Below are 47,888 nucleotides of genomic sequence, written 5' to 3'. Positions count from 1 at the left end.
TTGATATTTTTTAGTTTTGCACAAACTTTTTTCACTTTTGATGAAATTTTTATTGTTTCATAATATTTTCATTTGCTTTCATTTCGTATTTGTTTCCGCAACTGAAAATTTCTGGATTCACAAATGGTGAAAATACCTGAAACTATTTTTTCATGAAAATCCTTTTTTTGAAATTTTAGGAATTCTACAAAATATACTCTTATTTATTAATAAATTGCGTTTTTATGTCCTTTTTTAGACTTTTCCGTCTTAAAATTTAAAATTTAATATTTAGATAAGCTCTATCTTTCCGCCCAGATCGCACGCGCCCTGATTCCAAACCGCCGAGCTTACGAGCACGTCCGCGCCGGTAGCCGCAAACTCGGCGCAGTTATTTTTATTTATGCCGCCCGCAGCGCAAATTTTAATCTGCGGCGCCGTTTCATCTCGCCTCAAAACGCAGGCTCTAAGCTCGCCAGGGCTCATCTTATCGCACATTATCGCATCCGGCTCGTATCTTAAGAGCTCGCTAAATTCGCGCTCGCTCGCTACTTCGATCATTATCTTTCGCTCGGGCGCGCGCTCTTTAAATTTAGCGATCTGCGCGCAAAACTCGCTAAAACTCGCAAACGCGCGGATATGGTTTGAAAAAAACAAGATGCTGTCGTGCAGCCCCAGGCGGTGCATGCTCCCGCCGCCCGCAATCAGCGCATTTACGCAAAGCTCCTTCGCAAAAGGAAGGCTCTTGCGCGTCGCACCCAGCACGCAGCGCGGATTCGCCTCTCGCATCAGCGCAACCATCTCGTGTGCGTAAGTAGAAATTTTGCAGGAGTACTCAAACACGATCTGAACGATCTTCCAAGCCTTATGGAGGCTCTCGAAGCTCCCTCGCGCGCTAAAAATTTCATCCCCTGCGCTAAATGCGCTTCCCTCGCGCGCTAGATGCTGCGTCTCGCAACCAAAGCGCGCCGCTACTTCGCGCGCTATTCCTCCGCCGCTAAAGATCAGATCCTGCCTCGTTACGATCGAAAGCCGCGCGGGCGCGTTTAAATCCACGAAGTCCTGTAAAAGCTCGGTCGTAAGGTCCAAAAACGCGCCGTCGCTAGCGATTAGATCGTCGATTTTACTCTGTGAAATAAACATATCTAGCCTACGAAGTGAATTTTAGCGGGCTCAAAACGTGAATGCGCCTTTGTGACGCGAGACGGAAAGCCCAAAGGCATAATGCAAAACGCCTCTAAATGCCCAGGCAGATCCAAAATTTCTCTTACGCGCTCCATCGCGTAAATATCGGGCGCTACGCCCAGCCACGTGGTGCCAAGCCCCAAATGGTGCGCCGCCAGCCAAAGATTTTCTGCCGCACAAGCGCAGTCGTAGCGAGCGTAGGGCTGGAATTTTAAGCCGCTTTTGCGCGTGCAGACCACGATCGCAAGCGGCGCATCTTTCGTGCAGCCGCCGTAGGTGCCGACGCTGCTAAGTAGCGTAAGCGTGGTGCGGTCGCGTACTACGTAAAATTCCCATGAGCGCTGGTTGCCCGCACTAGGGGCTTGCATCGCGGCTTTTAGCACAAGCTCGATCTGATCGTCGCTCGGCATTTTTTCGGTAAAATTCCGCACGCTCGTGCGTGTAAAAATTTCATTCATCGCTGCTCCTTTAAATTAAATTTCTAAATTCCGCTTTTTGCGAGCGGTAAAAAATGGAATTTAGAAGTAAGCTTGCCGCTGCGTTTGCTTGAGCCCTGCTTACACTTTACGCTTAGTCGCTACGCGGCGACCGATGCGCGCTAATTTGGTTTTGCTTGCCTGAGCGCGCCTTTTCTTGCATCAAAAAGCGCAAAGTCGCGATAAAATTTCAAATCGCGCTGCTATGAAAATTCGCCGCAAAGAACATTTGCGTAAACTTGGCTTGCTTAAATTTCGCTCACGAGCAAGCTTGCGATCCGCCTATTTAGATTTTTAATCCTAGGCTTGCTATATGCGCTTGTTAAAACTGCGCGCCGTATACATTGACCTACGTGCGTAGCTTGCGTGGTCCTTAAATTTCATCTCGCGCCGAGCCTGTGCTGGTCTTTGCGGATAAAATTTTATCCTTCGCAGCAATGAAATTTCACCTTCGTGCCGAGCAAATTTTATCTTCGTCATCCGGTAAAATTCCTCTTTCGCCGCTTTGTATTTTAACCGCACGCGTCCGCAAAGCACTTGCCGCGCCGTACCGCATACAAAGCGCGCTCAGATCAAAAGCTCAAAATATCTAAAATTTAACCTCAAAGCCCGATTAGCCGGAGCCGCACGCCGAAACGCTATAAAATTTTAAGCATTTAAATTTATCGCTTGCTTATCAGCCTGCGCACGACGTAGCTTGCGATGAAAAGCCCGAAGCTCGCGGTCACGCCCATGAAGCTGCCCATCGATTTGACGCGCGGCGGCTCGCTCGAGCAGACGACGTCAAAATCGCCCGCAAAGCCGCGCTTTCGCAGCTCATATCTGATCTTGCGCGCGAGCGGATCGCCTTGCGTCCGCCAGATTGAGCGGATTTCGATTTTAGCGGGATCGAGCCTCTTTGCGCCGCCCATCGAGCTTACAAACCCTACGCCAGCCTCACTGCAGCGCAGCGCAAGAGCGATCTTAGCGCCCACGTCATCGATAGCGTCGATTACGAAATCAAATTTTGCCAGATCAAATTCCGATAAAAATTCCTCATCGATCCTGGCGGCGATCGGCGTCACGCCTTTAAATTTGCGCGCGAAAACCTCGCATTTTAGCTCGCCTACGTGCTCGCTTCCAAGCTGGCGGTTTTGGTTGGTGATCTCGAAGCGATCGCAATCGATTACGCTTAAGCTTACCGCGCCGCTGCGGTACAGCGCCTCTATCGCCGCTCCGCCCACGCCGCCGCCGCCGCAGATTAAAATTTTAGCGCTTTGAAGCCTTGCAAAATCCTCGCCGAAAAGTAGGCGCGAGCGCGAAAAGCGGTCTACTACGACCTCACTCATCGTTTTTCATCCACCTTTCTAGCGCGCTCATCTGCTCGTGCGCGGTCAAATTTAGCTTGATCGGGCTTAGCGTCGCTCGCCCCTCAAAAAGCACCGAAATGTCGCTGTTTTCGTTTTTGCTCGCATCAAAACTGAGCGTAGATTTGCCGAGCCAATAATACTCCATTCCGCGCGGATTGCGATTTAGCTGCGCGTCGGTGTCGTAGAGCTTCTCGCCGCAGGGCGCGACCGTTAGCCCCTTAAAATCTTGCTTTGAGACGGCAGGAACATTTAAATTTAAAAACTGCTTCGGCGGCAGCGGAAAGCCGTTTTTAAAGATTTTTTCCACTAGATCAACCGCGAGCTCGCATGCAAGATCAAATCCGTACCGCTGCAGCGAGTCCGCGACGTAAAACTGGCTCACCGCAAGCGCGGGAATGCCTTGCAAAACCCCCTCCATCGCGCCTCCGCAAGTGCCCGAATAGGTCACGTCCTCCGCGACGTTGGCGCCGTGATTTATGCCGCTTACCACGAGATCGGGCTTATGGTTATACAGCGCGCGGAGCGCCAAATACACGCAGTCTGCGGGCGTAGCGTCGTCGAGTTTAAAAAATCCGTCATCGAGCTTTACAAATCTAAGCGGGCGCGTGAGCGTGAGCGAGTGTGAGCATGCCGATTTTTCCGAGCTCGGCGCTACGATGGTGACGTTTGCGACCGATCTTAGCGCGCTTGCGAGCTCTAAAAGACCGCGCGCTTCGAATCCGTCGTCATTGGTGATTAAAATTTCTTTCATATTCTCTCTTTAGCTAAAATTTCACGACAGACCTATCGGGGCGGAATTCTATCTGCAAAAATTCTAACGCTCAATTCTTTACTATGCAAAATTGCTACTTAGCTTGCGCGGCGTAAAATTTCATCGTGCCAAATTTTTTCGCAAAAATTCCATCACGAACTTAGATTACAAAATTCATAGAAAAATTCCGTCTTTTTGCTACGAAATTTTATCTTTTTTCGCTACAAATTTTATAGCCTGCCACGTAATTTCATCTCCTAAATTTCACTTTCGAAATTTCTTAAATTAAATTTTGCGACCGCACTCCGCAACTCGCCACAAAATTTCGCCTTTTAAATTATCACAGATTTTACACCATAAAATTTCGCTTTCGCGCCGATGTAAATCCGCGGCATAAAATTATGCGAGATATTCTACAACTCCGCTTTACGGCATATCTCCTCACTTACTTGCGAATCAAGTAGATGCGAGCTTGGATAATCGTAGAAAAATCGGTGCACTTCGCGCACTCCGCTTCGCAATAAAGCTCGCGTACTAGGTGCGTTGCAGTCATTTTCGGTAATATCTTTGGCTAGCAATTTGAGATATTTTTGCCGATCGGAGCTTTTTAAGCTCGCCCAGCCAGGGCTTAGCGAGTAGGCATAGATCAGATCGCTTCCTTGTGCGCTAATTTCTTCGAGGAAGGCAAACTGCGCGACCTTAACGTGGGGCTTGGCGCCGCCTACGTCTGCTGCGATCTCGCTAGCTGCGGCTTTAGCGACGAGTGCGGGCGAGCCTAGCTTACTAAGCGCCTCAAAGCGTGCAGTTACTGCGGGATCCTCGGTGACTTGACGCTTTTGATATTTAGCCGCGCCGCAACCGCCTAGCAATATCACGAACGCGCCACATAGCGCTAAAATTTTAAAATTTCTCATCTTAAATCCTTTGTCGGCTTAATTTTAGCACATTTTGCTATAATTAACAAAAATTTAAAAGGCTAAATTTGAAATATTTAATCTCTTGCCTAGAGCCCTCTGCGAACCTGCATTTCAAAGAGGTTCTAGCGCATCTTAAAAGGCTCGATCCCGCTTGCGAGATTTGCGGAATTTTCGATGAAAAGCTTGGCTCGCCGATATACAAAAGCAGCGAATTTTCGGCGATGGGCTTTATAGAAATTCTGCCGCTGATTTTAAAAGCAAAGCGCGCTATAGCGCAGATGACGCGGCTTGCGGCGGAGTGCGATCGCGTGCTTTTGATCGACTCGCCCGCGTTTAATCTACCGCTTGCCCGCGCGATCAAAAATAGCGGCACGCGCGCGGAAATTTCATATTATATCCTGCCGCAGGTTTGGGCGTGGAAGCCGCACAGAGCGGAGAAGCTGAAGGCGTTTTGCGATAATCTGCTCTCAATCTGGCCTTTTGAGGCAAAATTTTTCGGCGCGGATTGCGAGGGAGATAAAGGCGCTGTGCCGCAAGAAGCGGAAAGCAAAGACGCTGCACTACAAGAAACAAAAGATAAAGATACCGCGCGCCCAAGCGGTCAAAGCGCCAAAACCGCAAAGTACTCTTTCGTGGGACATCCGCTGCTTGACGAGATAAAATTTCAAAAAACAAGCTACGAAAAACAGGGCAAGATCGCCTTTATGCCGGGCTCGCGCAGGGCTGAAATTTCAAGACTGATGCCGATTTTTAGAGCCCTTGCGCCTAAATTTGAAAATAGCGAGCGAGTCTTGATAATCCCGCCGCATCTGATGGATCAAAGGGATGAAATTTACGGGCCTCTGGACGGCTTTAGCATCGCAAACGATACTCCCGCCACGCTTAAGGATTGCGATTTTACCTTTATCTGCTCGGGTACGGCGACGCTTGAGGCGGCACTCATCGGCACTCCGTTCGTGCTGTGCTACAAGGCTCGCGCGTTTGACGTTTGGCTCGCGCGAAAGCTCGTAAAGCTAAAGCACGTGGGGCTTGCGAATATTATTTTTGATTTTTTGGGCGAGGAGCCGCTGCACGAGGAGCTTTTGCAAGGCGAAGTAAGCGCGCAAAACCTACTCGCCGCATACGAGCGCTGCGACGCCGCTAAATTTAAACTTGCGAGCGAAAAGCTGCGAGATTATCTGAAATTCGGTTCCAGCGAAAACGTGGCAAAAATTTTAACGCAGCCTGCGAGCTAAAATTTTAAGGCTAAAGCTTATATAATTTGATAAAAAGAAAGGAAGATTATGACGACAGAACCAATGACGCTTTACGGATATGAAAAGATCACCTCCGAACTCAAAGAGCTTCAGAGCGTGAAGCTGCCCCACATCGTGCAGCAGATCGACATCGCGCGCGGACACGGCGATCTGAAAGAAAACGCCGAGTACCACGCGGCGCGCGAAGAGCAGGCGTTTCTGCTCTCGCGTATCGCCGAGCTTAGCGACATCGTCTCTCGCAGTAAAATCATCGACCCTTCCACTTACGAGCACGACCGCGTAAAATTCGGCTCCACCGTTACCTTTATGGACGTGGAGACCGAGCGAGAGGAGACCTACGTCATCGTGGGACTTAGCGAGGCGGACATCTCGCGCAAGCTCATCAATATTAATACGCCGCTTGCGCGCCAGCTTTTAGGCAAAGCCGAGGGCGATGAGGTGGTGCTTCAGCTCCCATCCGGCACCCGCGAAGTAGAAATTCTAAGCGTCGAATACAGGCCGATCAAATTTGGAAAATAAGATGAAAAAAGCGGGGATCATTGGCGTTAGCGGCTATACGGGGCTTGAGCTGATTAAGGCTCTACTTTCCCACCCGGGCTTTGAAATTTCGTATTTGGGCGCTTCGGCGCAGGGCGAGATAAGTGAAATTTTCCCTCAGCTTCGCGACGTGTTTGAGATGCACGTAGAAGCCGCGGATGCTCGAGTTGCGGCGCAAAGATGCGATCTTATTTTTTTAGCGTTGCCGCATGAAAAAGCGATGGAATTTGCCCGCGAAATTTTAAAATTTAAAAACGTCAAGGTAGTCGATCTATCGGCTGATTACCGCCTAAGCCGCGAGCTTTACGAGAAGAATTACACCACGCATTTAGACCCGCAAAATTTATCTCACGCCGTTTACGGACTGCCCGAGCTAAATCGCGAGAAGATCCGCGCGGCGCGGCTTACGGCAAATCCGGGCTGCTATCCCACCTGCTCTATTTTGGCGCTCGCGCCGTTTGTGCGGCTACTAGATCCCGCCCTCGGCGTATTTATTGACGCAAAAAGCGGAGTAAGCGGCGCAGGCAAGACTCTTAAAGCAAGCAGCCATTTCGTAAGCGCGAACGAAAACGCAAATGCCTACTCGCCGATCTCGCATCGCCACGCAGACGAGATCAAAGAGCAGCTGCAAATTTTAAAAGGCGGCGAATTTAGTACGATTTTCGTGCCGAATTTGCTGCCGATTACGCGCGGAATGCTGGTTAGCGCGTTTGGCGTACTGCAAAAGAGCGTGGATGCAGAGGCGGTGCTACGGGAATTTTACGCAAACGAGCCTTTCGTGCGCGTCCGAAGCGAGCCCGTGAGTATAAAAAACGTCGCAGGGACGCACTTTTGCGATATTTTTGTAAAAACTGCGGGCGATAAAATTTGGATCAACTCGGCAATCGATAATCTTTTGCGCGGAGCATCGTCGCAGGCGGTCGCAAACGCAAATTTAATGTGCGGATTCGCCGAAGCTACGGCGTTGCCGCGTATCGCACACGGAATTTAAGCGATGAGCTTTTTGCAAAAGCGCTCATGCGCGGGAGCCTAGATGCAAAATGATCAAATTCAGGCGATAAAACCCGGCGCGATCTTTATCGGCGATGCGCACGCGGGCGCGAGCAGACCGCAATTTTTGAAATTTCTGCGCGCGCTGAAGGCTGAGCCCGCGCCGCCGCCTCAAATTTTTATGATGGGCGACATGTTTGATTTTTTGGCAAACACGACCTACGTACAGCGCTTCTACGAAGAGGAGATCGCGCTAATAAACGAGCTGTCGCAAAAATGCGAAATTTTTTACTTCGAGGGCAACCACGATTTTAACCTGCGCGAAATTTTCCCCCGCGCAAAAGTTTATCCAAACGCCGCGCAGCCCGTGAAATTTATCTGCGAGAGCGGCGAAGCGGTGCAGATCGCGCACGGCGATCTGTTTTTGCCGCGTCTAACGCAGTTTGCGCTGCTTTCGCTACGAAACAGAGCTTTTCTGAAATTTATGGACCTGCTCGATCGCGCTTTAAAATTTAAAATTTCAAAGATGATCTTAAAATCGCAAGAGGGGAAAAATCTATACAAAAAAATGCCAAATTTTAAGGATATAATCGCGCCGAAGATCGATTTTTACGCGGCAAATTTAATCATCGAGGGGCACTATCATCAAGATGAAATTTTATATTTTGGCGAAAAAAAATATATAAATTTATGCTCGTTCGGGGTTAGGAGCAAAATTTACGAGGTCGCAAAAAGCGAAAAATTTATGCTAATTCCAAAAAACTTAAACTTAAATTAGCTATAATTCCTAAATTTTTGCGAGGATATTTATGATAAAGCTTTGTGTTTTCGACTTTGATTCTACGCTGATGGACGGCGAGACAATAGGTTTTTTCGCCGCTAAAATGGGCACGCAGCGACAAGTCAGCGAAATTACGAAGCGCGCGATGGCGGGCGAGCTTGATTTTTTCGAGAGCCTTAGCGAGCGAGTGGCGCTGATAAAGGGGATGAAGCTTAGCGATGCTAAAGCTATCGCAGAAAGTCTGCCTTTTGTTTGCGGCGCTAGCGAGATCATCGCGTATCTGAAAAATAAAGGCATAAAGGTGATCGTCTTTAGCGGCGGATTTCATCTAGCCACGGACGCCGCGCAGAAAAAACTGGGCTTTGACGCGAGCTTTGCGAACTATCTGCATGAAAAAAACGGAATTTTAACCGGACTTTTCGGCGGCGAGATGATGTTTGGATACTCAAAAGGCGCGCTGCTTGCGCAGCTTAAATCGCTGATGGGTCTAGAGACGAGCGAGGTAATGTGCGTGGGAGACGGCGCGAACGACGTTTCGATGTTTCGCGAGACGGGACTTAAAATCGCCTTTTGCGCGAATGAAATTTTAAAAGAGCACGCGAGCGTCTGCATTGAAAAAAAGGATTTGAAGGAGATTATGAAATATGTATGATAAAGCCCTAAATTTCAGCCTTTGGTGCGACTTTTTGGAGCGCGATTTTATCGATAAAGATTTCGACGAGCTGATCAAAAAAGGGATAATTAACGGCGCAACTTCCAATCCTGCGATCTTTAAAAACGCAATCCTAAGCTCCCCCGCATACGATACGGCTAAAGAGGAATTTAGAAAAAAAGAGCCTAAAAAGCTGTATGAAATTTTAGCCACCGCGGACATCAGAAGCGCGGCGGAGAGCCTGCTTAAAAATTTTATTAACGGCGATGACGGCTTTGTGAGTATCGAGGTCGATCCGTATTTCGCAGACGACGCCGAGGCGATGTATCGCGAGGGCAAACACCTATACGGCACGATCGGCATGCCAAACGTAATGATCAAAATCCCTGCGACCAAGGCGGGCTACGAAGCGATGCGCGATCTGCTGAAAAAGGGGATCAGCGTAAATGCGACTTTGGTTTTTTCACCCGAGCAGACCGCAAAATGCATCGAAGCGATAAAAGAGGGTATCGCGGGCTTTCGCCGCTACTTCCCGAAGGCAAATTTACCAAAAACAGTAATTAGCATCTTCGTTAGCCGCTTCGATAGGTTGCTAGATGAAAAAATGGCCGCGGCGGGTCTTCCTACCGGTAAAATCGGCATAATGAACGCCGCAAAGTGCTACAATATCATCGCTAAAGAAAATTTAAACTACGTAAAGCCGCTGTTTGCGAGCACGGGCGTAAAGGGAGACGATCTGCCGAGGGATTACTACGTAAGCGAGCTGATGTATCCGGGCTGCGTAAATACCGCGCCGCTTGAGACGATAGAGGCTTTTATAAGCGGCGATCAAAAGCCCAAAATGCCGCCTAGCGACGCGCAGATAGAGGAATTTTTCGAGCGCGTAGCGGATGCGAAGATCGATATGAAAAAGGCGTATAAAAAGCTACTCGATGACGGGCTAGTAGCCTTTGAAGAGGCATTTAAAGAGATAATAAAAACACTTAAAAAGGAGAAATGATGGCGGGTTCTATAGATTATTCGCAGTATCAAGTTGACGCTTCTACGCTGGATTTTAAGCAGCGAGATAGGCTAAATAAATATCTGGAATTTCTGATCCAAAATGGCGGTAGCGACCTTCACATAAAATCGGGCGCGGTTATCAGAGGTCGTATCCACGGCGAGCTAGTAAAATTTAGCAAAACGCCATTTTTGAAAGAAGACGCGATGACGCTAGCTAAGGAGCTTCTCATCACGCGCTTTCCTGAGCTTATCGAGAAAAAGAGCGTGGATTTTACTTATAAGCTAAACGAAGATTACCGCTTCCGCGTTAATATTTTCTTTCAGATCGACGGTATCAGCGCGGTTTTCCGAACGATTCCGGTTAAAATTCCAGAGATCGATGATCTAGGTCTGCCGCCTTCGATCAAAGATATTTGTGACACAGCTATGCGCGGCGTCGTGCTACTTACGGGACCTACGGGAAGCGGAAAGACGACAACGATCGCAAGCATGATCAATCGCATAAATAGACAAAGAACTAGCCACGTCGTTACGATCGAAGACCCCGTGGAATTCGTATTTAAAGACGATAAATGCATCATCAATCAGCGCGCTATCGGTGAGGACTGCAATAACTTCGCCGATTCGCTTCGCGCCGCGCTGCGAGAGGATCCCGACGTTATATTCGTGGGCGAGATGCGCGATTTGGAGACGATCGAGACCGCACTTCACGCCGCAGAAACGGGCCACTTAGTGTTTTCGACGGTGCACACTATTGACGCAAAAGAGACGGTAAACCGAATCATCGCGATGTTTGAGCAGGCTGAGCAGGAGCGTATCCGAATGACGCTAGCGTCCGTCCTAGAGGCGGTCATCTCTCAGCGCCTTGCTCGTACTATCGAGGGCAAGCGCGTAGCCGTCGTTGAAATTCTACGCAAAAACACCCGTATTAAGGATATGATACTTGATGCGCGTGACGATGAAATTCCGGACGCGATCGCCGACGGTCGCAACACCTACGGCATGCAGACCTTCGATCAGCACCTGCTCGATCTTTACAGAGACGGCGTCATTACCCGCGAGGAGGCGCTAGATAAGGCCTCTAAGCGAAACGATCTTGATCTACAGATCAAAAACGTCGATCTTGCCAAAAAAAGGGATTTGGCGGCAGAATCCGGAGAGAGCGCCGAGGAGATGCTCGCCGGCGAAGTCGTACAGCTAAAAGAGATCCGCTAAGTCGTAAATTTTAAAATTCTAAATTCTTGCAATTTAAAATTTTAAAGAATTCTGCCTGCCGCTAGGCGGGCGGAATTTAATTCGTTTGCCCGCTGCTATGCGGGCAGATACTACCTTAAATTTCGTTTTAAAATATCTATAATTTCGATTAAAATTTCACGTCCGATTAATCTTATAAAATTCCTATTCATTTAATCTTTAATAAATAAAATTTCAACCAAATTTCAGGGGGGGGGGTATAATTACGCATATTTTTTCTAAAAGGAGTAAGAGATGGCAAGTCATGGACCAAGAAACCACGACAACAGAACTAGGACGGGATCTTGCAGAACCCCTAAGCAAAGAGCGGGCGATAAAAAACGCCGCAAAAAGTAGCGATCTCGCGTCGTAAGCCGGCGTAAGATTAAAATTTAAAGCGCTGCGAGCTGAAACTCTCGGCGCTTTAATAAATTTTAAATCGTGCAAACAACCAAATGGATAAAATTTTAGAATTTCATCGCAAGAGAATTTTATGAAATATGAGATAATCGACGTCCATACTGCACTAGAAATCGTTTTTAAAAATTTTAAATGGACTTTGCTCATTGGAATTTTGCTGTTACCATTAGGCGTGGGTGCCGTGATTTTAGTGCTTTTGCCGTTTCAAAGCATTTTGATCTACAACAAAAACAAAAGATACCTGATCGATATGCAAACAGGTAAAATCACCTTCCCTAGAAGCGACGTTGAAAATAGCATTGTAGCTGTTTTGCTCTGTGCGCCGTATTGGAATTTAATGCGCAGCAGAACCGTCACGGCAGATCAAATCGAGGATATGCGCTTAGAGAAAAAAGAGGTAAAAAGCGCAAATATTTTTAAAATTTTCCTAGCGGTGATTAAATTTTTTAGGATGAGCTCCAAAAATGCCAAAACAGCTAGATTGGGGCGGCGCATTAATGATATCCAAACAAGATATTATCTCTACGTCTTTGGAAGCTTCGGCTCGACGGGACTATACTTTTATGACAAGCAAAAGCGCGACGAGGTACGTAGCGCCATACGAGAATGCGTGCTTAAATTTAGCGCCAAAAATATAGATAGGAATTTATTCTGAGATGATAATTATAAATCGAATGTTTTCGGGCGGCTATTTGAACGAGAGCTTGGGGCACGAAATCATCAATCTTTTTAAGGCAGACAACGGCAGGCACTACATCTACGTAAATCCTTACGGCACGATAAACGAGGATGCGAAGGACGCACACAAAGTCCTTTTAGTGCGTGCCATCTCGAAACATTGTTTTGAAATTTTAGCTTGCGCTAGCGAGTTAAAACTGCTTTTGAGCGATGAACTTTTTGCTAGCGGCAGAAAGCGTGGCGCTAAAGAGGAGCTTAAAAGACAATCTGAAATGATTGAAGCACAAAATATCGCTTACGGCGGTGTGCTTCTAAACGAGCTATTTGAAAGCGAAAACGATAGCCCCAATGCGGCGTATATAACATTTGAGACGTCGAATTTTAAAAAACCAAGATTTAAATTTTACATCGTTGATGATGAGAAGCTGATAGACGAAACGCATTTTTTAGTGCCATTTAAATTTTCCTCGCAATCTTTAAAGCAATATGTCCAGGGCGAAAGCGCGCTGGATAAAATTTTCGCGCCCGAGCTTTGGCAGAGCGGCGACACTGCGAAGCGGATCAAACGAGATGAAATTTTAAATTTTAAAGCTAAAGAGCAAAACATCCTAGAGATAATCGGCAAGATGGACGATGAGTTAAGCTTTTCAAATTGGATAGTCTATTATCTGCGAAACGATACGGAACTATTTTTTAAATTTGCAAGTGAAATTTTACGGCTAAACGTAAGTGCGGATGCACAAATTTTAAGAGAATACAAAAATATCGACATTTTTATCAAAGATCAAAATCACGCAATCGTCATCGAAAATAAGATCAAATCCGGTATCAACGGGATAAGACACGATTTGCAAAGCGGCGTAATACGCTCTCAGCTAGATAAATACTCAAAGATTGCCGATAAGCAGGATTCAGGCGGCAGAGCAAAGTGTTTTTTGCTTCTACCTGATTATAGCTATGCGGATATAGAGTTGGCAAAATTTGATGAGTATGGGCGCTATTCGGTCATAAGATACAGCGTGCTTTTAAAATTTTTTGAAACTCACGAATGCAGCTTCAAATTCTACGACGAATTCAAAGACGCGCTGCGAAAGCATGCGAGCGAATACAAAAAGGATTTTTATGAAATTATGGGAGAGCGGCTGATTATGATAATTTTGCGGCATAGAGGCTTATCGTCGTAATTTATATTGCAGTGCACAAAAGACATCCTAACATGCATAAATAAATTCCACTATTGATCGATCTGCATAAAGTCCCATATTTCTTAAATAGATTTAAAGCAACATTTAGCTATTATCACGCTTCATTTTTTCACAAAGGAAACCTAATGTTAGAAGGTATCGTTAGAGATAGTATCGGTAAAAGGGCTTCAAAATCCCTAAAACGAGATGGTTATCTAATCGCTAATATTTATGCGAAAGGATTTGAAAATATTAACGCAGCGTTTAAAGTAAACGACTTTATCAAGGCTATGCGCGCAAAAGAAGATCTTCCTTTCGAGGTTAGCGTGGGCGGTAAGACATATCGCGTTATAGTGCAAGAATACCAAAAGCACCCTGTCACAAATACCCTAACTCACGTAGATTTGCGAGTAGTTCAGGATGACGTCGTAAGCAAATATTTAGTGCCGGTTAAGGTAACTGGCGTCGCTAAAGGACTAAAAAACAAAGGTATTTTGGTGCAATCCAAGCGCCGTATCGCCGTAAAATGCGCCGGCAAAGATCTACCAAACGATTTTACGCTCGATGTGAGTGATCTTGATGTAGGCGATTCGCTTTTGATCCGAGACATTCCGGTAAAAGAGGGCGTCAGCATCATTCTAGACGGCTCAGTAGCGGTAGTCGGAGTTACTTCGGCTAAATAGGGGCGCCTATGATACTGATCGCAGGACTTGGGAATCCTGCTCAGAAATACGCAGATACCAGACACAACGTCGGTTTTATGCTAATCGACGAAATTTTAAAGACGGGCGGCTTTAGCGAGCTCGGCGCGTCTAAATTCCAAGGCGAGCTTTTTAAAAAGGGCTCGCTGCTTCTTCTAAAGCCCCAAACTTTTATGAACTTAAGCGGCAACTCCGTAAAGGCGGTGAATGATTTTTACAAGCCCGAGCGCATCATTGTGGTGCACGACGATATAGATTTGGATCTAGGCGCCGTTAAATTTAAAAAAGGCGGCAGTAGCGGTGGGCACAACGGCATCAAATCGATCGATGCGCTAATCGGTGCGGATTACGAGCGCGTGCGTATCGGCGTGGGCAAAAAACGGCAGGACCAGGATGCGGCAAATTTCGTGCTCGGAAATTTTAATGAAAGCGAGCGCGAAAAGCTAGGCGAAATTTTACCCTACGTCGCGCGCGCAGTAGAGGAGCTCATTTGCTCGGATATAGAGCAGGTCGCGCAAAAATTTACGATTAAAAAGGCTAGGGTGTGAAGTTATACGTAAAATACGCGGCTCTTTCTTATCTGAAGTATTTTTTTATCCTGCTAATAGCCCTTGAGTGCTTTTATGTAGGCATCGATGTGCTTACCAATCTCAAAGATTTTCCTTCAAGCGCGAATACCGCTCTTTTGTATATTGCTCTAACTGCAGCGGTCGCGCTTAGCTACACGCTGCCGCTAAGTCTTATTTTTGCGCTTATTTTGATGGGCTTTAATATGATCCGTAGCAACGAGCTGGTGAGCTTTTATGCGCTTGGGGTTAGCAAAAACGCTCTGATAATCCCTCCATTTTTGATCGCACTTGCGATTACTGCGGGCTTTATAGCTTTAAATTCCACCCCGTTTGCATACGCGCTAAAATTTCAAAAGAATTTAACCGATTTATCGCCTACGGGGGGAGATATGTTTTTGAAATTTGAGGGTAAATATATCTACATCAAAGCTCTAAACGGCAAAAACGCAAATGATATAACGATCTTTAATATAGGGGATAACTCCGTTGCTTCACGCTCGCACGCAAGCTCTGGCGAATACGCAGGCAAAATTTGGCATCTGCGCGATATAAATACCACTACTTTACCAGCGCAGCTTAAGCTTGGAGGAAGTGGATTAAGAAGTGAGTTTAACGTGCAGAGCGAGGCGCTTAAGGGCTTTGATCCAAGCTCAATTGCGAGTGTTTATGATACGAGTAATGTATATTCGATCAGGGATGCTTTGCGTTCGATCCGCACCTTTTCGCATCAAGGCGTGAATATCTCCACTATAAAAGCAAGCCTTTATAATATGATATTTTTTCCGTTGTTCGCGCCCTTGGCGGTGTTAGTGCTGTATTATTACCTGCCCGTTACGGGGCGATTTTTTAATCTTGCGCTACTAAGCTTTGGATTTTTTATCGCTACGCTATGCGCTTGGGGCGTGCTTTTCGTGTTAATTAGGTTTTCTCTCAACGGCGTCATCATCCCAGAACTTGGCATTATCGTGCCCATAACAGCGTTATTAGGCTTTGCAGCATTTTTAGTTTTTAAGCATCGTTAAGCCTTGATTTGTTAGAATGGCGCAAAATTTATCGGTGGAAATTCTATGGATTATTCAAGCTTAGCCCGCAAATACGGCACCCCTTTATACGTTTACGATTTTAACGAGATACAAAAGAATTTCATAGCGCTCAAAGAGGCCTTTGCAGCGCGCAAGTCGCTCGTTTGCTTCGCGATTAAGGCAAGCTCGAATTTAAGTATTTTAAAATTTCTATCGGATCTGGGCAGCGGCTTTGATTGCGTCAGCATCGGCGAGCTGCGCCGCGCTCTGTATATCGGCGCAAAGAGCTATAAGATCATATTTTCAGGCGTCGGCAAGCAAGACAGCGAGCTCGAGTTTGCGCTGGAGTCGGACATCTTGCTGATAAATTTAGAAAGCGAAGCCGAGATGCTGCGCCTCGAGCAAATCGCGCAAAAGCTAAATAAGCCCGCTCGCATCAGCATCCGCGTAAATCCGAACGTTGATGCTAAGACCCACCCCTACATCTCCACGGGGCTAAATGAGAACAAATTCGGCGTCAGTATCGAGACCGCGCGCAAGATGTATATCTACGCCAAAAAGAGCAAATTTTTAAACCCCGTCGGCATCCACTTTCACATCGGCAGCCAGCTTACGGACATCTCTCCGATCTGCGACGCGGCAAAGATCGTAAGCGATCTGCTGCGAGAGCTGCGAGCCCTTGAGATCGATATAAAATTTTTCGACGTAGGCGGCGGCATCGGCATCCGCTACGAGGATGAAAAACAGATCGTGCTCTACGACTACGCGCAGGGGATTTTGCGCAGCCTAAGCGGGCTAGACGTCACGATCGTGTGCGAGCCGGGGCGCTTCATAGCAGGAGCTTCGGGCGTCCTCCTTACTCGCGTGCTTTACGAAAAACAAAACTGCGGCAAGCGCTTCGTCATCGTTGACGGCGCGATGAATGATCTCATACGCCCGAGCCTCTACGGCGCGCACCACGCCATCGAGATCGTTAGGGCTTCGGAGGGTATAAATTTAGACGAACCGGGTGCGAGCGAAGTAAATTTAGGCGGCAGGGGCTCGGATCAAACAAGCGGCTCGTGTACGGATCAAAAAAATTTGGGCGGCGTAAATTTAAGCGAAGCTAGCCTCTGCGACGTCGTGGGCCCGATATGCGAAAGCGGCGATTTTTTGGCCAAAGGCGTTAGCCTGCCTAGCCTACAAAGCGGCGATCTGCTCGCGATCAAAAGCGCCGGCGCCTACGGCTTTTCGATGTCGAGCAACTACAACACCCGCTGTCGCGCCGCCGAGGTCGCGGTTTACGACGGGCAGGACCGCCTGATTAGAAAGCGCGAGAGCTTTGATGATCTAATCGCGCTCGAAAAGGATTTCGTATGAGCCGCGCGGCGAGCCGTCCAAAACGGGGCGCGATCTTAAATTTCAAACCCGAGCGTGCAGCGGTTTTAAAATTTAAACGCACCGCTGCTTTAAATTCTAAGCCTGAACGCGCCGCCGCTTTAAATTTCAAATCCGAACAAAATGCGCCTCTAAATTTTACGCCAGAACGAAGCCCAGCTTTAAATTTTAACCGCGCCTCTTTAAATTTCAGATCCCGCTGCGACGAATTTTATCGCGTCTTCTTAGTGCGCGGAAGTTGCAGCGTAGCTGTACTAAGCGATGAAATTTTAAGTTCGCGAGGTCAAAATTTCAAAGCGTGCGACAAAAGAGGCAGCGTGAAATTTCTAAAATTCGCGCCGAAATTTAGGGGCGAGCAAAAGGAGGGTTGTGATGCAAAATATCGATGATCTGCGCGTTTGTATCGATAGGCTGGATGATGAAATTTTGCGCCTTATCGACGAGCGCATGGGGTTTGTCAAAAAGATCGGCGAGCTGAAGCAGACCGCGGGCAGCGCGATCTACCGCCCAGAGCGCGAGCGCTCGATCATCAGCAGGCTGGACGGCGGGAAGGCACGAAATTTAAGCAAAGAGGCGATCGAGGCGATATTTTTTGAAATTTTCTCGGTTTCGCGAAATTTAGAAAAGCCGCAGATCGTCGCGTTTTTGGGGCCTTTCGGCACCTATTCGCACCAAGCCGCCAAGAGCCGCTTCGGCGCGGTAAGCTCCTATCTACCGCTCTCAAACATCGAGGCAGTCTTTAAGGAGCTTGATAGCGGCGAGGCCAAATACGGCGTCGTGCCGATCGAAAACAACACCGAAGGCGCGGTGGGAGCGACGCTTGATTGCTTGCGAAAATACGAGGGCGTAAAGATCGTCGCCGAAATTTATATGGATATCCACCACTGCTTTGCGAGCCACTGCGACGACGTAAGCACGGTGGATCAGATATTCTCTCATCCGCAAGGATACAATCAGTGCCTTAAATTTTTAGATGATCACGGCCTTAGCGGCGTTAAATTTACCGCGACCAAATCGACCGCGCTTGCGGCGCAGATGGCGGCTGCCACGCCGCATTCCGCCGCGATCTGCTCCAAGATCGCCGCCGATCTTTACGGCGTGCCGATGATGTTTCAAAAGATCGAGGACAACTCCGCCAACCGCACGCGCTTTTTCGTGCTGAGCGACTTTAAAAACCAAAAGAGCGACCGCAACAAAACGAGCATTCTAGCCAAAACTGACGACCGCCCTGGCGGGCTCGTGGACTTCTTGCAGATGTTTCGCAACGAGGGGATAAATTTAACCAAATTAGAAAGCCGTCCGGTCAAGCTTAGGGATTTTAAATGCGTCTTTTATGTTGATTTTGAAGGGCATATCGACGACGAGCGCGTGGCGCGCGTGCTGCAAAACGCGCAGAAAAACGGCCACGAAATCACCTGGCTGGGAAGTTACATAAACGGAGGGGAGTGATGAAATTTAACGAATTTGTAGAAAATCTAAGCAATTACGAAGCGGGCAAGCCGATCGAGCTTGTGGTGCGGGAGTTTGGTATCCGCAAGCAGGACGTATTAAAGCTTGCCAGCAACGAAAATCCCTTCGGCACGAGCAAGGCGGTGCAGGAGGCGATCGCACAAAACGCGGCACGCGCACATCTTTACCCCGATGATTCGATGTATGAGCTAAAGGACGCGCTCGCCTCTAAATTCAGCATAGAGCCGCAAAATATCATCATCGGCGCGGGCAGCGATCAGATCATCGAGTTTGCGCTGCACGCCAAGCTCAATTCGCGCCGCGCGATACTGCAAGCGGGCGTCACTTTCGCGATGTACGGCATCTACGCAAGCCACTGCGAGGCTAAAGTTTACAAAACTAGCGCGCAGGAGCACGATCTAGCCGAGCTTTTAAAAATTTATAACGCGCATAGGGATGAAATTTCGGTCATTTTTTTGTGCGTGCCGAACAACCCGCTTGGCGAGTGCCTGGATGCGGAGGCGGTGTATAGGTTCGCCGGCAGCGTGGATGAGGATACGCTTGTGGTGATCGATGCCGCGTACAACGAGTTTGCAGCGTTTAAAGATGAACGCAAAAAGCTCGATCCGAAATTTTTAATTCAAAATTTTAAAAACGTGCTCTATCTGGGTACCTTCTCGAAGGTTTACGGCCTGGGCGGCATGCGCGTAGGCTACGGCATCGCGCCGCGCGCGATCATAAGCGCGCTTTATAAGCTACGACCGCCCTTTAATATCACGACGCTTAGCCTCGCAGCGGCGATTGCGGCGCTAAAAGACGAAGCTTTCGTGCAAAAGAGCCTGCAAAACAACGCCGCGCAGATGAGCCGCTTTGAAGATTTTGCGCGCGAGCGAAATTTAGAATTTATCCCTAGCTACGCAAATTTCATCACGTTTAAACTTAGCCCGCCGCTAGATAGCAGCGAGCTTTGCGAGAAACTTCTGCGCCGCGGCATCATAATTCGAAATTTAAAAAGCTACGGGCTAAACGCCGTGCGCATCACGATCGGTACGCCTGAGCAAAACGATCGCGTCTTGAGCGCTCTGGGAGAGATTTTGAGTGGATATTAAAAATAAAAGCCTAGAGGAGCTACGGGAGCTTTGCACGCAGATCAGAGCGCGCATAATCGAAGTCGTGAGCAAAAACGGCGGCCATCTAAGCTCAAATATGGGCGCCGTTGAGCTCATCGTGGCGATGCACTACGTATTCGATGCCGCGAGCGATCCGTTTATCTTCGACGTAAGCCACCAAAGCTACGCGCACAAGCTTCTAACGGATCGCTGGGAGGAGTTCGGCTCGCTTAGGCAGTTCGGCGGTATCAGCGGCTATACGAAGCCTAGCGAGAGTAAATTTGATTACTTCGTCGCAGGACACGCCTCGACATCGATCTCTTTAGCCGTGGGCGCGGCAAAAGCGATAAGTCTAAAGCGCGAAGATCGCGTGCCGGTCGTACTCATCGGCGACGGCTCGATGAGCGGCGGCATGACTTATGAGGCGATGAATGAGCTCGGCGATCTGCGCCTGCCCTGCATCATCATCCTAAACGACAACAAAATGAGTATCAGCAAGCCGATCGGCGCCTTTAGCAAATACCTAAGCCAAGCGATGGCGGGCGAGACATATCAAAAATTTAAATCCCACGTAAGAGAGCTGCTCTCGCACGCCCCGCAAAGTGCTACATACATGGCAAAGCGCTTTGAAAATTCCTTAAAGCTCATTATCCCTGGGATGTATTTTGAGGAGCTTGGGCTTGATTACATCGGTCCCGTGGACGGGCATAATCTAGAGGATCTAATATCGGCGCTAAAGACGGCAAAAAGCGCGCGCAAACCCGTCGTCGTGCACGCTCAGACGATCAAAGGCAAAGGCTACGACAAGGCGGAGGGCTATTTGGAGAGCTGGCACGGCGTAGGGCCTTTCGACATTCAAAGCGGAGAATTTAAGAAAAAATCCGCCGCCAAAAGCGCCACGCAAATTTACGCCGAGGCGCTTTTAAGCTTAGCCGCCAAGCATGAAAATGTCGTGGGCGTGACTGCCGCGATGCCAAGCGGCACCGGAATGGATAAGCTGATCGAGAAATTTCCCCACCGCTTCTGGGACGTAGCGATCGCCGAGCCGCATGCGCTAAGCTCGATGGCTGCGATGGCGCGCGAGGGTTTTAAGCCGTACGTTACGATATATTCGACCTTCATGCAGCGCGCGTTCGATCAGATCGTCCACGACGCGGCGATTATGAATCTAAGCTTAGTCCTTGCGATGGATCGCGCGGGCATCGTGGGCGAGGACGGCGAGACGCACGAGGGGGTCTTTGACGTGAGCTTCTTAAATGCGATCCCGAACGTCAGCATGTGCGCGCCGCGGGACGAGGCGAGCTTTAAGCGGATCATCGAGTATTCTTACGCACACGAGGGGGTTTTGGCGATCCGCTATCCGCGCGGAAGCTTTATTTTAGAGAGCTCCATCGCTACGCCTGCCGTAAAATTTGGCAAGTCGGTATTTTTACAAGAGTGCGCGGACGCCCGCATCGCTCTCATCGGCTACGGAAACGGCGCGGGCAGAGCGTATAAAACGGCTGAGGCGCTAGAGGGGCAGATAGAGGCGGATGTCGTAGATCTAGTCTTTGCAAAGCCTTTAGACGCCGAGTTTTTGCGAAGCTTGGCTCGCAAAGATAAAATTTGGTACGTCTTTAGCGATAACGCCAAAAAAGGCGGCGTCGGTGAAATTTTAAGCGCATTTTTGCAGGAAAATGAAATTTCGGACGTAAAGATCGTGAGCTTCGAATTTGCCGATATCTTTTTACCGCACGGCAAGACTGCCGACGTGGAGCGTAGCTTGGGCTTGGATATCCAAACTCTAACCGAGCGAATATTAAGTGATAAAAAGTATTAGTTAATATCAACTTTGTTTAAAGTAAAATTTGATAATATCACTTTAAAATTTTTTGAAGGACAAAAATGAGCCACGTAGAACTACTCAAAACTTGCGGTTTGAAAGCAACTCCTCAAAGATTGTGCATCTTAAAGGTGCTGGATCGCCACGAACATCCAAGTATAGATGACCTATACGAGGGGATCAAAGAGGACTATCCATCCATTTCGCTAGCGACGGTTTATAAAAATTTAAACACCCTGCTCGACGAAGGCGTCGTAGTCGAGGTCAATGCACCGAACAAAAAGAGCCGCTACGACATCTATCAGATGCCGCACATCCACGTCGTGTGCGAAAAATGCGGCAACGTCACGGATCTTTTCATGGACGATGCCTTTAATAAGGACGTTTTGAAAAACATCGAGCGCAAAGCGGGCAATTTCATCCGCAAGCTAAATATCACGGCTACGGTCGAAGACTGCGAAAAGTGTAGATAGTTTAAAGAATTTTCTGCTATTATTACCCACTTTATTTTTGGAGCGGGTATGCAAACTAAGCGTAAATTTTTATTGAGCGACGATTCGATTCTGCGGACGCTAGAGCGTGCGGGGCTGAAATGTCGCAAGGTAAAGATCGCTTGGTTTTATACTTCGTTCTACCCCGAAATTTACTACATCCGCCAAAACGACGAATGCTCTTTGCACCACAAAAAAGAGGATCTTGACAGACAAACTCTAAATTTTAAAATTTCAAAAGATGATTTCAAAGAGGCTTTAAAAAGCAGAATCGCCCGCGTCGTGCAAAAAAACCGCTACGGCTTTGCCAGCGACGAAGCGGAGTTTTGGCTAGAGCTTTACGGCGGCGAGCTAAGCACGCTCGTGATTTTACGAACGAAATTTCAAAGCGAGGCGGCAAGCGCAAATTTTGATTTTGCAAAAACCTTCGGTAGCAGCGATTTTTGCGAGATCACCGACGATTATCGCTACAAAAGCCGCTATCTGGCGCGCTACGGCATCCCGCCGCGCTCGCTTGATTTCGCACACGCTCGCAACGTTTTTAAAAAATTTAGCCGAGTTAAATTTTTCGCGCCGCCCTATGCGGACAGCGTTAAGCTCGCGCGTTTGGCGCTTGAGCTAGCGTGGACGAGGGCGTGCGGCGCAAAAAGCGAGTATCAAAAAAGCCTGGCCCCCGAAGCGCTTCACGAGCTGCGCGTGCAAATCCGCAAATTTAGAGCCGTTTTGAAGCTATCCGCGCCGCTTTTCGAAGCGGAAAAAAAGGATGAAATTTTAAAACTCCTCGCAGGATTTATGAGCCGCACCAATCAGCTGCGAGACCTCCACGTTTTTGCGGAGTTTTTAAGGGCCGACGACGCGCCTGCAGGCTTTTTGCAGCAGCTAAATCTTATCGCAAAGCGCTCGGAGGATAAAATTTTAGAATTTCTTTCTAGCGCGGAATTTGCAGATTTAAACGGCGCTATTAGCGGCTTTTTAAGCGGCGCGGACGGCATCTACGCGCGCAGCGAATATGAAAAAATTTCAAAAAAGTTCGCCTCCGCTCGCCTCTGCAAACTGATTAAAAGCTTGCGCACAGAGCTAAAAAATTTAAAGCAAGGCTCGTCTCTGCAGGCATTTCACGACGCGCGCATAGGGCTAAAGAGGCTGCGATACGCGCTTGAAATTTTTGCAAGAAGCTTTGATGAAGGCTGTGTCAGGGAGCTGTTTAAACACACCAAGGCTGCCTGCGAGGATTTCGGCGCGCTGCAAGATATCAGCGTGTGGCGAAATTTCATCGCGATCTATCAAAAAGCAAGCGATAAAAGCGGCGTCGCGTTTGCGTATCTGCTGGCTCTGGACGCCCGTTTAAACGACCGCCGCGCCGAGCTGGAAGAAAAAACTTTAAATGAAAAAGAGGCTCTTTTGCGCGCGCTGAAAAGATCGCTGCGTAAAATCAAAGCATACGAATAAGGAAAACCCGTGCAAAAACAGGAAAAAATCATAAAGATGTTCGATGAGATCGCGCCTACCTACGATCTGGCAAACCGCGCTATCAGCTTCGGCGTGGACGTTTCGTGGCGCAAAAAAGCGGTCGAACTGACGCTTGAAAAGCTTAAAGGAAAGCTCGTGAGTATCGCCGATGTCGCGTGCGGCACGGGCGATATGATAAGCTCATGGCGCGACGGCGCGGCGCAGCACGGCGTGCAGATCGAGCGGATCGTGGGGATCGATCCTAGCGAGGGGATGCTCGAGGTAGCAAGACAAAAATTCCCTAGCTACGAGTTTATCAAAGCAACCGCGGGCGCCACGACGCTGGATGACGCGAGCGTGGATATTTTAAGCATCAGCTACGGCATAAGAAACGTCGTGGAGCTGGACGCGGCGCTTGCGGAGTTTAACCGGATCATCATACCGGGCGGATCGCTCGTGGTTTTGGAATTTACCAAAGCCGCAAGCGGCGGGCTCGCGTTTAAAATCAGAGATTTTTATGTAAGTAAAATTTTACCCAAAATCGGCGCTTTCATCTCGAAAAACAAAGAAGCTTACGAATATCTGCCAAACTCCATCGGTAGCTTCCTAGACGCCGCGAGCTTTAGCAAAAAGCTCAAAAACGCGGGCTTTGAACTACGCGTGCAAAAGGGCTTCAGCTTCGACGTCAGCACGCTTTTCATCGCGGAGAAAATCGCGCGGAAGAGCGACGATGCTTAGCGTAAGCGAGCTCAACGCCCAAGCCAAGACGCTTTTGGAGACGAGCTTTAGCTTCGTCGAGGTCGAGGGCGAGATCTCTAAGTTTAGAATTCAAAGCACGAGCGGGCACTGGTATTTCACGATCAAAGACGCGAGCGCGGCGATCGATTGCGCGATGTTTAAATTTAACGCCGCGCGGATAAATTTTATCCCCGCCGTCGGCGATAAGCTCATCGTAAGCGGCAAAGTTTCGCTATACGCTCCCACGGGCGCGTATCAGATCCAGGTATCAAATATACGCAAAAGCGGCGAGGGCGAACTGGAAGCGGCGTTTGCCGCGCTAAAAGAGAGGCTTAGCAAAGAGGGGCTTTTCGATGCCGCGCACAAAAAACAGCTTCCGAAATTTGCCCGAAGCATCGCGATCATCACGAGCGCGGGCTCTGCGGCGCAGGCGGATATGCTTCGCACGGCGCAGAACCGCTTCGCGCTTTGCAAGATCGATCTATATAACGCGCTAGTGCAAGGTGAAGGCGCACCTGCTTCGATCATAAACGCTCTGCGCGTAGCCGACGAGAAGGGCTACGATGCGATAGTCATCGCTCGCGGCGGCGGCTCGCGCGAGGATCTGTGGTGCTTCAACGACGAGGCCTTGGCGCGCGCGATCTACGCAGCCAAAACGCCCGTAATCTCGGCAGTCGGGCACGAGATCGATTTTAGCATCAGCGATTTCGTAGCCGATCACCGAAGCCTCACGCCCACCGCCGCGATGATCGATCTGCTGCCCGATATTTGCGCGATCTTTCAGAGCCTAGACGGCGTAAGTGACGCATTTGATAGGCTGATAAAAGATAAAATTTCATCCGCACAAAACGCGCTGAGCCTCGCGGCTCTGGAGCTTAAATCAAAATCGATCGAGCCAAAAATTTCAGGCTCGCTTGCGAGGCTTTTAAATTTCGAGCTTAAATTTAAAAGCTTCGTGGACTCCAAACTAAGCGCCGCAGAGCATACGCTAAGCGCAAAGGATGAGCTTTTGGCGCAAAAGGCGAAATTTTTTGAGATCACCAAAGACCTCGTTCAAATCCAAAAGGGCGGCAAAACGGTGGCCCTAGGCGAGCTTGCCGCGGGCGACGAATTCGTCCTTTGCTCGCAGCAGCTCAGCAAAAACGCAAAAATCATCTAAAGGAGGCAAAATGGATAGGGTTTTAAATTTTAGCGCGGGGCCTAGCACCATCCCGCTGGGCGTGTTAAAGCAGGCGCAAGAGGAGCTGCTAAACTACGCAGGGCGTGGATTTTCGATAATGGAGATCTCGCACCGCACCAAAATTTTCGAGGAGGTTTTGCATAGCGCGATGAGCCGCGTGCGCGATCTCTATGGCTTTTCAGACGATTTTACGATTTTGTTTTTACAAGGCGGCGCGAGCCTTCAGTTCGCGCAGGTGCCGATGAACCTATACGCAGGCGGCGTCGCAGAATACGCCAACACGGGTAACTGGACGAGCAAAGCGATCAAGGAAGCGGGCGTGCTCGGCATAAACTACCGCGTGGTCGCAAGCAGTGAGGAGAGTAAATTCGATCGCATCCCCGAGGTTGAATTCTCTGACGGCGCCGATTACGGCTACATCTGCTCAAACAACACGATCTACGGCACGCAGTATCCGCAGCTGCCGCAGTGCGGCTGTCCGCTCGTAGTCGATAGCTCGAGCGATCTATTTTCGCGCCCCTTGGATCTTAGCAGCGTAGGGATGTTTTACGGAGGCATTCAGAAAAACGGCGGTCCCGCGGGCGTCACGATGGTTGCGATCCGCAAGGATCTGCTGGATCGCGCGAACCCCAAAACGCCGATGATCCTGCGCTACAAGACGCAGGCGGACGCGGACTCGATGAGCAACACCCCGAATACCTTTGGAATTTACATGCTAAATTTAATGCTCGGTTGGATCAAGGACGAGATCGGCGGACTTGCGGCGATGCATGAGCGTAACAAGCGCAAAGCGGCGCTACTCTACGGCGCGATCGATGCTAGCGGCGGCTTCTACCGCGGCCACGCGCAAAAAACTAGCCGCAGCCTGATGAACGTGAGCTTTAATATCGCAGATGCTGCGCTTGAGCCGGTTTTCGTCGCGCAAGCGGAGGCGGAGGGGATGATCGGGCTTAAAGGACACCGCGTCTTAGGCGGCATCCGCGCCTCGATCTACAACGCGATAAACTACGAAGACGTTGAAAAACTAGCCTCCTTTATGAGCGAGTTTGCGCGCAAAAACGGCTAGCGGCGGTTAAATTTAGGGGGTTTGAACGCGGCTCGCGCTTATAGACGAGATTGTTTAGGATCCGCGCTTGCCTTGCCGCTAAGCTGGTATTTGCCATAGTCCTCGCTTTTATAGCCGGTATTTTACGGCAGAAATAGCTTTGATGCGGCTTGGATTTCGCTGCTAGAATTTTATTGAAGGCAAAATTTTATGATGTTAAATTTTGCATTGGATGAAGTCTGATGGCTTTGATTTTGCAGCGGCGAGCGGACTTGGCGCTGCTGGGATTTATTAGGTAGGATTTAATATTTAAAACGCTATTATCGGTGTTCGAGGATGGAAGGCGGTTTATTTATGTAGGCGCAGGTTTAGCGTATCTAGCGCCTAAATTTAAGCTTAACCCTAAAAACAGGCAAAATTAAACGAAAGGATTTAAATGAGTTTTAAGAGATTTTTTGCAGTAGCGCTTGCGGTGGGCGCTTTCGCTTCGGTGAGCGCAGAGGCTAGCGCTGCTGGGGATTTTTGTATCAAAAACGGCGGCGAGCTGATCGTCCGCAAAGACGGCAATGGCGTGGACTACACCGTTTGTAAGCTGCCTGACGGTACTATGATCGACGCTGAAGAATTTTATAAAACAGGCGGCGATTTGAGCAAATTTAAGAGCGTAAATCGATAGAATTTTATCGCTTGTGAGATTTGCGGCAGCGAAATTCCATAAAATTCTGCGTCAAAATTCTACTTTAAAATTTAGATGAATTTCGACTAGCAAGCGTTGGCGAGAGTGAATTCTCGGGCGCTACAAACGAAGTGATGGCAGCAGAGTGATGGAAAAAATTCAATTATCCAAATATCAACGATGTGTGGAGATTTTGCTCTAGCAAGGTGCTGAAAGCGGGCGGCTGCGCAAAGCAGAAACATTTTAAGTGATTTGACGCGACGCGCAAGAAACCTACTAGATTGCTTGATTAGGACGCAGATTTTTTGGATATGCGATAAGCGTTTGTGCCCATAGTTGCTGAGCTTAAATTTCAGCCATTTGTGGGCGTAGCTCACTTTATTGTTTAAAAAGTTTAAATTTTAAATGCTTACGAGCGCCCATTCGCTTCCTTTGCCCGCGTAAATTTAGTGCATAAAAACCACGACCTCGCCGCGCTCAAACGTAATATGCCGTCCCGCTAGATACAGCTCGAAGTAGGGTTTCAAAAAGTCCTCTTGCGGCCTTTGCGCGTAGTTCGGATACTGCAAGTACACCGAGAGCAGGTATTCGCAGTCGATCGAATAATACGCCTCGCCGAGCACCCATAGCTTTGCATCGAGCTTAGGCGAATCTATCATCCACTCCGTGATCGCCTCATAGACGGCGCACGCAAGCCCATCTTTGTTATGCGCGAGATCAAAGCTCTCCTGCACGCGAGCGGATTTTGTTTCGCCAAGCATCTTTAAAAGCTCGTTCTTGCCTAGAAAATCGGCGAAAATTTTTAAATTTCGAACGTGCGCTAAAGCTAGGCTCTTAAGCAATTCGTCATCAAATTTCGGATCCTGCGGCGGGCAAAAATACCCGGGCGCCACGCCTCGACCAAACGTCTCTCGCGTTTGCTGCGCCGTGACTGCGTAGATCGGCATTATGTGCGCTTGCAGCTCGGTGCCGTTTTGCAGCGGCGCAAACACCGCCTCGACGCCCGCACCCTCGGGCATAAAGCACTGAAAAAGCCCGTAAAGCTTATCCTGTAGATCGATCTCTTCGCAATCTAAATCAAGATCTAGCCCCGCAGCCTCGTTAATGTGACTAGCGTATTTGAAATTCGTCATCTTCGCCCTTTTAAATTTTGACCGTCAAAGCGTTTAGGTGGAATTTACCTAAATTTTACGCATTTGCCGAATTAAAATTTATGTGCGATGAGACTTTTGTAGAATTTAAAATTTAGCGGTTCGGTTTTGATTAGGTACTGCGACAAAGCGGCAGGGCGATTGGCGGCGGCAGGTGTCGCGTGACGGGGTGATGAGCGGCGGAGATGGGTTATCGCGCGGCGGGAGAGCGGCGCCTAACGGCGAGACCTACGGCACGTGACGACAGGGGTAGCCGATGATCGCGACCGCAGAGCTCGCAGTCTACTTGCTCGCAGAAGCGGATTTTTCGCGCCCAGGCCGTCGCAAAATGGCGGGCGGTGTATTGGATAATGGCGGCTGCTGCAGTACTCGCAGGCAGCTCGCTCATAAAAGCGCTTTTTCGTGCTCATAGCGCGCATTAGCGGCGCAAAGTCGGCGGCATTATTTGATCCGTTGTGCGCGAAATGAAATTTTATCGTTTAAATTCTAGAGCAAGACCTGCGCCTGCGGCGGCAAATTTGCTTGTAGTAATGAAATTTATCGTCCAAATTTTAGTAAAAGATAAAATTCCAAACCGCGCATTAAGTAGTGTGAAATTTTATTTGGTTTTGTTTCACCGCGCAGCGGTTTGCGCGGCTTGCTTTAAATTTTATTCTATCCCCGCAAATGCTGCTTTTGCGTCCGCCAGATCCTTCTCGTCCGGGTGTTTCGCAGCCTCCGCCCAGCGCGCAAGTCGCTCGGGGGTGATAGGGTGGGGCGAGTTGCCGCCGGTCGCCATTTTGCGCATCATTTCAAGTAGATTCGGATCGATCGCGCCCTGGCAGGCAAACTCCCTTATAATCTCGTTGCCGTTTGCTTTAAGCCCCTCTTCAAAGGTATCCAGGCACTTGCGCGAGTGCTCGCCGTCCGGCTCTGCGCCTAGAGTCATAAAAACGCCAAGCTTCTTGCCGTGAATCTTGCGTAAAAAGCGCATAAATTTCGCCTCTGCTTCGCCCTTATCGACGTAAAAGCCCAAGACTATGAAGTCATAGTCATCGACCTCACCCTCAAAGTCGCGGAAATTTAGACTCTCGCAGCCCAGTTGCTCGGCGATCGCGTCGCCCACCTTTTTCGTGTTACCCGTTTGTGAGGTGTAAAGCACGATTTTTTTCATACAAAATCCTTTCTAACAATGTTTGCTATCTCTTCGTTGATGTTGTTGCCCCAAAAAATTCCGTCCAAGCTCAAGATCGATTTTCCATCCTTAAGCTCCAAAAGCCCCCAGTTCTCAAATTCTTTGAGTTTTTGCACCGCTTCGTCGTAAATGCTCGCGCTCAGAGCCTCTTTTAGCTCGTTTAAGCTTACGATCGGGTATTGAAACAGATTGTTTAGCACGCTATATTTTGCCTCGCGCTCATCGATTCGCGAGATCATCTTGTGTCCCGACACGCCGTAAATTCCGAAGCCCGCTACGTGTCCGCCCGCGCCGTTGCCGATAGGTAGGATATCCGTGCCCTTGTGGCTTAGCTTGATGTAGCCGTAGTTATCGCGACCTTTTCGAGCAAGTTTGGTAAGCTCCAAAACCTCGAAATTCCCGCTTTGCAGCAGCGCCTCTGCAAAGGCATGGTGCAGCTTTTTATCAGTCGGCAGATCGTAGTAGGAGGTGTCGATCTTTTTGGATAGCTCCGAGCCTTCGAAAAACATCAGCGAGTAAAAGCTAGCGCTATCTAGACCTAGCTCATTTACGTAGCGCGCGTCTGCGATCGCTTCCTCCACGCTTTCGTTCGGGAAGTTGTAGATAATGTCGCAGCAGAGCATGCCGTCAAATTTTTCTCTAAGATCCTTTAGTCGCTCAATCGCGCGAGCGGGCTTGTGCACGCGGTTTAGAAGCGCGCGCCCCTGTCTGCTGAAGGTCTGCACGCCGATGCTAAAGCGGTTTACGCCAAAGCTTTGCAAGGCAAGCGCCTTTTGAAGGTCTAAATTATGCAGCGTGGTCTCTACGCTGATCTCGCAGTCCTCTGCGATCTTAAAATTTTTATGCAGCGCGCCGAGGACCTTTTCGAAGTGAGCTTCGCTAAATACGCTCGGCGTGCCGCCGCCGAAGTAGATACTTTTAACGTTTTTGGTATCGAAGTAGGGCATCTCGCCGTAGTCTTTGATCTGGTGGATTAAAAATTTAGCGTATTCGTCCAGCTCGTCGCCGAGTTTGGAGCGCATCATCGAACAAAACGAGCAGATGTTGTCGCAAAAGGGCACATGCAGATAGATCACGCAGTCGCTGTCTTTCGCGGGCTGCTCCAGCGCGTCGAACAGCTCGTTTTCGCTTGCGGAAACGCTCTCGAAAAGCTTGGAGCGGTGGTGGGTTTTAATGCGTTCTTTAAACATCTATTTCGTTGCCTCCGCGTAAATTTCATCCACCGTCTCGCCGATCTGCGGGCTGCCCCGCAAGATGAGCGTCGGAGCCTTTAAAATTTTGCCAGATTTTACCGCTTTGGTATTTTTAAGGATCGGATTTGCCTTTAAAAAATCCTCCGTCTCGCCGCCCACGATGACGATTATATCGGGGTTTTGCTCGAGGATGTATTCGGCAGATACCGAAGGCGTGCTGCCTTTTAGGCCGTCTGCGATATTTTTGGCGCCTAGTCGAGCGAATATATCGCCTACTAGGGTTTTGTCGTTAAAGGCCATAGTGGCGTTTGAGCCGAAAAATAGCGCTACTTTTTTGCCGCGAAGAGCGGGTTTGTCTGCAAAAATTCCATCCATCTGCGCGCAAATTTTATCCGCCTCGCTCTCTTTTTTTACGATCGCGGCGACCTTCTTTACGTTTTGGCAGATCTCTGCGGTGGAGTTCGCATCCATCGCAAGGCTCTTAAGTCCCAGCTTTTGCAGATTTTCGCTAACGCCCGCGGAGTGAAAGCTCGTGATAACCAGATCGGGCTTAAGCTCGACGATCTTTTCCATATTCGGCTTTACGTAGGTGCCTACGCTAGGCAGTTTCGCGGTTTCTGCCTCCGGGCGGATCTTGCTCATCGAGGTAGTTGAGATCGCAGCGATCTGATCCTGTGCGCCTAAAGCGTAGATGATCTCGACTGCGGCGGGGTCGAGCACTACCAGGCCTTTGGCGAGTGCAAAACTCGTCGAAAGCAAAGCTATAAGAATTTTTTTCATAATTTCTCCTTTTTGGGTAGTATAAACTTTACCCCGTTTTCTTCTACTATTAAGGCTTCAAAGCCGTAAATTTCTTTTATGATCTGCGGCGTAAAAAGCTCGCTCGCGCTACCGCGATACCTTACTGTGCCGTCTTTTAGCATCAAAATTTCGTCGCAAAAAAGCGAGGCTAAATTTAGATCGTGCAGCACGATGACGCTCGTTAAATTTAAAGAGCGCGTCAGGTTTTCGCAGATCCTCATCGCCTCGATCGCGTAGTTCATATCAAGCGCGCCCGTGGGCTCATCGAGCAGTAAAATTTCAGGCTCGCTGACGAGCGCTCTGGCAAGCAGCACGCGCCCGAACTCCCCACCGCTTAGCTCAAATGCGCTACGCTTTAGGAATTTTTTCACGTCCAAAAGCTCTGCCATTTGCTCCACTTTAGCGTGATCGCTCGCATCGTAGCCGCTAAATGCGCTTTTTAGGCGGCAAAATCTGCCCGCAAGTAAAATTTCATTCACGTTTAGCGCGGCTGCGAGAGCTGTTTTTTGCGGCACGAAGCCGATGAGTGCGGCAAGCTCTTTGAGGCTATATTCGCTTGCTTTTTTGCCGTTTATTTCGATGATCCCGCTTGCGGGCTTTAAAATTTGCAATATATTTTTTAACAAGGTGCTCTTGCCGCAGCCGTTAGGGCCCAAAATCCCGTAAAATTTACCCCGTTTTAAATTTAACTCGATGCCTCGCAGAATCGCTCGCTTGCCGTAGCTAAAGTTTAGCGCCGAAATTTTCATGCATGCTTCCTAAACGCGAGGTATAGAAAAAAGGGCGCGCCGAAAAAGGAGGTCACCACGCCGATCGGAATTTCTACCGGCGAGAGGGCGTTTTTGGCGATTACGTCGCAAAAAACTAAAAAAACTCCGCCGGTAAGCGCGCTAGCGGGGATCAGCACGGCGTTGCTCGCCGTATGAAGCGCCATGCGAAGCGTGTGCGGAATGATGAGCCCCACGAAGCCTATCATCCCCGTAAATGCGACCGAAAAGCCGATGATGAGCGAGGAGACGATGAGTAGGCTCTTTTTGGACTTATCGACGTTGAGCCCGAGCGACTTCGCCTCCTCGTCGCCGTTTAAGATGATATTTAGCTCGTGGCGCTTCGCGTAAAAATACGCCATGCAAAACAGCAGCGGCGGCAGTAAAAGCGCGATCTTTTGCCAGTTTGCGCCGCCTAGATAGCCCATCATCCACGCCGTAATCCTAAAACTATCCTCTCCGATTAGATAGACCGCAAAGGATGTAAATGCGCCCAAAAAGGACGATACGGCGATGCCTACGATCAGCAGAGTAGAGATCGAGCGGGTATGGGCTGCGAGCTTAAAGATCACGAGCGAAAGCCCGCTGGCGGCCAAAAACGCGAAAATTCCGTAAAAAACGTCACTAAGCCCCAGCAGGTAGGCTATGACCGCGCCGAAGGTCGCTGCCGAGGCGATGCCGATGATGTAGGGATCTGCAAGCGGGTTTAAAAATACGCTTTGCACTACCACTCCCGAAGTTGCCAGCAGCGCGCCTATTAAAATTCCAAGCACGAGGCGCGGCAGACGCATTTGCGTTAGAATCAGCTCCTTGGTTTCGTCCAGCTCGCCGAAGGTGAAAAATTTTACGATGTCGCCTAGCGAAATGCTCGCTCCGCCGCTACTTACGGCCACTAAAGCAAGCAAGACGAAAGCTGCGATTAAAAAGAGATAAAATTTAAAGCTCATAGCCCACCAGGCGAACTATACGCGCAGATTTCGTCGCGGCGGATATTTTAAAATTTAAGCGGCGTCGGGAATTTATGCATATGGGATTTATGAAATTCTCGCGGCTGGTGCAATTATTTTTGAAGCTTGCATAGCTTTTGATATGGGCGCGAAAAAGTACATAGCCGCACACCTGATCCGGCATAAATTTCCTCCTAAAAGTATTCGCGATTTTTATTAAGAAATTAAAATCGTTATCATGGGATTTTATCGCTTGATTTCTTAAACCGCGATAAATTCCGTAACGGCTAAGAGCTGCGGAGTTAAATTTAGGGCGATTAAATGTTAAAATTTCGCGCGTTTCCAAGCCGTCTATTTAAATTTGAAATTCAAAATTTAGGCGTTAAATTTAAACGCCAAAAGAGCTCTTTTTAATTTCGCGATTCAGCTTTAAATGATAAAAACGCCGATAAAATACGCACTAAATTTTATTTAACGAGCCCAGCTTTAAAGGCGCGAGCCGTTTTGTTAAAACGACATACTGCCCAAGCCGCTCGCTAAGTTTTAAGGAGTGAGCATGAAATTTTGGCAAAAGATCCTTTGGGCGGCGGTCGCCGTCATAGGAGCGTGGTGTTTCGGCGTACTTGCGCTAAATAAGGGCGAGAGCATCAGCGCCGTCTGGCTCGTAGTGGCCAGCGCGTGCATCTATCTGATCGGATACACCTTCTACGGGCGCTTTATCGCGTATCGCGTCTTTGAGCTGGACGATCGCCGCGCAACTCCTGCGGTGATCCGAAACGATGGACGCGATTACGTCCCTACGAACAAATACGTCCTTTTCGGGCACCATTTCGCCGCTATCGCTGGCGCAGGACCGCTCGTAGGTCCCGTAGTGGCCGCACAGATGGGCTATCTGCCCGGCACTATTTGGCTTTTGGTAGGCGTCGTGCTCGCAGGCGCGGTGCATGATTTTATCGTGCTCGTGCTCTCCACGCGCCGCGGCGGCAAGAGCCTCGGCGAGATGATCAAAGAGGAGATGGGCAAGCTCACGGGCGGCATTGCGATGATCGGTATTTTTTTCATCATGCTGATCATCGTGGCGATCTTGGCGATGGTCGTCGTAAAGGCGCTCGCAAACTCGCCGTGGGGGCTTTTTACGATCGCGATGACGATACCGATCGCCGTATTTATGGGAATTTACATGAGGTTTTTGCGCCCGGGCAAGGTCAGCGAGGCATCGATCATCGGCTTTATTTTGCTGATGCTTTCGCTTTGGGGCGGGCATTACGTCTCGATCGATCCGTACTGGCACGACGTTTTTTCGCTAAAGGGCGAGACGCTCGCGCTTCTTACGATCGGCTACGGCTTTATCGCGGCGATTTTGCCAGTGTGGCTGCTGCTCGCGCCGCGCGATTATCTAAGCACCTTCCTTAAGCTCGGCGTCATCATCGGCATGGCGGTCGCGATAATCTTTGTCGCGCCCGAGCTTAAAATGCCCGCTACGACGAAATTTATCGACGGCACGGGTCCCGTTTTTGCAGGCCCGATATTTCCGTTTTTGTTTATCACTATCGCATGCGGCGCGATTTCGGGCTTTCACGCGCTGATCTCCAGCGGTACGACGCCGAAGATGCTCGAGCGCGAAACCCACACTCTTTTCATCGGCTACGGCTCGATGCTTATGGAGAGCCTCGTGGGCGTAATGGCGCTTGTGGCTGCGTGCATCCTAAGCCCGGGCGAATACTTCGCTATCAACTCGCCCGCTGCAGTGCTGGGCAAAGACGCGGTAAGCGCCGCGGCGTATATAAATTCTATCGGATTTAGCATTACGCCTGAGCAGATCGGCGCCTTGGCTTCAAACGTCGGCGAAACCACGATGATGAGCCGCACGGGCGGCGCTCCTACCTTTGCGATGGGGCTAACGATGCTACTGCATCAGATCATCGGCGGCAAGGAGCTGATGGCATTTTGGTATCATTTCGCGATTCTGTTTGAGGCGCTGTTTATTCTGACCGCGGTCGATGCGGGCACGCGCACGGGGCGCTTTATGGTGCAAGAAATTTTAGGCAACGTCTATAAGCCATTCTCCGATACCAAAAATTCCCTCTACGGCATCATCGCGACGCTAATCTGCGTGGCGGGCTGGGGCTATCTGCTCTACAGCGGCGTTACCGATCCTATGGGCGGAATTTACACGCTGTGGCCGCTTTTCGGCGCGTCCAACCAGATGCTCGCGGGCATCGCGCTGCTGCTTGCTACGGTGGTGCTTTTTAAAATGGGCAAGCAAAAATACGCCTTCGTCACGATCGCTCCCGCGATTTGGGTGCTTATAACCACGCTTTATGCGGCGATCTTGAAGCTGATGCCGGCTAACGGCGAGCGCGTGCACGACGCTGTAAGCCACGTAGCTATCGCGCAAAATACCGCCGCCAAGCTCGCTGGCCTGAGCGATCCCGCCGCGATCGAAAAGGCGCAGGCTATCATCAGAAATAACGTCATCGACGCCGTGCTATGTGCTCTTTTCGTCGTCGTTACGATCATCGTCATCGCCCAAACGATCCGAATGTGCCTTAAAATTTCAAAGGGCGGCGCGAGCGAGGGATATTTCAAGCTAGCAGAAAGCGAGTACGTGGACAGGGGCGTTTATGAAAAAGTTTAAATTTAATCCACTCGCAGCCCCGAAGGTCGTGGCGAGGCTTTTAGCGCGCGCGGATGCCGCACTTGCGCCGCTCATCGGGCTCGGCGATTATGAGGGCTATCTGCGCCATTTCAGAAGCGCTCATCCGGACGAAATCCCGCTAAGCAGGGCGGAATTTTTCCGCGCGATGCAAGATAGCAAGGCAAAAAACGTCAAGTGCTGATAGCGGCGAAAGGGCGCGGTCGCGCCGTACAAATCGCCGACCCGCGACGCTTTGCAACGGTCTCGCCTGCATGTCGTAGAATTTTTAAACGGGTATTTCCGCGTCTTGGTAGAATTCTATATAAAATTTTTGCAAAATTTTTAGCAAACCTGCTTTAATTAAAGGCGCGAAATCACAGCTGTAAATTTTAAATCAGGAATATGGGTGTGCTTGGACAATGGCTTAGATCTCATAGCAGGTTAAAATTTGATCCGCGTCCTCGTCGTAAGCATTATCGACTAGTACGAGATCGCGGGCGCACTCAGGCGCGCGATGCCTGCGTTTTTCATTTTTACCGGGAGCGAGGAGTGAATATTCACGGTTTTCAATACCGCGGCCGCCTCTGGACGCTAAATTTTGCTCGGCAAATGCGCCCTTCTGCTTCGCTTCGTATTTTGTGCTCGCAGCCCGGCAAGAAGCAGCTGTAACGACGCCTAAAATTCTCACACCCTTTTGTTTAAATTTATGCGCCAGCACGGGCTTTGCCGCGAGGTATTGGACCTGCTCGCCGAGTTTAAATTTAAAGGGCTCGTCGCACTCAAATTTATCCGTCGCTTCGCACCTGGATTTGCTCGCCTTGCCCTGCGTAAATTCGCCCGAGCCGCCGCGATTAAATTCGTCCGCTTCGTCGCATCTAAATTCCTCGGCTTTATCGTGCGCAAATTTGCCCGAGCCGTCGTGCTCGCCGCTCTCGAGGTCGCCCGCCTCGCTACGCAGATCAAGAACCCTCAGCTCATTCGGCTCGTTTATAAAGTGCCCGCGCCAGCCGTCCGGTCCATTCGCTACAAGCTCGAATTTATCGAAATCAAAGTTCAGCTTCACGCGGAATTTAACGTTAAAATTTGCGTCCGTAAAAACAAGCTCGTTAGCTCCCTCTATTTCGCCGTTTTCGCCCGCTTCGCCCACGCGAATGCAATATCCGCCGCCCGCGCGCTGCACCTGCGTCATAGGGCAAGTTTTAGCGATGATTTTAAGCTCGCAACCGCTCAAATTTAGGCGGTAAATTTGACCCGAGCGCGTAAAAATCAAGAAATTTAGCTCATCTTGCTTAAAAATCGCCGCGCAGCCCTTTAATCGCTTTCGCATGCCCGTCTGCGTCTTAAAATCGTAAATAAAAAGCGTGTCGTATGTCGCCGTAATAGCCTTTTTATCGCCATCCTTGCTACTTAGCGCGATAAAGTTGCCGTATTTTAGCACGCCTTTTTTGTGCTTTGAGATGAGCGCGAGATCCGCGGCGTTAAATTTATAAATCGTGTCTACAAAGCCCAAAACTACGAGCGTACGGCCGTCATCGTCAAAGGTCGCAGTGCGGGTAAAATCGCGGAAAGGCGCGCCGGCTAGCTGCTCGCCGCTTTCGAGCGAGATTTTTCTAAGCTTCATCTGCTTTTGCTCGTCGTTATCGCCTATGTAAAATGCGTGATCGCCCTTTATCAGGACGTTTTCACCGATATCGCGAAGTCTGTTTTGAGGCCTACTTTGCCATAAAATTTTCATCCGTCGCTCCTTCCGTCTGCGCGTAAGAACACAGCACGATTTATTGCTTTTAATTTGTGCTAGCGGTTTTATCAGCGCGCATGCCAATCCTTGCTGTTGCTTAAATTTACGCTATTTGCGCGGTGCTCGGTACCGATTTAATCGACATTTTAGTCGTGCTTTGCAGGCAAATTTATCCGCGCAGCGTTTGGACCGGGCCAGAAATTTAGCTGCGCGCTGTTTGAACGAAACCGCAAAATTAGCCTCGCAAATTTAGATCATTTTTTCGGTTTATTTTCTTTGATATAGTCCACGGCGATACGCTGGCAGGCGATCTTGTCGTTCTTTTCGAGGCATAAAGTCTCCAGCTCCTCACGGCTGAAATTTTTATAATCTTTGATCGTCTTTTTGCCGCCGCCTCCCATGATGAAGTATATGAGAGCCGCTAAAATCGCGACCGCAGCGATTAATCTAAGCATGATTACCTCCTAAATTTCATAGATTTTGCGCCAAATGTGCGAGCGAATTCGGCGCGTATCTGTTTAAAATAGGCAATCAAAATTCTACGCCACGCGGATTTTGCGAGCAGTGCATTTTAAATCTAAAGCGATATCTGCTTCGGAAAGTACCTATCCAGCGTCTGCGCTACCTGCTCTAACCAGACCTTTCGCTCGACCTCGTCGCTATCCGCGACCACTCTAAACATCAGCCGCTCAAAGGTTTTCACGCCGCAAAAATCAAAAATGCAGCTTTTCCAAATTCTTTCCAGCGGATCGCCGAATATCTTGTTTTCTCTGGCCTCGGGGGTGTTGGAGGTGTTGAAAACTACGGCGGCTTTAGCCTTTAAAAGTCCTATCGGAAGCCCGCCGCCGTTATCGCCCGGCGCAAAATCGTAGGCTACTCTCTGCCTTAGCACACGGTCAATCCAGCCCTTGAGGATGGCGGGCGGCTCGCCCCACCAGTTCGGATGGACAATCACGATGCCGTGGGCGTTTGCTATGTCTTTTTGATGCGCTTTTAACAGCTCGTCGTCGCTTTCGTCGCTCACGAGCTCGGTGCCGCTAAGGATTGGGTTAAATTTCTCCTTATATAGATCGTGAAATTTAACCTCGTAGCCGCTATTTTGCAGCTTTTCTGCCGCTGCGTTTGCAATAGCCGCATTTAGACTTCTCTCGTAAGGATGCGCTAAAATGATGCAGATTTGTTTCATCTTACTCCCACTCTATCGTTGCAGGCGGTTTGCTCGAGATGTCGTAGACGACGCGGTTGATGCCGTCTGCTTCGTTTATGATACGGCGAGAGACGTTTTCTAGCAGATCATACGGCAGGCGCGAGAAGCTAGCCGTCATGCCGTCGCTAGCGTCCACTACGCGTATGCACACGGCGTTTTCGTAGGTGCGGTTATCGCCCATGACTCCCACGGAGTGCACGTTTAGTAGCACGCAAAATGCCTGCCACGTTTTGTTGTACCAGCCGCTTGATTTTAGCTCGTCGCGTAGGATCACGTCGGCTTTGCGCAGCAGCTCGAGACTCGGCGTATTTACCTCGCCCATTATGCGGATCGCAAGACCCGGGCCAGGGAATGGATGGCGGAAAACGACTTCGCGCGAAAGACCTAGCTCAAGTCCCAGCTGGCGCACTTCGTCTTTAAAAATTTCGCGCAGAGGCTCGATCAGTTCAAATTTCATATCCTTAGGCAGCCCGCCTACGTTGTGGTGGCTTTTGATCGTCTTGCTTGAGCCTGCGACCGAGCTTTCGATGATATCGGTGTAGAGTGTGCCTTGAGCTAGAAATTTTACGTTTTTGTGTTTTGCTGCTTCTTTGCTGAAAACCTCGATGAAGGTCGCGCCGATGATTTTGCGTTTTTGCTCGGGATCGACCACCCCTTTCAGCCTGTTTAAAAACAGCTCGCTAGCATCGATCACGTCTAAGCTCACGCCGAGTTTGAGCCTAAACATCTCCTCCACCGCCTTGCGCTCGCCAGTGCGGAGCAGTCCGTTATCGACGAAAACCGCTATTAGGCTCTGTGGCACCGCATGCGCCAAAAGCGCCGCTACGACCGAGCTATCCACTCCGCCGCTTACCGCGCAAAGCACCTTGGCGCTGCCTACGCGCTCTTTTATTTTGATCATCTGCTCTTTGGCGAAGCTGCCCATATTCCAAGTGCTGGTTATTCCGCAGATCTCTTTGGCAAAATTTTTTAAAATTCTATCGCCGAACTCGCTGTGGCAGACCTCCGGATGAAACTGCAGCGCATAAATTTTACGGATCTCGTCGCCGAATACGCACCACTCGCTCTCGTCCGAGCTTGCCATCACCTCAAAGCCCTCCGGCAGGCTCTCGACCTTGTCCGAGTGGCTCATCCAGACAGTAGAGTTATCCTCCACGCCGCCAAATAGCTTGCTAGCGCGAAGCAGTTTCAAAGAGGCTTTGCCATACTCTTTTTTACCCGCAGGCACGACGCTGGCGCCAAATTTATGCGCGATGAGCTGCATGCCGTAGCAGATACCTAAAATCGGAATTCCAAGCTCAAAAATTCTATCGTCGCAAAAATACGCATCCTTGGCGTAAACGCTAGCGGGTCCGCCGCTTAAAATAATGCCTTTTGGGTTTTTTGCTTTTATCTTATCGATCGGTGCGTCGTATGCGATCAGCTCGGTGTAAACGCCTTGTTCGCGCAAGCGCCTAGCGATCAGCTGGGTGTATTGAGAGCCGAAGTCCAGCACTAAAATGTCTGCCGTCTGCATGAAATTCCTTTGTAAAAATTTTTAAAAGTATAACAAAGCAAAGCTAAAAGTAGGCTATTTATCGCGTAAAATTCTAACGCTTCCTCTATCGCCGCTCGTGCTATTAGCGTCCGTATTTTGGGCGGTAGCGCTAGAGCCTTGCTCGCCTTCTGAGTAAAACGGCGGCGCTTTGTATCCGCAGCCGCTAAGTAAAACTAAGATAAAAAATGCTAAAATCCGCTTATGGAAAATGCAAGAGAAATAATAGCTCATATCAGAAAAGATCCTTTATATGCCAAGATGCGAGAAAGAGGCGAGTTTTTGGCGATTTTGCCGCTTAGTTGGCAAAGGCTGATCGCTTTCATCTACGTCAAAGATGGCATTTTGATGATAGCCGCGAAGCATCCGGCTGGGCTTTGCGAACTAAAACGCGATAGTAATATAAATTTAATAAAAGACGTATTAAAGCGCTTCGTAGCCGCTAGAGAGACGGCGGAGCTTTGCGGCGTGCGAGAGATAAAATTTTTCGTCGCAGATAGAGTGATGAGTAGAAGAAGGGCGCAAATTTATAAAGCTCATTTGCGCCGAAGCAGCAAAATTTTATTTTCCGAGCGCGCAAAAGGGGAGTTTACAAACAAAATTCAAGATCCGCAAATTTATAAAATTTTTGAAGAGATAAGAGGGCTGATCCTTGCTAATAGAGGAGATTAAGAGCCTGCCTGCTAGCCCCGGCGTGTATCAATATTTCGACGCCGCGGGCAAGCTGCTATACGTCGGCAAGGCAAAAATTTTAAAAAATCGCGTCAAAAGCTACTTTTCTTTCACGCCCACTCTTGCTCCGAGCCCTCGCCTAAGTGCGCGCATCGCAAAGATGATAAGTGAGGCGGCGCATTTAGAATACATCGTCACGCCCAGCGAGAGCGACGCGCTGATACTAGAAAATTCCTTCATCAAGCAGCTAAAGCCTAAATACAATATCCTGCTGCGCGACGATAAGACCTATCCATATATTTACGTAAATTTAGACGACGACTTTCCGCGCTTTGAGATCACGCGAAAGATCGTAAAGGGCAGAAACATCAGATACTTCGGTCCCTATTTTCACGGCGCGAAGGAAATTTTACAGACGCTTTACATGCAGTTTCCGCTCGTGCAGAAGAAAAATTGCGTCAAGGGCAAAAAGGCCTGTTTGTTCCATCAGATCGGGCGCTGCGCCGCTCCGTGCGAGGATAAAATTTCAAAGCAGGATTACGCTCGTATCGTGCAAAGCGCGCTTGTGGCTCTGAAAAATCCGCAAAAGATGATGCCGCAGCTTCAGGATCGGATGGCACGGCTCGCGCAGAGCGAAAATTTCGAGGAAGCCGCGCAGATCCGCGATAAGATTGAAATTTTAAAGCAGATGAACGTAAAGGTTGAGGTCGATCTGGCAAAGCTCGATGATTTCGAGGTCTTTGCGATTGCCGCACGCGACGGACTCGTCTGCGCTGTGCATTTTAGCATACGCGAGGGTAAAATTTCAGCCTCAAGCTCGCATATAATCAACTGCAAAGCCCCAAGCGCCGATGATATCGCAAACGCCTACAAGCAGATGATCTTAAGCGCTTTTCCTGCCGCGGCTCCCGTGGCGTGCGCTAAAATTTACGTTTACGACGAGTTTGACGATGCGGATCTGGTATGCGAAATTTTATCCAAGCGGCATGAAAGAGCCTTTAAAATTTACGCGCCAAAAATCGGCGAGAAGCGTAAAATTTGCGAGATTGCATATCAAAACTGCGAGATCAATATCAAAAAGCATCTAAAAACGCACGATTACGCATTTTTGCAAGAGCTGAAGGATTATTTTAATCTTACGAATTTGCCGGTAAATATCGAAGTTTTCGACAACTCGCATATGTTCGGCGCCGCGCCCGTGGGAGCTATGATAAGCTTTCAAGACGGCGAGTTTAACAAGCAAAACTACCGCCACAAGCACCTTAGCTCAAATAACGACTACGATCAGATGCGCGAGTATCTAACTAGCCGCGCGCTTAAATTTGACGAGCTCGCAGCGCCCGATCTGTGGCTCATCGACGGCGGAACGGCTCTGCTAAACTTGGCAGAGGAAATAATTTGCAGCGTCGGAGCAAACGTCGATATAATCGCCATTTCTAAAGAAAAGATCGACGCTAAAGCTCACCGCGCAAAGGGAGCTGCGAAAGATAAAATTTGCACGAAAGGCGGGATTTTTTCGCTAGCAACGGATGATAAGAAACTTCAGTTTTTTCAGCGCCTGCGCGATGAAGCGCACCGCTTTGCGATCTCGTTTCACCAAAAGAGCAAACGCAAGCTCGATCTGCAAAGCTCAAAACTGTTAAGCTTGGGCGTTAGCAAGGGAAGTCTGAAGAAGCTTTTGGACTTTTACGGCGATTTTGAGAGCATTTATGCGGCGAGCTTCGAGGAGATCAGATCGCTTACGAATATCCAAACCGCGGAAAAAATTTTAAACAATCATTAACGAAAACCTAACGCAAAAAGCTATATTTAAAGATTTGTTTAGTAAAATCACCCATTAACTTTGCAGGACGGCTAAATCGTCTCCGCCTAGCGTGACGGAAGCGACTTCGTTTCTCCGGTTGAATAAAATTTAACGTCGCGTAAGCTGCGCTTTGAAGGATTTTGTATGAATTTAAATACTACAAGTGCTTTGAGACTTGTTAGCGGTATCCCGCTGCTTTTGATTTTCGCGTTTGCATCATATTTCTTGTTTATCTCTTTGCAGGATTACGCCAGAGTGGGAATTTTGCAGCAGCAAATTGCTAAAAATAGTAATCTCGCAGCGTTAGTAGAGCAGGTAGATAAAGAGCGCGGTATCACTTCGGCGTTTTTGGGTAGCGAGGGAAACCCCGGTATGGGAACCCTTCTATCGGGTCAACGCAAAAAAACCGACGATGCGCTTGCAAAGTATAAAGAAAGCAAAAATATCAGTGAAAATGTCGTAAAAAAGACTATTTTTGATATTTTCGCTTACGGCACCGGTAATGACGAGCTTTTGGCTGCCGAGACCGATATAGACGGTTTATTAGACAAACTTCCGCAGGTAAGAAGGGATGTCGATGCTCAAAGCAAAAGCTTCGGTGAGCTTTTCAGCTCATATTTTCAAAAATTCGATGATGATGTAAAAACAATCCAACGAGTGCTAAGAGAGGGTCTTGTAAGCTCAAATATTACCGTTTGGACGGTTTCGTTGCTTAATACTTATGAGGCGATGGATGCCACCGCATCGGAGCGCGACTATATTATCGAATACATTATCGGTAGCAAGGCGATGAATCAGGCGCAGCTAAGGACCTGGGCTAGCTTCAACCTATCTAGTTCGCTCCCTAATTACTACTTCTTGCCGGAATCTGATGCTAGAGCCGCGATTTTAAAAATTCTAGACGGAGAGGAATTTCAAAACGCATTAAGAGAGACTGCTAAAATTTCAGCCACATTGCAGCAAGAAGCGGACGAGGGACATTATAGCGTACCTTTTCAAGAGTGGTTTGCCTCTACTACACTTAAATATAAAAAGCTAAGCGAAATTTCTGAAAAGATCAATGCTGAGCTTGCGGCGCATGCCGACACCTACCTAGCGCAAAGGCTAAGAAACCTATTTATCGCTCTTGGTATATGGGTTTTAGCGGCTATTTTGGTCGTTTTTGCCTTGGGTATTACAAGACGTTTAAGACAGAACGTTACCGACCTCGGCAACGTGCTTAGCCGAATCGGCGATTTGACGAATCAGCACGAGCATATCGACGTTAGGACTAGTGAAGGTGTTAATAAGGCGTATTCGCTTATCGAGGACGCGCTCGATCTGATTGCGTATCAAAAGGGCGCTGCGGAGGATGCCAACAAGGCAAAATCGATCTTTTTGGCCAATATGTCGCACGAGATCAGAACGCCGCTTAACGGCATCATCGGCTTTACGGAGCTTCTTAAAAATACCGATCTGGATGAAGAGAAGCGCGATTACGTTGATACCATCGAAAAATCGTCCGAAAACCTTCTAACGATCATTAATAACATTTTGGATGTCTCTAAGATCGAGAGCAATAAGGTCGAGCTTGAGGATATCTTATTTAATCCTATTCAAGATTTCGAAAGTGCGGTTGAAATTTACGTTGCCAAGGCTGCCGAAAAGAATATCGACATCTTGCTCTACATCGATCCTACACTAGTGCACCATCTATACGGCGATATTACGAAGATCAAAGAGGTTCTTATCAACCTCATGTCAAATGCTGTTAAATTTACGCCTGAGCACGGCACTATCGTAGTTGAAATTTTAAGGGAGCCTAGCAAAGCTCCGGGAGAGGCGATCGTAACGTTTAGCGTAGAAGATACCGGCATTGGAATTTCTGAAGACAAGCTCGCAAATGTATTTAACGCCTTCTCTCAGGCCGACTCTACGATCACACGCAAATATGGTGGAACAGGTCTTGGACTTACGATTTCGTCGAAATACGTAGCGATGATGGGCGGTAAGCTTCAGGTCAAATCTACCGTAGGAAAGGGTACTAGATTTTATTTCACCCTTGCTTTCAAAGAGACACAAAAGACCGATGCGGACGCAGTATTTGAAAGCATCAAAGGGTTAAATTTTGCGCTTTTAGCCGATAGCGCCGATACGATGTATAACGATATCGTTAAAAACTACATCAGCAAGCTAGGTGGTAAAATTTCGATATTTAATACAAACGCGCAGTTCCGCTCAGCGCAAAATAATAACAAATATGACGCCCTTATCACTAGATTTAAGAATTACGGCGAGGTTAGCGATATATTGAGTATGCCTACGATCTTAACTCTTAAGCCAAAAGAGCTTCAAAGTATTAGTATTTCAAATTCTAAAATTTTTACCCTCACAGAGCCTTTTAACTTAACTAAATTCGTTAAGACGCTAGATAAAATTTCAAAATCCGGAATTGCTCTAAATAGATCGGATTTTGCTCCACAGACGCATGAGATTAAGCTGGATACCGAGGTAGAAAAGCCTATCGTCGCTGATGAAATGATTATGGAAGAGCCGGTAGTAAAAGAAAGGCCTATCATCAACAAGCTCGATGAATTACGACATGCTACTACTTCGTCGGCAGACGAGCTACGCGCTATCTTGCAAAGCAGAAGGCGTACGCATGATGCCGAGGCTCATTCTGCGCATAAAGAGGAGGCTGTTAGTAAGCCTAGTATTGCTCAAGAGCTCAAAAAAGAAGCTCCTAAAGCAGAAGAGCCGGTCATTAAGCCTATAGATATCGAGCCTATGAGTGATATTAAGATTGAAAAGACAGAGCCTGAATCGCCAAAGATCGATATTGATATTCCTGAAATAGTAATCCCGCACGCAGAAAAGCCAAAGGTAGAGCCTTCAAGCACAAAGGGTGCCCAGGCCGATATCGATGAGCCTATATCTTTGGAAATCCCTGATGATTTTGTGGGGCTCAAAACACATGCGACGCAGACTCAGGCTCCTAAAGCCGAAACTCCTAGCATCGATCTTTCCGATATCGAAATAGAGCTTCCTAAGATCAAAAAAGAGGAAGAAGTAAAAGCTGAGCCTGCGAAAGTAGAAATTCCAAAGGCTAAGGTTGAGACGCCTAAGGCTGAGATTGAAATTCCTGATATAGATATCGATCTTTTGGATATCAAACCGAGTGCCAAGGTGCAAGAGCCTGCCGAAAAGATTAAAATTCCAAGCGTAGAAGAAGAAATTCCTGTAGCCATTAAAACCGAGCCTGAAATTCCTATCGCTAAAGCTTCGAAGCCTGATACTTCAAGTGTTTCTGCTCATGAGGATGAAATTTCAAATGTTAAACTTTCAGAACCTGAAATTCCAACTAAAAAGATAATTGAATCAGAACCTATCGCTGTTGAGCCAGAGCCGGTAGCAATTGAGCCTGAACTAAAACCTATAGAGCCAAAACTTGAAGAGGTTTCAAATATCGAGTCTGAACCGGTAACGCCAGTAGTAGAACCGGCAGCTCAAAATATTCCTGCCGAAGAGCCAAGTATTGAGCCGGAGCCTGTAGATATTCCGAAGGTGGAGCCTGCTACCCAAAAAGTCCATGTCGAAGAGCCCGAGATTGAGCCTGTTAGCGTAAAAGTCGAACCGGTAGTTATCCCGCAGCCTGAGGAAGAGGAGATGGTCGAGGTACCCGTCACCGTATACGAAGACGAGCAGCAGGAAGAAACCATTATGGTTGAAGAGGATGTCGAAGTCGAAGAAGAGGTTGAAGTGCCGGTAGAGCGAAATCCTGCCGATGAAAATGTACCTTTGGTCAATAGAAAATATAACGCCAAAATCCTTATTGCGGAGGATAATGAGATCAACCAAAAGCTTATGAAGCATACACTAAATAGCTTTAATATGAATTTAACGATAGTCGAAAACGGACTTTTGGCGCTGGAAGCCAGAAAAGCTAATAACGACTATGATCTCATATTTATGGATATTTCGATGCCTGTTATGGACGGTATCGAATCTACAAAACAGATCAAACAATACGAGCACGAGAATAATCTCCGCCACATCCCGATCGTGGCTGTTACTGCCAATGCGCTAAAGGGCGATAGAGAGAAATTTATGGCAGCAGGACTTGACGAATACTGCACCAAGCCGATCAAAAAGGATATCTTAGCCCAAATGCTAGATAATTTTATCGGTGATAAACGATCTGATGCAGCGCCTGCCGGTGGAACTACAAAGAAGCTGGTTAAAAAGCTTGTCAAACGCCAGGTGCCTAAGACGGTCATTAAAACTGTCAAAGTGCCAAAGACGATAATGAAGCTGGTTCCTAAAAAAAGCATAGTTTCCGATGACGTAGTGAAAGCTAAAGGTGCGCGAGTGCCGACAAAAGATATACTTATATGCAAGGCAAACATTATGGAAAGTAAAATTTTTGCCAGCATATTAAAACATCAGTATAAAGACGTAGAAATTGCGGGCAATTTCGACCAGCTTATTTCTATGGCGGCTACGGGCAGCTATAAGCTTGTTTTGATTGATAAAAAGCTAGCAGGGCTAGACTTAGCGGCGTTAGAGAGCTTACGCCGAAAAGCATCTGCGACCAAGTTAGTGCTGTTTTCTAACGACAACGATGAAAATCCACTATTTAGCGAAGTCGCTAGTTACAATATCACCAAGTCGGGTCTTGAGAAACTCGCACAAAAATATATATAAGGATGAGGTCTTAAATGAGAGATTTGAAAGTTTTAACGGTTGATGACGACGCTATAAATTTAAAGCTACTTGAAGTTATGCTAAAAAAATATGGCAAATTCCAAACCATACTCCAAGCCAAAAACGGCTTGGACGCCCTTGCCGTACTCGAAGTTCAGCCCGTTGATTTGATTTTATTGGATATCGTAATGCCTGTGATGAATGGGCTGGAATTTTTAGATAATCTTCACGCTAGAGAAAGTATAGCTCATATCCCCGTCATTGTCCTTACGACGGACGAGACCGCTAAACGAGAGGCTTTAAATAAGGGTGCTTATGACTTTATGACAAAGCCCATCAACGACAAAGATCTTCACAAAAAACTAGACGACGTTATGAATATTATCGGCGATTAAATTGCCGATTTTGTCCTCGTAGCTCAGTAGGATAGAGCACAAAATTCCTAATTTTGAGGCCACAGGTTCGAATCCTGTCGGGGACACCATCTATCAAATTTTACCCCTAATTTTAGTTTTTTGATTTTTTTAAAAGCCCTGTTTTACGGCTTTTTCAAATTTTTTC

Annotated in this window: 45 protein-coding genes and 1 tRNA gene; 30 read left to right on the top strand and 16 right to left on the bottom strand. The window is 48.4% G+C overall.

Annotated features, from left to right (window positions below; genetic code table 11):
- Positions 1–270 precede the first annotated feature (270 nt).
- The 5 genes from modD to Q0620_RS05150 form a co-directional block, all read right to left on the bottom strand.
- Positions 271–1,122 (bottom strand): ModD protein, encoded by an 852-nt coding sequence (modD, locus tag Q0620_RS05170; RefSeq protein WP_298783525.1) that lies wholly within the window; start codon positions 1,120–1,122, stop codon positions 271–273.
- A 2-nt stretch (positions 1,123–1,124) separates the two neighbouring features.
- Positions 1,125–1,622: a nitroreductase family protein gene (locus Q0620_RS05165; RefSeq protein WP_291938251.1), complete on the bottom strand. Its 498-nt coding sequence runs from the start codon at positions 1,620–1,622 to the stop codon at positions 1,125–1,127.
- A gap of 680 nt (positions 1,623–2,302) precedes the next feature.
- A complete protein-coding gene (locus tag Q0620_RS05160; RefSeq protein WP_298783522.1) occupies positions 2,303–2,968 on the bottom strand; it encodes a tRNA threonylcarbamoyladenosine dehydratase in 666 nt (221 codons plus the stop codon).
- Positions 2,961–3,740 (bottom strand): 5'/3'-nucleotidase SurE, encoded by a 780-nt coding sequence (gene surE, locus Q0620_RS05155; RefSeq protein ID WP_298783519.1) that lies wholly within the window; start codon positions 3,738–3,740, stop codon positions 2,961–2,963. The genes Q0620_RS05160 and surE overlap by 8 nt, the downstream gene beginning before the upstream one ends.
- Before the next feature lie 413 nt (positions 3,741–4,153).
- A complete protein-coding gene (locus Q0620_RS05150; protein ID WP_298783517.1) occupies positions 4,154–4,654 on the bottom strand; it encodes a hypothetical protein in 501 nt (166 codons plus the stop codon).
- Between the two features lie 68 nt (positions 4,655–4,722).
- Here Q0620_RS05150 and Q0620_RS05145 point away from each other — a divergent pair, with 68 nt between their 5' ends.
- The 23 genes from Q0620_RS05145 (at position 4,723) to Q0620_RS05035 (ending at position 27,018) form a co-directional block, all read left to right on the top strand.
- Complete coding sequence (locus tag Q0620_RS05145; RefSeq protein ID WP_298783514.1) at positions 4,723–5,892, top strand: DUF354 domain-containing protein; 1,170 nt, start codon at positions 4,723–4,725, stop codon at positions 5,890–5,892.
- Between the two features lie 48 nt (positions 5,893–5,940).
- Positions 5,941–6,432: a transcription elongation factor GreA gene (greA, locus tag Q0620_RS05140; protein WP_298783512.1), complete on the top strand. Its 492-nt coding sequence runs from the start codon at positions 5,941–5,943 to the stop codon at positions 6,430–6,432.
- Position 6,433: 1 nt separating this feature from the next.
- A complete protein-coding gene (gene argC / locus Q0620_RS05135; protein ID WP_298783510.1) occupies positions 6,434–7,441 on the top strand; it encodes an N-acetyl-gamma-glutamyl-phosphate reductase in 1,008 nt (335 codons plus the stop codon).
- Positions 7,442–7,483: 42 nt separating this feature from the next.
- Positions 7,484–8,218 carry a metallophosphoesterase gene (locus Q0620_RS05130; protein ID WP_298783508.1) on the top strand — a complete coding sequence of 245 codons (735 nt, stop codon included), beginning with the start codon at positions 7,484–7,486 and terminating at the stop codon, positions 8,216–8,218.
- Positions 8,219–8,249: 31 nt separating this feature from the next.
- Positions 8,250–8,873, top strand: a complete 624-nt coding sequence (gene serB / locus Q0620_RS05125; protein ID WP_298783506.1) for a phosphoserine phosphatase SerB — start codon at positions 8,250–8,252, stop codon at positions 8,871–8,873.
- Complete coding sequence (locus tag Q0620_RS05120) at positions 8,866–9,873, top strand: transaldolase (protein ID WP_298783505.1); 1,008 nt, start codon at positions 8,866–8,868, stop codon at positions 9,871–9,873. The genes serB and Q0620_RS05120 overlap by 8 nt, the downstream gene beginning before the upstream one ends.
- Positions 9,873–11,090: a PilT/PilU family type 4a pilus ATPase gene (locus Q0620_RS05115; protein ID WP_005869553.1), complete on the top strand. Its 1,218-nt coding sequence runs from the start codon at positions 9,873–9,875 to the stop codon at positions 11,088–11,090. Before Q0620_RS05120 ends, Q0620_RS05115 begins: the two co-directional genes overlap by 1 nt.
- 511 nt (positions 11,091–11,601) lie before the next feature.
- The gene (locus Q0620_RS05110) at positions 11,602–12,183 is read left to right on the top strand and encodes a hypothetical protein (protein ID WP_298021192.1); all 582 of its coding nucleotides are present in this window, start codon (positions 11,602–11,604) and stop codon (positions 12,181–12,183) included.
- 1 nt (position 12,184) lies between these two features.
- On the top strand, positions 12,185–13,390 hold the full coding sequence (locus Q0620_RS05105) for a PD-(D/E)XK nuclease family protein (protein WP_298783504.1): 1,206 nt from the start codon (positions 12,185–12,187) through the stop codon (positions 13,388–13,390).
- 146 nt (positions 13,391–13,536) lie between these two features.
- Positions 13,537–14,073, top strand: a complete 537-nt coding sequence (locus Q0620_RS05100; RefSeq protein WP_177388523.1) for a 50S ribosomal protein L25/general stress protein Ctc — start codon at positions 13,537–13,539, stop codon at positions 14,071–14,073.
- 8 nt (positions 14,074–14,081) lie between these two features.
- Complete coding sequence (gene pth / locus Q0620_RS05095) at positions 14,082–14,639, top strand: aminoacyl-tRNA hydrolase (RefSeq protein WP_298783503.1); 558 nt, start codon at positions 14,082–14,084, stop codon at positions 14,637–14,639.
- Positions 14,636–15,682: an LptF/LptG family permease gene (locus Q0620_RS05090; RefSeq protein ID WP_298783502.1), complete on the top strand. Its 1,047-nt coding sequence runs from the start codon at positions 14,636–14,638 to the stop codon at positions 15,680–15,682. The genes pth and Q0620_RS05090 overlap by 4 nt, the downstream gene beginning before the upstream one ends.
- Positions 15,683–15,727: 45 nt before the next feature.
- Positions 15,728–17,041 carry a diaminopimelate decarboxylase gene (gene lysA / locus Q0620_RS05085; RefSeq protein WP_298783501.1) on the top strand — a complete coding sequence of 438 codons (1,314 nt, stop codon included), beginning with the start codon at positions 15,728–15,730 and terminating at the stop codon, positions 17,039–17,041.
- A complete protein-coding gene (locus Q0620_RS05080; protein WP_298783500.1) occupies positions 17,038–17,448 on the top strand; it encodes a hypothetical protein in 411 nt (136 codons plus the stop codon). Before lysA ends, Q0620_RS05080 begins: the two co-directional genes overlap by 4 nt.
- On the top strand, positions 17,432–18,508 hold the full coding sequence (gene pheA / locus Q0620_RS05075) for a prephenate dehydratase (RefSeq protein ID WP_005869547.1): 1,077 nt from the start codon (positions 17,432–17,434) through the stop codon (positions 18,506–18,508). The genes Q0620_RS05080 and pheA overlap by 17 nt, the downstream gene beginning before the upstream one ends.
- On the top strand, positions 18,508–19,617 hold the full coding sequence (hisC, locus tag Q0620_RS05070; protein WP_298783499.1) for a histidinol-phosphate transaminase: 1,110 nt from the start codon (positions 18,508–18,510) through the stop codon (positions 19,615–19,617). The genes pheA and hisC overlap by 1 nt, the downstream gene beginning before the upstream one ends.
- Positions 19,607–21,436: a 1-deoxy-D-xylulose-5-phosphate synthase gene (gene dxs, locus Q0620_RS05065; RefSeq protein WP_298783498.1), complete on the top strand. Its 1,830-nt coding sequence runs from the start codon at positions 19,607–19,609 to the stop codon at positions 21,434–21,436. Before hisC ends, dxs begins: the two co-directional genes overlap by 11 nt.
- 65 nt (positions 21,437–21,501) lie before the next feature.
- Positions 21,502–21,912 carry a Fur family transcriptional regulator gene (locus Q0620_RS05060; RefSeq protein ID WP_005869540.1) on the top strand — a complete coding sequence of 137 codons (411 nt, stop codon included), beginning with the start codon at positions 21,502–21,504 and terminating at the stop codon, positions 21,910–21,912.
- A gap of 48 nt (positions 21,913–21,960) precedes the next feature.
- The gene (locus tag Q0620_RS05055; protein WP_298783496.1) at positions 21,961–23,379 is read left to right on the top strand and encodes a CHAD domain-containing protein; all 1,419 of its coding nucleotides are present in this window, start codon (positions 21,961–21,963) and stop codon (positions 23,377–23,379) included.
- A gap of 9 nt (positions 23,380–23,388) precedes the next feature.
- A complete protein-coding gene (ubiE, locus tag Q0620_RS05050) occupies positions 23,389–24,117 on the top strand; it encodes a bifunctional demethylmenaquinone methyltransferase/2-methoxy-6-polyprenyl-1,4-benzoquinol methylase UbiE (protein ID WP_298783495.1) in 729 nt (242 codons plus the stop codon).
- Positions 24,110–25,276: an exodeoxyribonuclease VII large subunit gene (xseA, locus tag Q0620_RS05045; RefSeq protein ID WP_298783494.1), complete on the top strand. Its 1,167-nt coding sequence runs from the start codon at positions 24,110–24,112 to the stop codon at positions 25,274–25,276. The genes ubiE and xseA overlap by 8 nt, the downstream gene beginning before the upstream one ends.
- Before the next feature lie 10 nt (positions 25,277–25,286).
- Entirely contained in the window at positions 25,287–26,363 is a 1,077-nt protein-coding gene (gene serC, locus Q0620_RS05040; RefSeq protein ID WP_298783492.1) for a 3-phosphoserine/phosphohydroxythreonine transaminase, read from the top strand.
- Positions 26,364–26,778: 415 nt separating this feature from the next.
- Positions 26,779–27,018 carry a DUF333 domain-containing protein gene (locus Q0620_RS05035; RefSeq protein ID WP_177388543.1) on the top strand — a complete coding sequence of 80 codons (240 nt, stop codon included), beginning with the start codon at positions 26,779–26,781 and terminating at the stop codon, positions 27,016–27,018.
- Between the two features lie 446 nt (positions 27,019–27,464).
- On the opposite strand, the gene Q0620_RS05030 is transcribed toward Q0620_RS05035, so the two are convergent.
- The 6 genes from Q0620_RS05030 to Q0620_RS05005 form a co-directional block, all read right to left on the bottom strand.
- On the bottom strand, positions 27,465–28,151 hold the full coding sequence (locus Q0620_RS05030; RefSeq protein ID WP_298783490.1) for a hypothetical protein: 687 nt from the start codon (positions 28,149–28,151) through the stop codon (positions 27,465–27,467).
- A 667-nt stretch (positions 28,152–28,818) separates the two neighbouring features.
- Positions 28,819–29,322, bottom strand: a complete 504-nt coding sequence (locus Q0620_RS05025) for a flavodoxin family protein (protein ID WP_298783488.1) — start codon at positions 29,320–29,322, stop codon at positions 28,819–28,821.
- The gene (locus tag Q0620_RS05020) at positions 29,319–30,533 is read right to left on the bottom strand and encodes a radical SAM protein (protein WP_298783487.1); all 1,215 of its coding nucleotides are present in this window, start codon (positions 30,531–30,533) and stop codon (positions 29,319–29,321) included. Before Q0620_RS05020 ends, Q0620_RS05025 begins: the two co-directional genes overlap by 4 nt.
- Entirely contained in the window at positions 30,534–31,316 is a 783-nt protein-coding gene (locus Q0620_RS05015) for an ABC transporter substrate-binding protein (protein WP_298783486.1), read from the bottom strand.
- Positions 31,313–32,086 (bottom strand): ABC transporter ATP-binding protein, encoded by a 774-nt coding sequence (locus Q0620_RS05010; protein ID WP_298783485.1) that lies wholly within the window; start codon positions 32,084–32,086, stop codon positions 31,313–31,315. Before Q0620_RS05010 ends, Q0620_RS05015 begins: the two co-directional genes overlap by 4 nt.
- Positions 32,083–33,051, bottom strand: a complete 969-nt coding sequence (locus Q0620_RS05005) for an iron ABC transporter permease (RefSeq protein ID WP_298783484.1) — start codon at positions 33,049–33,051, stop codon at positions 32,083–32,085. The genes Q0620_RS05010 and Q0620_RS05005 overlap by 4 nt, the downstream gene beginning before the upstream one ends.
- 556 nt (positions 33,052–33,607) lie before the next feature.
- Here Q0620_RS05005 and Q0620_RS05000 point away from each other — a divergent pair.
- Together Q0620_RS05000 and kcuS are read left to right on the top strand one after the other, a co-directional pair.
- On the top strand, positions 33,608–35,689 hold the full coding sequence (locus Q0620_RS05000) for a carbon starvation CstA family protein (protein ID WP_298783483.1): 2,082 nt from the start codon (positions 33,608–33,610) through the stop codon (positions 35,687–35,689).
- Positions 35,676–35,891 carry a KCU-star family selenoprotein gene (gene kcuS, locus Q0620_RS04995; RefSeq protein ID WP_298783481.1) on the top strand — a complete coding sequence of 72 codons (216 nt, stop codon included), beginning with the start codon at positions 35,676–35,678 and terminating at the stop codon, positions 35,889–35,891. The genes Q0620_RS05000 and kcuS overlap by 14 nt, the downstream gene beginning before the upstream one ends.
- A 222-nt stretch (positions 35,892–36,113) precedes the next feature.
- Here kcuS and Q0620_RS04990 read toward each other — a convergent pair whose 3' ends face one another.
- The 5 genes from Q0620_RS04990 to Q0620_RS04970 all read right to left on the bottom strand — a co-directional run bounded on the left by Q0620_RS04990 (position 36,114) and on the right by Q0620_RS04970 (position 40,402).
- A complete protein-coding gene (locus Q0620_RS04990; RefSeq protein ID WP_298783479.1) occupies positions 36,114–37,424 on the bottom strand; it encodes a hypothetical protein in 1,311 nt (436 codons plus the stop codon).
- Between the two features lie 257 nt (positions 37,425–37,681).
- Positions 37,682–37,882, bottom strand: coding sequence for a hypothetical protein (locus tag Q0620_RS04985; RefSeq protein WP_297893680.1), 201 nt, complete (start codon positions 37,880–37,882; stop codon positions 37,682–37,684).
- 122 nt (positions 37,883–38,004) lie between these two features.
- The gene (locus Q0620_RS04980; RefSeq protein ID WP_298783477.1) at positions 38,005–38,613 is read right to left on the bottom strand and encodes an NAD(P)H-dependent oxidoreductase; all 609 of its coding nucleotides are present in this window, start codon (positions 38,611–38,613) and stop codon (positions 38,005–38,007) included.
- 1 nt (position 38,614) lies between these two features.
- Positions 38,615–40,150, bottom strand: coding sequence for a glutamine-hydrolyzing GMP synthase (guaA, locus tag Q0620_RS04975; RefSeq protein ID WP_298783475.1), 1,536 nt, complete (start codon positions 40,148–40,150; stop codon positions 38,615–38,617).
- Positions 40,151–40,204: 54 nt separating this feature from the next.
- Positions 40,205–40,402 carry a hypothetical protein gene (locus Q0620_RS04970; RefSeq protein WP_298783473.1) on the bottom strand — a complete coding sequence of 66 codons (198 nt, stop codon included), beginning with the start codon at positions 40,400–40,402 and terminating at the stop codon, positions 40,205–40,207.
- A 48-nt stretch (positions 40,403–40,450) separates the two neighbouring features.
- On the opposite strand from Q0620_RS04970, the gene Q0620_RS04965 reads away from it, so the two are divergent.
- The 5 genes from Q0620_RS04965 to Q0620_RS04945 all read left to right on the top strand — a co-directional run bounded on the left by Q0620_RS04965 (position 40,451) and on the right by Q0620_RS04945 (position 47,811).
- Positions 40,451–40,840: a hypothetical protein gene (locus tag Q0620_RS04965; protein WP_298041734.1), complete on the top strand. Its 390-nt coding sequence runs from the start codon at positions 40,451–40,453 to the stop codon at positions 40,838–40,840.
- Positions 40,821–42,623, top strand: coding sequence for an excinuclease ABC subunit UvrC (uvrC, locus tag Q0620_RS04960; RefSeq protein WP_298783471.1), 1,803 nt, complete (start codon positions 40,821–40,823; stop codon positions 42,621–42,623). The genes Q0620_RS04965 and uvrC overlap by 20 nt, the downstream gene beginning before the upstream one ends.
- 165 nt (positions 42,624–42,788) lie before the next feature.
- Positions 42,789–47,327 (top strand): ATP-binding protein, encoded by a 4,539-nt coding sequence (locus tag Q0620_RS04955; protein WP_298783470.1) that lies wholly within the window; start codon positions 42,789–42,791, stop codon positions 47,325–47,327.
- A gap of 14 nt (positions 47,328–47,341) precedes the next feature.
- Entirely contained in the window at positions 47,342–47,722 is a 381-nt protein-coding gene (locus tag Q0620_RS04950; RefSeq protein ID WP_005869488.1) for a response regulator, read from the top strand.
- 12 nt (positions 47,723–47,734) lie between these two features.
- Positions 47,735–47,811 (top strand) — tRNA-Arg (locus Q0620_RS04945).
- The last annotated feature ends 77 nt before the right edge of the window (positions 47,812–47,888 follow it).

Source organism: uncultured Campylobacter sp. (genome assembly GCF_938017615.1).
GTDB lineage: Bacteria > Campylobacterota > Campylobacteria > Campylobacterales > Campylobacteraceae > Campylobacter_B.
This window is presented reverse-complemented; position numbering and strand designations above follow the sequence as displayed.

Bases quoted from the DNA above. Each gene is read 5' to 3' on its own strand.
- Q0620_RS04990 (WP_298783479.1), bottom strand. From the start codon at position 37,424: ATGAAAATTTTATGGCAAAGTAGGCCTCAAAACAGACTTCGCGATATC.
- Q0620_RS05080 (WP_298783500.1), top strand. From the start codon at position 17,038: ATGAGCCGCGCGGCGAGCCGTCCAAAACGGGGCGCGATCTTAAATTTC.
- Q0620_RS05005 (WP_298783484.1), bottom strand. From the start codon at position 33,051: ATGAGCTTTAAATTTTATCTCTTTTTAATCGCAGCTTTCGTCTTGCTT.
- hisC (WP_298783499.1), top strand. From the start codon at position 18,508: ATGAAATTTAACGAATTTGTAGAAAATCTAAGCAATTACGAAGCGGGC.
- serC (WP_298783492.1), top strand. From the start codon at position 25,287: ATGGATAGGGTTTTAAATTTTAGCGCGGGGCCTAGCACCATCCCGCTG.
- Q0620_RS05055 (WP_298783496.1), top strand. From the start codon at position 21,961: ATGCAAACTAAGCGTAAATTTTTATTGAGCGACGATTCGATTCTGCGG.
- Q0620_RS04980 (WP_298783477.1), bottom strand. From the start codon at position 38,613: ATGAAACAAATCTGCATCATTTTAGCGCATCCTTACGAGAGAAGTCTA.
- modD (WP_298783525.1), bottom strand. From the start codon at position 1,122: ATGTTTATTTCACAGAGTAAAATCGACGATCTAATCGCTAGCGACGGC.
- guaA (WP_298783475.1), bottom strand. From the start codon at position 40,150: ATGCAGACGGCAGACATTTTAGTGCTGGACTTCGGCTCTCAATACACC.
- pheA (WP_005869547.1), top strand. From the start codon at position 17,432: ATGCAAAATATCGATGATCTGCGCGTTTGTATCGATAGGCTGGATGAT.
- Q0620_RS05115 (WP_005869553.1), top strand. From the start codon at position 9,873: ATGGCGGGTTCTATAGATTATTCGCAGTATCAAGTTGACGCTTCTACG.
- lysA (WP_298783501.1), top strand. From the start codon at position 15,728: ATGGATTATTCAAGCTTAGCCCGCAAATACGGCACCCCTTTATACGTT.
- xseA (WP_298783494.1), top strand. From the start codon at position 24,110: ATGCTTAGCGTAAGCGAGCTCAACGCCCAAGCCAAGACGCTTTTGGAG.
- Q0620_RS04955 (WP_298783470.1), top strand. From the start codon at position 42,789: ATGAATTTAAATACTACAAGTGCTTTGAGACTTGTTAGCGGTATCCCG.
- Q0620_RS05130 (WP_298783508.1), top strand. From the start codon at position 7,484: ATGCAAAATGATCAAATTCAGGCGATAAAACCCGGCGCGATCTTTATC.
- serB (WP_298783506.1), top strand. From the start codon at position 8,250: ATGATAAAGCTTTGTGTTTTCGACTTTGATTCTACGCTGATGGACGGC.
- Q0620_RS05015 (WP_298783486.1), bottom strand. From the start codon at position 31,316: ATGAAAAAAATTCTTATAGCTTTGCTTTCGACGAGTTTTGCACTCGCC.
- Q0620_RS05160 (WP_298783522.1), bottom strand. From the start codon at position 2,968: ATGAGTGAGGTCGTAGTAGACCGCTTTTCGCGCTCGCGCCTACTTTTC.
- Q0620_RS05150 (WP_298783517.1), bottom strand. From the start codon at position 4,654: ATGAGAAATTTTAAAATTTTAGCGCTATGTGGCGCGTTCGTGATATTG.
- Q0620_RS04985 (WP_297893680.1), bottom strand. From the start codon at position 37,882: ATGCTTAGATTAATCGCTGCGGTCGCGATTTTAGCGGCTCTCATATAC.
- Q0620_RS05010 (WP_298783485.1), bottom strand. From the start codon at position 32,086: ATGAAAATTTCGGCGCTAAACTTTAGCTACGGCAAGCGAGCGATTCTG.
- Q0620_RS05035 (WP_177388543.1), top strand. From the start codon at position 26,779: ATGAGTTTTAAGAGATTTTTTGCAGTAGCGCTTGCGGTGGGCGCTTTC.
- Q0620_RS05000 (WP_298783483.1), top strand. From the start codon at position 33,608: ATGAAATTTTGGCAAAAGATCCTTTGGGCGGCGGTCGCCGTCATAGGA.
- Q0620_RS05100 (WP_177388523.1), top strand. From the start codon at position 13,537: ATGTTAGAAGGTATCGTTAGAGATAGTATCGGTAAAAGGGCTTCAAAA.
- Q0620_RS05030 (WP_298783490.1), bottom strand. From the start codon at position 28,151: ATGACGAATTTCAAATACGCTAGTCACATTAACGAGGCTGCGGGGCTA.
- greA (WP_298783512.1), top strand. From the start codon at position 5,941: ATGACGACAGAACCAATGACGCTTTACGGATATGAAAAGATCACCTCC.
- surE (WP_298783519.1), bottom strand. From the start codon at position 3,740: ATGAAAGAAATTTTAATCACCAATGACGACGGATTCGAAGCGCGCGGT.
- Q0620_RS05165 (WP_291938251.1), bottom strand. From the start codon at position 1,622: ATGAATGAAATTTTTACACGCACGAGCGTGCGGAATTTTACCGAAAAA.
- pth (WP_298783503.1), top strand. From the start codon at position 14,082: ATGATACTGATCGCAGGACTTGGGAATCCTGCTCAGAAATACGCAGAT.
- Q0620_RS05120 (WP_298783505.1), top strand. From the start codon at position 8,866: ATGTATGATAAAGCCCTAAATTTCAGCCTTTGGTGCGACTTTTTGGAG.
- Q0620_RS04950 (WP_005869488.1), top strand. From the start codon at position 47,342: ATGAGAGATTTGAAAGTTTTAACGGTTGATGACGACGCTATAAATTTA.
- Q0620_RS04970 (WP_298783473.1), bottom strand. From the start codon at position 40,402: ATGAGCTATTATTTCTCTTGCATTTTCCATAAGCGGATTTTAGCATTT.
- Q0620_RS05110 (WP_298021192.1), top strand. From the start codon at position 11,602: ATGAAATATGAGATAATCGACGTCCATACTGCACTAGAAATCGTTTTT.
- argC (WP_298783510.1), top strand. From the start codon at position 6,434: ATGAAAAAAGCGGGGATCATTGGCGTTAGCGGCTATACGGGGCTTGAG.
- kcuS (WP_298783481.1), top strand. From the start codon at position 35,676: ATGAAAAAGTTTAAATTTAATCCACTCGCAGCCCCGAAGGTCGTGGCG.
- Q0620_RS05020 (WP_298783487.1), bottom strand. From the start codon at position 30,533: ATGTTTAAAGAACGCATTAAAACCCACCACCGCTCCAAGCTTTTCGAG.
- Q0620_RS05105 (WP_298783504.1), top strand. From the start codon at position 12,185: ATGATAATTATAAATCGAATGTTTTCGGGCGGCTATTTGAACGAGAGC.
- Q0620_RS05025 (WP_298783488.1), bottom strand. From the start codon at position 29,322: ATGAAAAAAATCGTGCTTTACACCTCACAAACGGGTAACACGAAAAAG.
- Q0620_RS05060 (WP_005869540.1), top strand. From the start codon at position 21,502: ATGAGCCACGTAGAACTACTCAAAACTTGCGGTTTGAAAGCAACTCCT.